This window comes from Lishizhenia tianjinensis (genome assembly GCF_900116425.1).
GTDB classification, from domain to species: Bacteria; Bacteroidota; Bacteroidia; order Flavobacteriales_D; family Crocinitomicaceae; genus Lishizhenia; species Lishizhenia tianjinensis.
The window spans coordinates 1-57,671 of record NZ_FPAS01000007.1 but is presented as its reverse complement, the minus strand read 5'-3'; the positions used below and the strand labels follow the sequence as shown (position 1 = coordinate 57,671).

58 protein-coding genes and 1 pseudogene (1 of these 59 running past the window's edge) are annotated in these 57,671 nt (G+C 37.5%); 8 read left to right on the top strand and 51 right to left on the bottom strand.

The window, feature by feature from the left end:
- Window positions 1-3,262, bottom strand: partial view of a DUF7619 domain-containing protein gene (locus tag BM327_RS15470; RefSeq protein WP_090253270.1) — the 5' portion only. 782 nt of this gene lie to the left of the window's left edge; only the first 3,262 of its 4,044 coding nucleotides appear in the window; its start codon is at window positions 3,260-3,262; its stop codon lies beyond the left edge, outside the window.
- A 260-nt stretch (window positions 3,263-3,522) separates the two neighbouring features.
- Here BM327_RS15470 and BM327_RS15465 point away from each other — a divergent pair, with 260 nt between their 5' ends.
- From BM327_RS15465 to BM327_RS15440, 6 genes are all read left to right on the top strand, one after another.
- On the top strand, window positions 3,523-5,133 hold the full coding sequence (locus tag BM327_RS15465) for a CTP synthase (protein ID WP_090253267.1): 1,611 nt from the start codon (window positions 3,523-3,525) through the stop codon (window positions 5,131-5,133).
- Window positions 5,134-5,142: 9 nt separating this feature from the next.
- Window positions 5,143-7,125, top strand: a complete 1,983-nt coding sequence (yidC, locus tag BM327_RS15460; protein WP_090253263.1) for a membrane protein insertase YidC — start codon at window positions 5,143-5,145, stop codon at window positions 7,123-7,125.
- Window positions 7,126-7,656: 531 nt separating this feature from the next.
- Window positions 7,657-8,511, top strand: coding sequence for an MBL fold metallo-hydrolase (locus BM327_RS15455; protein ID WP_090253258.1), 855 nt, complete (start codon window positions 7,657-7,659; stop codon window positions 8,509-8,511).
- A 35-nt stretch (window positions 8,512-8,546) separates the two neighbouring features.
- Window positions 8,547-9,791, top strand: coding sequence for an SPOR domain-containing protein (locus tag BM327_RS15450; protein WP_090253255.1), 1,245 nt, complete (start codon window positions 8,547-8,549; stop codon window positions 9,789-9,791).
- 8 nt (window positions 9,792-9,799) lie between these two features.
- On the top strand, window positions 9,800-10,621 hold the full coding sequence (locus BM327_RS15445; RefSeq protein WP_090253250.1) for a 1-acyl-sn-glycerol-3-phosphate acyltransferase: 822 nt from the start codon (window positions 9,800-9,802) through the stop codon (window positions 10,619-10,621).
- Window positions 10,611-11,537 carry a glycine N(alpha)-acyltransferase GlsB gene (locus BM327_RS15440; RefSeq protein ID WP_090253246.1) on the top strand — a complete coding sequence of 309 codons (927 nt, stop codon included), beginning with the start codon at window positions 10,611-10,613 and terminating at the stop codon, window positions 11,535-11,537. The genes BM327_RS15445 and BM327_RS15440 overlap by 11 nt, the downstream gene beginning before the upstream one ends.
- Before the next feature lie 48 nt (window positions 11,538-11,585).
- Here the strand turns inward: BM327_RS15440 and BM327_RS15435 are convergent, their stop codons facing one another.
- The 47 genes and pseudogenes from BM327_RS15435 to BM327_RS15210 form a co-directional block, all read right to left on the bottom strand.
- Window positions 11,586-12,404 carry a hypothetical protein gene (locus BM327_RS15435; RefSeq protein ID WP_090253242.1) on the bottom strand — a complete coding sequence of 273 codons (819 nt, stop codon included), beginning with the start codon at window positions 12,402-12,404 and terminating at the stop codon, window positions 11,586-11,588.
- A gap of 3 nt (window positions 12,405-12,407) precedes the next feature.
- Window positions 12,408-14,666 carry a M48 family metallopeptidase gene (locus tag BM327_RS15430; RefSeq protein WP_090253237.1) on the bottom strand — a complete coding sequence of 753 codons (2,259 nt, stop codon included), beginning with the start codon at window positions 14,664-14,666 and terminating at the stop codon, window positions 12,408-12,410.
- Between the two features lie 86 nt (window positions 14,667-14,752).
- On the bottom strand, window positions 14,753-15,571 hold the full coding sequence (locus BM327_RS15425; RefSeq protein WP_090253233.1) for an enoyl-ACP reductase FabI: 819 nt from the start codon (window positions 15,569-15,571) through the stop codon (window positions 14,753-14,755).
- A gap of 153 nt (window positions 15,572-15,724) precedes the next feature.
- The gene (locus BM327_RS15420; RefSeq protein ID WP_090253230.1) at window positions 15,725-16,753 is read right to left on the bottom strand and encodes a quinone-dependent dihydroorotate dehydrogenase; all 1,029 of its coding nucleotides are present in this window, start codon (window positions 16,751-16,753) and stop codon (window positions 15,725-15,727) included.
- An 80-nt stretch (window positions 16,754-16,833) separates the two neighbouring features.
- Entirely contained in the window at window positions 16,834-17,769 is a 936-nt protein-coding gene (locus BM327_RS15415) for an RNA methyltransferase (protein ID WP_090253228.1), read from the bottom strand.
- A gap of 108 nt (window positions 17,770-17,877) precedes the next feature.
- Complete coding sequence (locus BM327_RS15410; protein WP_090253224.1) at window positions 17,878-18,270, bottom strand: hypothetical protein; 393 nt, start codon at window positions 18,268-18,270, stop codon at window positions 17,878-17,880.
- Entirely contained in the window at window positions 18,263-18,673 is a 411-nt protein-coding gene (locus BM327_RS15405) for a hypothetical protein (protein ID WP_139230418.1), read from the bottom strand. The genes BM327_RS15410 and BM327_RS15405 overlap by 8 nt, the downstream gene beginning before the upstream one ends.
- Window positions 18,633-20,390 (bottom strand): hypothetical protein, encoded by a 1,758-nt coding sequence (locus BM327_RS15400; RefSeq protein ID WP_139230417.1) that lies wholly within the window; start codon window positions 20,388-20,390, stop codon window positions 18,633-18,635. Before BM327_RS15400 ends, BM327_RS15405 begins: the two co-directional genes overlap by 41 nt.
- A gap of 5 nt (window positions 20,391-20,395) precedes the next feature.
- The gene (locus BM327_RS15395; RefSeq protein ID WP_090253211.1) at window positions 20,396-20,965 is read right to left on the bottom strand and encodes an RNA polymerase sigma factor; all 570 of its coding nucleotides are present in this window, start codon (window positions 20,963-20,965) and stop codon (window positions 20,396-20,398) included.
- A gap of 177 nt (window positions 20,966-21,142) precedes the next feature.
- Entirely contained in the window at window positions 21,143-22,693 is a 1,551-nt protein-coding gene (locus BM327_RS15390; RefSeq protein WP_170853783.1) for a polyamine aminopropyltransferase, read from the bottom strand.
- Between the two features lie 3 nt (window positions 22,694-22,696).
- Entirely contained in the window at window positions 22,697-23,656 is a 960-nt protein-coding gene (locus tag BM327_RS15385; protein WP_090253206.1) for a calcium/sodium antiporter, read from the bottom strand.
- Window positions 23,656-24,069: a twin-arginine translocase TatA/TatE family subunit gene (locus tag BM327_RS15380; RefSeq protein ID WP_090253201.1), complete on the bottom strand. Its 414-nt coding sequence runs from the start codon at window positions 24,067-24,069 to the stop codon at window positions 23,656-23,658. Before BM327_RS15380 ends, BM327_RS15385 begins: the two co-directional genes overlap by 1 nt.
- Before the next feature lie 39 nt (window positions 24,070-24,108).
- A complete protein-coding gene (locus BM327_RS15375; protein WP_170853782.1) occupies window positions 24,109-24,606 on the bottom strand; it encodes a rhodanese-like domain-containing protein in 498 nt (165 codons plus the stop codon).
- A gap of 1 nt (window position 24,607) precedes the next feature.
- A complete protein-coding gene (locus BM327_RS15370) occupies window positions 24,608-25,156 on the bottom strand; it encodes a Smr/MutS family protein (protein WP_090253193.1) in 549 nt (182 codons plus the stop codon).
- A complete protein-coding gene (locus BM327_RS15365; protein WP_090253189.1) occupies window positions 25,146-26,090 on the bottom strand; it encodes a site-2 protease family protein in 945 nt (314 codons plus the stop codon). Before BM327_RS15365 ends, BM327_RS15370 begins: the two co-directional genes overlap by 11 nt.
- A gap of 85 nt (window positions 26,091-26,175) precedes the next feature.
- Window positions 26,176-28,254 (bottom strand): T9SS type B sorting domain-containing protein, encoded by a 2,079-nt coding sequence (locus BM327_RS15360; RefSeq protein WP_090253185.1) that lies wholly within the window; start codon window positions 28,252-28,254, stop codon window positions 26,176-26,178.
- A 66-nt stretch (window positions 28,255-28,320) separates the two neighbouring features.
- On the bottom strand, window positions 28,321-29,577 hold the full coding sequence (locus tag BM327_RS15355) for a M16 family metallopeptidase (RefSeq protein WP_090253180.1): 1,257 nt from the start codon (window positions 29,575-29,577) through the stop codon (window positions 28,321-28,323).
- Entirely contained in the window at window positions 29,567-30,814 is a 1,248-nt protein-coding gene (locus BM327_RS15350; protein WP_090253176.1) for a M16 family metallopeptidase, read from the bottom strand. Before BM327_RS15350 ends, BM327_RS15355 begins: the two co-directional genes overlap by 11 nt.
- Before the next feature lie 3 nt (window positions 30,815-30,817).
- On the bottom strand, window positions 30,818-31,768 hold the full coding sequence (locus tag BM327_RS15345) for an NAD(P)H-dependent flavin oxidoreductase (RefSeq protein ID WP_396442390.1): 951 nt from the start codon (window positions 31,766-31,768) through the stop codon (window positions 30,818-30,820).
- A 72-nt stretch (window positions 31,769-31,840) separates the two neighbouring features.
- Complete coding sequence (lgt, locus tag BM327_RS15340) at window positions 31,841-32,704, bottom strand: prolipoprotein diacylglyceryl transferase (protein WP_090253168.1); 864 nt, start codon at window positions 32,702-32,704, stop codon at window positions 31,841-31,843.
- A gap of 126 nt (window positions 32,705-32,830) precedes the next feature.
- Window positions 32,831-33,361: a dihydrofolate reductase family protein gene (locus BM327_RS15335; RefSeq protein WP_090253164.1), complete on the bottom strand. Its 531-nt coding sequence runs from the start codon at window positions 33,359-33,361 to the stop codon at window positions 32,831-32,833.
- 23 nt (window positions 33,362-33,384) lie between these two features.
- Window positions 33,385-34,059: a hypothetical protein gene (locus tag BM327_RS15330; RefSeq protein WP_090253159.1), complete on the bottom strand. Its 675-nt coding sequence runs from the start codon at window positions 34,057-34,059 to the stop codon at window positions 33,385-33,387.
- Between the two features lie 51 nt (window positions 34,060-34,110).
- Window positions 34,111-34,569, bottom strand: a complete 459-nt coding sequence (locus tag BM327_RS15325) for a hypothetical protein (RefSeq protein WP_090253154.1) — start codon at window positions 34,567-34,569, stop codon at window positions 34,111-34,113.
- Window positions 34,570-34,577: 8 nt separating this feature from the next.
- Window positions 34,578-35,399 (bottom strand): hypothetical protein, encoded by an 822-nt coding sequence (locus BM327_RS15320; RefSeq protein ID WP_139230416.1) that lies wholly within the window; start codon window positions 35,397-35,399, stop codon window positions 34,578-34,580.
- Between the two features lie 152 nt (window positions 35,400-35,551).
- Window positions 35,552-36,391, bottom strand: a complete 840-nt coding sequence (locus tag BM327_RS15315; RefSeq protein WP_090253146.1) for a metallophosphoesterase — start codon at window positions 36,389-36,391, stop codon at window positions 35,552-35,554.
- Entirely contained in the window at window positions 36,384-37,313 is a 930-nt protein-coding gene (locus BM327_RS15310) for an alpha/beta fold hydrolase family protein (protein WP_090253141.1), read from the bottom strand. The genes BM327_RS15315 and BM327_RS15310 overlap by 8 nt, the downstream gene beginning before the upstream one ends.
- 73 nt (window positions 37,314-37,386) lie before the next feature.
- Window positions 37,387-37,968 (bottom strand): hypothetical protein, encoded by a 582-nt coding sequence (locus BM327_RS15305; RefSeq protein WP_090253136.1) that lies wholly within the window; start codon window positions 37,966-37,968, stop codon window positions 37,387-37,389.
- Entirely contained in the window at window positions 37,965-38,765 is an 801-nt protein-coding gene (locus BM327_RS15300; RefSeq protein ID WP_090253130.1) for a class I SAM-dependent methyltransferase, read from the bottom strand. Before BM327_RS15300 ends, BM327_RS15305 begins: the two co-directional genes overlap by 4 nt.
- Before the next feature lie 42 nt (window positions 38,766-38,807).
- Window positions 38,808-39,275 carry a TspO/MBR family protein gene (locus tag BM327_RS15295; RefSeq protein WP_090253125.1) on the bottom strand — a complete coding sequence of 156 codons (468 nt, stop codon included), beginning with the start codon at window positions 39,273-39,275 and terminating at the stop codon, window positions 38,808-38,810.
- A 34-nt stretch (window positions 39,276-39,309) separates the two neighbouring features.
- Entirely contained in the window at window positions 39,310-39,831 is a 522-nt protein-coding gene (locus BM327_RS15290; RefSeq protein ID WP_090253120.1) for a hypothetical protein, read from the bottom strand.
- Between the two features lie 65 nt (window positions 39,832-39,896).
- Window positions 39,897-40,241 (bottom strand): VOC family protein, encoded by a 345-nt coding sequence (locus tag BM327_RS15285; RefSeq protein WP_090253115.1) that lies wholly within the window; start codon window positions 40,239-40,241, stop codon window positions 39,897-39,899.
- Window positions 40,242-40,293: 52 nt separating this feature from the next.
- Entirely contained in the window at window positions 40,294-40,509 is a 216-nt protein-coding gene (locus BM327_RS15280; RefSeq protein ID WP_090253110.1) for a YgaP family membrane protein, read from the bottom strand.
- An 85-nt stretch (window positions 40,510-40,594) separates the two neighbouring features.
- The gene (locus tag BM327_RS15275; RefSeq protein WP_090253107.1) at window positions 40,595-40,813 is read right to left on the bottom strand and encodes a hypothetical protein; all 219 of its coding nucleotides are present in this window, start codon (window positions 40,811-40,813) and stop codon (window positions 40,595-40,597) included.
- Window positions 40,814-40,829: 16 nt separating this feature from the next.
- Window positions 40,830-41,192, bottom strand: a complete 363-nt coding sequence (locus BM327_RS15270; RefSeq protein ID WP_090253103.1) for a response regulator transcription factor — start codon at window positions 41,190-41,192, stop codon at window positions 40,830-40,832.
- A 17-nt stretch (window positions 41,193-41,209) separates the two neighbouring features.
- Complete coding sequence (locus BM327_RS15265; protein ID WP_090253099.1) at window positions 41,210-43,897, bottom strand: sensor histidine kinase; 2,688 nt, start codon at window positions 43,895-43,897, stop codon at window positions 41,210-41,212.
- On the bottom strand, window positions 43,890-44,084 hold the full coding sequence (locus BM327_RS15260; RefSeq protein ID WP_090253095.1) for a hypothetical protein: 195 nt from the start codon (window positions 44,082-44,084) through the stop codon (window positions 43,890-43,892). The genes BM327_RS15265 and BM327_RS15260 overlap by 8 nt, the downstream gene beginning before the upstream one ends.
- A 65-nt stretch (window positions 44,085-44,149) precedes the next feature.
- Window positions 44,150-45,928 carry a sodium:solute symporter family protein gene (locus tag BM327_RS15255; protein WP_090253091.1) on the bottom strand — a complete coding sequence of 593 codons (1,779 nt, stop codon included), beginning with the start codon at window positions 45,926-45,928 and terminating at the stop codon, window positions 44,150-44,152.
- 21 nt (window positions 45,929-45,949) lie between these two features.
- Complete coding sequence (locus BM327_RS15250) at window positions 45,950-46,219, bottom strand: DUF4212 domain-containing protein (protein WP_090253087.1); 270 nt, start codon at window positions 46,217-46,219, stop codon at window positions 45,950-45,952.
- Window positions 46,220-46,230: 11 nt separating this feature from the next.
- Window positions 46,231-47,460 carry a hypothetical protein gene (locus tag BM327_RS15245; RefSeq protein ID WP_244526237.1) on the bottom strand — a complete coding sequence of 410 codons (1,230 nt, stop codon included), beginning with the start codon at window positions 47,458-47,460 and terminating at the stop codon, window positions 46,231-46,233.
- Between the two features lie 107 nt (window positions 47,461-47,567).
- Window positions 47,568-47,879, bottom strand: a complete 312-nt coding sequence (locus BM327_RS15240) for a terminase gpP N-terminus-related DNA-binding protein (protein ID WP_170853781.1) — start codon at window positions 47,877-47,879, stop codon at window positions 47,568-47,570.
- Window positions 47,880-47,891: 12 nt separating this feature from the next.
- Window positions 47,892-47,987: pseudogene (locus BM327_RS16025) on the bottom strand (transposase-like zinc-binding domain-containing protein); the annotation flags it as partial.
- A gap of 47 nt (window positions 47,988-48,034) precedes the next feature.
- Complete coding sequence (locus BM327_RS15970) at window positions 48,035-48,613, bottom strand: glycosyl-4,4'-diaponeurosporenoate acyltransferase CrtO family protein (RefSeq protein ID WP_090253078.1); 579 nt, start codon at window positions 48,611-48,613, stop codon at window positions 48,035-48,037.
- Complete coding sequence (locus tag BM327_RS15230; protein ID WP_090253073.1) at window positions 48,613-49,122, bottom strand: hypothetical protein; 510 nt, start codon at window positions 49,120-49,122, stop codon at window positions 48,613-48,615. The genes BM327_RS15970 and BM327_RS15230 overlap by 1 nt, the downstream gene beginning before the upstream one ends.
- The gene (locus BM327_RS15225; RefSeq protein WP_139230414.1) at window positions 49,119-49,643 is read right to left on the bottom strand and encodes a hypothetical protein; all 525 of its coding nucleotides are present in this window, start codon (window positions 49,641-49,643) and stop codon (window positions 49,119-49,121) included. The genes BM327_RS15230 and BM327_RS15225 overlap by 4 nt, the downstream gene beginning before the upstream one ends.
- Window positions 49,630-49,971 (bottom strand): DUF6970 domain-containing protein, encoded by a 342-nt coding sequence (locus BM327_RS15220; protein WP_090253066.1) that lies wholly within the window; start codon window positions 49,969-49,971, stop codon window positions 49,630-49,632. The genes BM327_RS15225 and BM327_RS15220 overlap by 14 nt, the downstream gene beginning before the upstream one ends.
- Before the next feature lie 93 nt (window positions 49,972-50,064).
- Entirely contained in the window at window positions 50,065-51,468 is a 1,404-nt protein-coding gene (lpdA, locus tag BM327_RS15215) for a dihydrolipoyl dehydrogenase (RefSeq protein WP_090253062.1), read from the bottom strand.
- A gap of 381 nt (window positions 51,469-51,849) precedes the next feature.
- Window positions 51,850-52,188, bottom strand: a complete 339-nt coding sequence (locus tag BM327_RS15210) for a DUF2853 family protein (RefSeq protein ID WP_090253057.1) — start codon at window positions 52,186-52,188, stop codon at window positions 51,850-51,852.
- A gap of 320 nt (window positions 52,189-52,508) precedes the next feature.
- On the opposite strand from BM327_RS15210, the gene rlmF reads away from it, so the two are divergent.
- Window positions 52,509-53,456, top strand: a complete 948-nt coding sequence (rlmF, locus tag BM327_RS15205; protein ID WP_090253053.1) for a 23S rRNA (adenine(1618)-N(6))-methyltransferase RlmF — start codon at window positions 52,509-52,511, stop codon at window positions 53,454-53,456.
- 52 nt (window positions 53,457-53,508) lie between these two features.
- Here rlmF and BM327_RS15200 read toward each other — a convergent pair whose 3' ends face one another.
- Entirely contained in the window at window positions 53,509-54,129 is a 621-nt protein-coding gene (locus tag BM327_RS15200; RefSeq protein WP_090253050.1) for a LysE family translocator, read from the bottom strand.
- A 108-nt stretch (window positions 54,130-54,237) separates the two neighbouring features.
- Between BM327_RS15200 and BM327_RS15195 the strand changes: the two genes are divergently transcribed.
- On the top strand, window positions 54,238-55,125 hold the full coding sequence (locus BM327_RS15195; RefSeq protein WP_090253045.1) for a LysR substrate-binding domain-containing protein: 888 nt from the start codon (window positions 54,238-54,240) through the stop codon (window positions 55,123-55,125).
- Window positions 55,126-55,180: 55 nt separating this feature from the next.
- Here BM327_RS15195 and BM327_RS15190 read toward each other — a convergent pair whose 3' ends face one another.
- Complete coding sequence (locus BM327_RS15190; protein WP_090253040.1) at window positions 55,181-57,178, bottom strand: urocanate hydratase; 1,998 nt, start codon at window positions 57,176-57,178, stop codon at window positions 55,181-55,183.
- Between the two features lie 142 nt (window positions 57,179-57,320).
- On the bottom strand, window positions 57,321-57,671 hold a 351-nt coding region (locus BM327_RS15185; RefSeq protein ID WP_090253035.1), incomplete at its 5' end, for a T9SS type B sorting domain-containing protein.

Below are 57,671 nucleotides of genomic sequence, written 5' to 3'. Positions count from 1 at the left end.
TTTTAATGGTATTGTATACAGTATTTGTAATAACCGCTGGGTTAAAATCAAAATAAATTCCGACTTGATTATCAATATAGGTTTCATCAAAAACTTGAGCAATGTGATCCACTTCAAAAATCACATAGCCTTTACTTCCCTCGGGGCTAGACAAACTATCGATTAACATAATACTGTCAAACTTAAATCTAAGAAGATTACTCCCCAACAATTCCGTATACATATCATGGGAAGAAGCGATCACTCTCACTGAATTTGGATCTAGAAAAGGACTTAAGGTATCGTCTATATGAATATTCACAGCTTCAGCATTTCCTGTGTTTTGAAAACGAATAGTATACGTAAACTTTTGTCCCTCCTCCACAAAATGAGGCGTACACTCCCCTATGGGGTAAACCGATTTATCATTTGGATCATAACCGTTGATTACAGGGCCTATCATAATTTGAGAATTATTGGTGGAATCAACATCTGGAGCTCCATTCATACTGGCTGTTAAGTACACAAAGTCTCCTATTTGAGCTTGTAAACTTACCCCTACAAAAACTCTATTGGCATAAGAAAGTGAATCATTATTAATTGAGGTGTAATTCCAAATCAGCGTATCACCATTAATTTGATCAGGAGCTATCCATGCTGAACTATAACTCAGCAAAGAATCCAAAACCAAACGCACCTCTCCTGTACTTGGTAAGCATCCATCATTCTGATACACTATATCTATGGATGACGGGAATCCAGGTCTGAAACTTCCAGGACTTAAGTTCAAGCGATCATCTACAGCATACTGGTTGGGAGACCCTGAAAATATATAAGCTAAATTAACACTACACCCAGCTGTATCGTAAACACTCAAATAATGTGGACCAGGAACGGTGGTTGTAAACAGCGTATCATTTAATACATATGGACCGTTATCCCAAGAGCACATGATATCTCCCTGATAATTTAAGGCTTTAATTTCCAAAGCACCGGCATTCGAACAGGTAATATCAGAAAAATGTTCTACAACCAAGTCTCTGTTGGAACAATCTGTAGAATAGTCTGTTTCGAAGCGAAAAATACCCGGGGTATAATTGTTACTACTTGACACATTCCCATAAGCACCTGCGATAATATCACCCGTTGCAGCTACAAATTCCAGATGACCTACATTAAATCCTTTGAATCTGCCTGCAACTCCTAAAAAACTATAGTCCCTTGATCCATCTGTATTCAGTCGAATCAAACTATCTCCATAAACCAAGACTATTTGATCATTCGGCAATACTAAAAAATCTTTAACATCATACAAACTATCAATAGCTGGAGCAAACTGGGTAAGCAAAGCACCACTAGGTGAAATTTTTATCAAATTCGGTATTTCAACCCCTCCATATGTATTCGGTGGTCCCGACAAATGAGATAGTGCGATAATTAAATTACCTTGACTATCATATGAGATTTTATTTTGCGTTCCCACCAAGTCAGTAGAATTATTATAATTCTGATCTATACTTCCATCTGAATTAACTATAAATATCTCCGGATCTGAAGGCTGCGCATAATACCAAGTATAAGAAACCAAAAGGGCTATTTTACCTGATGGTAAAAAAGCTACATCATTAATCTGGCCTATAGAGTTCAGAACGGTATAATCAAATTGAAAAGAACTATCTAGTGAACCATCTGAATTCAATCGAATTAAACTGCTATATCCTAAACCATTACCCACACCAGAAAACCCAGCTTCACCAAAAACTAAAACCTTTCCATTATCCAAGGCTGAAACTTCTAACAACTCACCTATATAAGTAGGATACATTTTAAATGTTGTGTCTAAACTACCATCTTGATTCAATCGAACTACTCCTTCATGAAAAGACTTGTGCACCATGTCAAATTCACCAGCTAAAAGTAATTTCCCATCCGATTGCACATCAATATCATTTAAAACATAAGTCGGGAAAATTGAACTTTCAAAGGTCCTTGTCAAACCAGGATTAAAATCAAATGTTGGATCAACGGTTCCATCCTGCATCATTCTTGCGACTCCGAACAATTCATTTTTATCTACAGATGTAAACGTACCTCCCAAATAATACCTTCCATCGGGCAAAGGTTCTACAACATTCACTCTTCCAAAAACTCCTTTATTCTGCCGAAATGTTGCATCTAATTCTCCTCCAATATTTCTTCTTAATATATCAGAACCAAATGACACCAGCTTACCAGCATAATCGAAGATTCCAGTTCCTGTCCCTCTTAAATATGACGAATCTTCAACACCATTGGAATCAAATTTTCTTCCTCCAATGTATAATGTACCAGAAGCAGACTCTACCATACCATGATTTACTAAAGAGTTCGCACCGTCAATAAATGTGATATCCAAACTCCCATCATTTCTTAGTTTCAAAATATTCGAACATGCTGTACCTCCAATACTGGAGATATTACTGGTACTAATCAAAATACTACTGTCCATCAACAAATACATATCAGGAACAATCATATTTGAGATCGATAAATAACTTGAAGGCTGAAAGTCCAAATTAAATGTAGAATCTAAAACACCTATCGAATCAAATTTCGCAATACAATATTGCTGCTGACCATTAACAGCATTGAACCTACCAGAAATGAAAACATCATCATTGTAATTTATTAGTATTTCCCTAATGCCTTGATCAGTAATTATACCACTATCAAAAGATGTATCCCTTACGCCTTGCTGACTGTACCTAAACATTTTACTATGGAAATTTGGAATCGGATTTGAATAAAAACCGGCTATAGCTAAATCACCATTAGAAAATTCATCAAGGGCCTCAACATAGGTGAAAACGGTATCTAGATTATTAAAACCATATATAAGATTACCATTTGAATTTATAATAGCCACTTTTTCAGCAACCTGATTATTATAAGTCGAAAAACCTCCCCAAACTGCGTAATTCCCATTTATTAATTGTTTCATCCCATAAACGTAATTGTCAAACCCAGCACCCGCCACATTGAAAGAGGCATCTACAGTACCGTCATTATTTAATCGAGCAATACGATTTAAAGAATCTCCATCAACTTCTTGAAAAAATCCAGCAACCAAATACTTTCCATTTGGAAGTGGTATTACAGACTTAACCAAATCATCAAACCCACTGAATTCAACATCAATATTGTAAGTATTATAAGTCGTATCTACTAATCCTGTAGTTTGGCAATGAAGGAAATTGGATTGAACAAAAAATAAGATAGATAGTATGAGAATTAGGTGTTTCATAGTAACGTAATTATATTACCCGTAAAAATAAAAATAATATGTTCTCCACCTTTGCTACATTCTCCATTATCCCTCTGTAATATCAATTTGAGACATCTATGCCGCTTCTTAGGTTAACACTCTACCGTTAAATCAATTAGAAATAGAAAGTAACACATATAACTGTTCTTGACATTTATTCATAGAAAAAGCCGTTCAACTTATGGTTATTAGGATTAGTTTGTTGTATCTTTGCGCCCCGTAGTTACAAAATTTAAGAAATGTCGAATTCTACTAAATACATCTTTGTAACGGGGGGTGTTGCTTCTTCGTTAGGAAAAGGAATAATTTCAGCTTCATTGGCAAAACTTTTACAAGCCAGAGGTTTTAGCACAACAATTCAAAAGTTGGATCCATACATCAATGTTGATCCAGGTACATTAAACCCATATGAGCACGGTGAGTGTTTTGTTACCGATGATGGTGCAGAGACAGATCTTGACTTAGGTCACTACGAACGTTTCTTAAACGTTAACACATCTCAGGCCAACAACGTTACCACAGGTAGAATTTACCAGTCTGTTATTGAAAAAGAAAGACGTGGTGAATTTTTAGGAAAAACTGTTCAGGTAATCCCTCACATCACAGACGAAATCAAGGAGCGTATTCAAATCTTAGGTAAAGATGGGAAATACGACATCGTGATTACAGAAATTGGTGGTACGGTTGGAGATATAGAGTCTTTACCTTACGTTGAGGCTGTTCGTCAGATGAACTGGGAGTTTGAAAACGATTGTATCGTGATTCACTTAACTTTGGTTCCTTACTTAGCAGCAGCGGGTGAGTTAAAAACAAAACCAACGCAACACTCTGTGAAGCAATTGTTGGAATTAGGTTTACAGCCAGACATTCTTTGTTGTAGAACAGAGCACGATTTAGATTTGACTTTACGTAGAAAGATTGCAAAATTCTGTAACGTGAGTCCAAATGCAGTGATCGAATCTAAAGATGCTGAGTCGATTTACGACGTTCCCTTATTGATGCAGGAAGAAGAGTTAGACATGGTAGTATTGGAGAAATTACAATTGCCACGTAAGAACACTCCTGAATTAACACAGTGGAAACAATTCTTAACTACACTTAAAAACCCAGAAACTGAGATCAACATCGGTTTGGTTGGGAAATACGTTGAATTAAAAGATTCTTACAAATCAATTTCTGAAGCCTTTATACACGGTGGTGTTGCCAACAAGTGTAAGGTGAATGTAAAATGGATACACTCTGAGAAATTGACTTCTGCAAATGTAGAGGAGCAATTAGGAGGATTAGACGGAATTTTAGTAGCGCCTGGATTTGGTTCTAGAGGTATTTCTGGAAAAATCACAGCCGTTAAATTTGCCCGTGAAAACAAAGTTCCTTTCTTTGGAATTTGTTTAGGTATGCAGTGTGCAGTAATTGAATACGCAAGAAACGTAATCGGTTGGGATGATGCACATACAGTTGAGATTTCTGACGATTGTTCTTACCCTGTTATCAACTTAATGGAAGAGCAGAAAAACATTTCTGACATGGGTGGTACGATGCGTTTAGGATCTTACGCTTGTAAGTTGAAATCTAAAACAAACATTTACGAAGCATACAATACGGAAATCGTTAATGAACGTCACCGTCACAGATACGAGTTCAACAACGAATATTTAGAAGAGTTTGAGAAACATGGAATGATTGCTACTGGTCGTAACCCTGAAACAGGATTGGTAGAAGTAGTAGAAATTCCTGACCACCCTTGGTTCGTTGGAGCGCAGTTCCACCCAGAATACAAGAGTACGGTTCAAAACCCTCACCCTTTATTTACAGCCTTCATTGGTGCTGCTATAAAGAACAAAAAGTAATCATACGAAATGGATAGAAATACAATTATTGGATTAGGTTTGATAGGGGGACTTTTGGCCCTTTACACCTACTTCAATCAACCCACAGAAGAGGAAATTCGCCAAGCACAAATTGAAGCAAGGGAACAAGCTGTTGCAGATTCTTTAGCCGCAATTACAAAAGCTCAGGATACAATTTCTTTGGAAGAGGCAAAGCAAGTAGCTGTAGCCAATAACCTACAAGCGAAAATGATCATGACCGAAGATTCTACATGGATCCAAGCGACTGACTCATTAAACAACCCTATTTTCACAGATACGCTTACTCAAAAAGACACTGTTATTGTTGGAGGATTACAAACACCTACTACAACAACAGCAATTGAGAATACCTCTGTTTGGATAGAGAATGATAAATTAAAGATAGAATTACACACTGAAGGTGGTAGAGTAGCAAACGTTCTTTTAAAAGAATTTGAAAGCTATGAGAACTTCGCTAAAGAAGACAGTGTAATTACGGCTTTGGAATTAATCGATGGTGATCACGCAAGCAATGCACTTCGTTTCCCTTACGAGGGTGGAGTTTATTCTACTGCTGAGAAAGCTTTCGAAATTGTTAGTCAGAACGAAAACAATGTAACCTTACGTCATTCTTTAGGTGGAAACAAGTCTATTGAGTACATCTACGCTTTAGAAGATGGAAAATACGATATGACTTACGAAATCCGTATGCACGGATTGGGAGAAGTTACTCCGCAAAACGTAATGTTAGATTGGCAAGCAAAATTGACAAAAACTGAGCGTTTACTTTCAGAGCAAAGAAGAATTTCAACTGTTTTCTTTAAAGAGAAAAATGAAAACTACGATTACTTGTCAGAAGCTTCTGATGATGATCAAGATGAGTTTGAAGGAGAATTAGACTGGATCGCTTTCAAGCAAAGTTACTTCTCTTCTATCATGATGCCAGCGAATGGTTTCGGTAAGAATGGTACAGATTTGAAGATTACTACTTTCTCTGAAAACTCTCCATTTTACGATACACACATCAAAGACTACCAAGCACAATTGAATTTAGGGATGACTTCTACAGACAACGGTTCTGTAAAAATCAACTGGTTCTTTGGTCCTAATGATTACGAATTATTAGCGTCTTACAACAACGAAACAGAAGACATCATCAACTTAGGTTGGGGTATCTTTAGATGGGTAAACGTATATGCAATTCAACCTTTGTTTAACTGGTTTGCAAGCTTCGGAATTAACTTGGGTATTGCTATCTTATTATTGACTATCGTAGTTAAATCTGTATTAACTCCTATTCAATGGAAGATGTTTACATCATCTGCTAAGATGCGTATCTTAAAACCAGAGATAGAAGAGTTAAACAAGAAATACCCGAACAAAGAGGATGCTATGAAAAAGCAAATGGAGACCATGGCCTTGTACAAGGAAACAGGTTCTTCGCCTTTGGCAGGATGTGTACCTATGTTGATACAGATGCCTATCTTGTTTGCCGTCTTCAGATTCTTCCCTTCTAGTTTTGAGTTAAGACAAAAGAGCTTCTTATGGGCAGAGGATTTATCATCTTACGATAGCATTGCTAACTTAAGTTTTGATATTCCTTTCTACGGAGATCACGTGAGTTTATTCACTTTGTTGATGGCGGCAACTACTTTAATCTACACGATTTTGAACAGTAGTAACATGCAACAACCGCAACAAGAGGGAATGCCGAACATGAAATACATCATGTACTTCTTCCCTATCATGATGATCTTCTTCTTTAACAATTACTCATCTGGTTTAAGTTACTACTACTTCATCTCAACATTGATGTCTATCTTAACTATGGTATTGATTAAGAACTTCTTTGTAGATGAGGAGAAATTAAAAGCTAAAATGGCTGCTAAAAAAGCAGAAAATGCAGGTGGTACTAAAAAAGCTAAGAAGTCTAAATTCCAAGAAAGACTTGAGCAAATGCAAAAAGCTCAGCAAGAGAAAATGAAAAAATAATCTTGTTCTATCATACTTAAAAGCCTCAGTTTTACTGGGGCTTTTTTCATTCCTACCCTCTTCTAGTTCATCAATACCTGTCTACAAGTTAAGTACTTAGTCGTTAATTAATTCCACTTCAACAGCATACGTAAACACTCTGGTTTCCAATAATGTAACTTTTGTTGCCAAAATAAATTTGTATCCCCTTTAAAGTGGATGTATCTTTGCACCGCATTTAGAGAAAAGCATACAACATCTCTTTTCAAATGAAGCTAGAAATAGTGAAAAATTTTAAAAGAGGTTTACAATACGATTTGTTGGTTGTAAGGGAAAACCACAGGTTAGCATATAGCGCTAACAGCCCGGTACCAGGGTTCGTTTTCTTTATCTCTATTCTCGGTGGTAGCCCCGAATTGGAATAAAGAAAATTAGGTACAATAATTTTCATAGTTTAGTTTTAGTTTCGGTAAAGGTCGCACTACACAAAATAGTGCGACCTTTTTCGTTTATTACAAATCTCTTAATAACTTAGGGGCAAAATAAGAAGCTATGACTATTTACCCTTTAAATACAGGAAATTTCAAATTAGATGGTGGTGCAATGTTCGGTGTTGTACCCAAAACTCTTTGGAGTAAAACCAACCCAGCAGATGCTAACAACATGTGTGATTGGTCTATGCGTTCTATGTTAATTGAAGACGGTGATCGTTTGATTTTAATTGACACCGGTATAGGAGATAAACAGTCAGAAAAGTTCTTTTCTCACTACTACTTATTTGGAGACGATAGCTTACAAGGCAACTTAAAAAAATTAGGATTCTCTCCGGATGATATCACGGATGTATTCTTAACACACTTACACTTTGATCACTGTGGAGGAGCCATTCGCTGGAACAAAGACAGAACTGGATTTGAGCCCGTGTTTAAAAATGCTACCTACTGGAGCACAGAGAAGCACTGGAAATGGGCAACAGAGCCCAATGCCAGAGAAAAAGCTTCTTTTTTATCAGAAAACATTCTGCCTATTCAAGAATCTGGACAATTGAAATTTGTGGATAGACAAGGAGATTTTGCTAAGAATGTATTCAACAACATCGACTTATTGTTTGTGGATGGACATACAGAAAGTCAAATGATACCCCACATCAAGTACAAAGGAAAAACCTTGGTTTTCATGGCCGATCTTTTGCCAAGTACAGGGCACATTCCTTTGCCCTATGTTATGGGCTACGACACTAGACCGCTTTTAACCTTGGACGAAAAAGGAAAATTCTTACAACGCGCTGCAGAGGAGGAATACATATTGTTCTTAGAGCACGATAGCGTAAATGAATGTTGTACCGTACAACAAACAGAAAAAGGCGTACGTTTATCGGAAACCTTCAGTTTTAATGAATTGTTTTAATTCAAAACTCTATTTTTAAACATAAATAGCTTGCCATGAATAAGTATCTTCAGCTTTTACTTCAATTAGAAAGTACGGTTATCATCCCCGAATTCGGGGCCATTATCATTGCCAATGAAAAAACAGGTGATTTACTTTTTAATGAGTACTTGAAATTCAACGATGGAAAATTGGTGAATTTCATTGTGGAGAACTCTAACATGGATGAGCAAGAAGCCTTGAATTTCATATCTAAATATGTTCGAGAGATCAATGCTCAATTAGATAAGGGTGAATCTTACGACATGTTTGAATTCGGTTCTTTCACCAAAAACAAAGATGGGAAAATCGTTTTTGTTCCTTGGGAAAAGATAAAAGATGTTGGCGTTGCAGCGGTGCAGACCATAGTTGAAGAAGAGGAAGCTCAAGCCGAGGAAGAGCTGTCTCCTGCGGATGAAGTTGAGCTTTCAAACAATGAAGTAGAAGACACACTTAGCATTTCGGAAGAAATAGAAACTCCCGTTGAGGATATTGAAGAAAAACCAGACGAAGAAACTCCTAAAAAAGTAAATACTTACATTCCTCCTACTCCGGTGGAAGAAGTGATTTCTGAGGAAAAGGAAGAAGAAACTGAAAAAGAAAGCAAAGCAAAAGATCCTACACCTCAGCCTAAAACGGAAGGTATTAAGGTTGCTACCGTTAAAAAGGTGGTTACTGTTCCTCCTAAAAAGGAAAAGAAGAAAAACAGAGTTGGATTAATTATCATCTTGGTTTTAATTATAGGAGCTGGAACTTTTGCAGCCTTACAACTTGAAAAAATTCAATCTTACTTTGCCGATAATAAGGAAGAAACTCCTAAAACAGAAGTTAAAGTAACTCCAGAGGTGGAAGAACAAGCCGCTACTGAACAAGAAGAGGTCGTTGCCGACACTACTTTACGTAATGAAACATTGGTAGATACAGATACTGTTACAACTCTAGAGCAAACAGAAACTGCAATAGAAGAAACGGAAGTTGACGAGGATAATGATGTTGCCGAGGAAACAGTAGAAGAAATCACAACAACACCCGTTCAAACTTCTGGAAAATACAAAATGATTTGTGGAAACTTCTCCGAGCTTGAAAATGCAGAAAAACAAGTGGAAGAATTAAGAGCCAAGGGCTACAATGCGGAAATCATTGGTATCTTTGGCGGCTTACACAGAGTTTCCATGAACAGTTATAGCAGTTTCCAAGAAGCTGTAGATGCACTTCCTGCAGCAAAACAAGAAGTTAGTGGGGCTTATGTTTCTCGACAATAGATAGAAAAATGAAGAAATTCATAGATGTTAGAAATATCATCGCTCAGAAAAATGCCAATCTCCTGAAATGGATACCTGGCTTTATCATTCGTTATGTTCAAAAAATTCTACACGAACAAGATGTAAATGCCTTTATTGATGAACATAAAGACCTCAATAGTTTTGAGTTCTGTCAGGCCGTTATAGACAAATTCAATATAGAACTATCAACGGTAGGACTAGAAAATGTTCCAGATAGTGGTCCGTGTGTATTGGCCGTAAATCACCCTTTGGGAGGAATGGATGCCATGGCTATTGTCACCCTACTACAACACAAACGAAAGGACATTAAATTCATCGTAAATGATGTGCTTTTAAACCTAGAAAACTTAAAAGAGATTTTCATAGGAGTAGATAAAATAGGGAAGAATCAGAAGGAATCTTTGCGCAAGGTAGATGAGCTTTTTGGGACAGATCAATTGATTTGCGTATTTCCTGCAGGTTTGGTCAGTAGAAAAATCAAAGGTCATGTAGAAGATTTAGAATGGAAGAAAACTTTCATTACACGATCTAAACGCTATAACAACACGATCATTCCCGTTCACATCAATGGCGAACTATCTAACTTCTTTTATCGTTTATCAAACATTAGAAAGAAAATAGGAATCAAGGGAAACATAGAAATGTTGTATCTTGTAAATGAACTCTACAAGCAGAACAATAAAAAGATGCGCGTATTGTTCGGTACACCTATCCCGGCGAAAAGCTTAGACAAAAGCAAAAGTGATAAAGCCTGGGCACAAGAAATTAAAAACAAAGTATACGCTTTAGAAAAGCAATATGACAAGTAAAGATATAATAGCTCCTATTCCAGTTGAAATATTGGAAAAGGAATTGAATCAGGAGAGATGGGTACGCACCACGCGTAAAGGAGATAATGAAATTTATATTGTCAACAACCAAAACGCACCCAACGTTGTTAAAGAAATTGGACGTTTGCGCGAGGTTACCTTTAGAGCGGCAGGAGGAGGAACAGGTCTTTCTTTAGATCTAGATGAATTTGATACGAATGAAAATTCTTACCAGCAACTTATTGTTTGGAGTAAGGAAGACAAGGAAATAATTGGGGGATACCGTTTCATAGAATGTAAGAATGCCATTCGTGAAGAAGGGGAGCCTGAATTGAGCACGGCACACTACTTTGATTTCTCAGAAGACTTTATTGAAAACTATCTTCCAGACACCATAGAATTGGGTAGAAGTTGGGTGCAACCTAACTTTCAACCCTCTGTTAACCCGCGTAAGGGATTATTTGCTTTAGACAACATTTGGGATGGTTTAGGAGCGTTAACCGTAACGAACCCTAACATCAAATACTTCTTTGGTAAGGTTACGATGTACCCTGATTATGATAAAGAATGTAGAGATTTCCTTTTGCATTTCATGCACCATTATTTTCCTGACAAAGAAAATTTACTTTCGCCCAAACATCCTTTACAAACAGAAGGAAATGATGCTGAATATGCAGCTTTATTGAAAGATTTAGATTTTAAAGATGGTTTTAAAGTATTGAATCAGTACATACGTTCAAGAGGAGAAAATGTACCGCCTTTGGTAAACATTTACATGCACCTCTCTCCTACCATGAAGACTTTTGGAACCGCTGTGAACCCAGACTTCGGAGGTGTAGAAGAAACGGGAATATTGGTAACTATTGCTGATATCTTTGAAGAAAAGAAAACACGACACATAGATCCTATGTTATAATAAAAAAGGGGCTTCAATGAAGCCCCTTTTTTATTTCTATAATCTTCTTTATAATGCAATAATCAATTCCGTTCTAAAGTTTACGATACTTCTAAAAGCCATCAATTTAAAGGTATTGACTGTGATGCCATATTTTACTTCTTCCTGTGTCCAGTTGAAATAATCCAATTCACCTCTGAACATCTCCATATACGTAAGGTGGAAAGTGGCATCAAAACCATATCGCAGAATAAATGTTTCTGACAACGGCATAGATTGCATAGCGGAATAACGTAAGAACAAGCCGCTATTTCCAAAAGATTCCGGTTTCGTGTAAATATTTTCATACCCGAAGGTATTTACCACAGATTGCTCTGAAAGTTGTTGATCCTCGCCCAAACTAGACTCAAATACGGTCTTAATTTCTCCCTCCAAAGGTAAGTTTGCCTTTTCATAGCCAACTTCTATTCTATTCATAAAATTCCCCATAATAAGAGAATTCCATTCATACGATGAGAATTCAACATGCACAGAAAATTGATTTCTTTCCATTGAAATGGGAGAATAAACTGTTCCCGTGCTGTAGGGTTGTGGATGATATAATTTAAAATTAGACCTGCGGTAAATGGCTCCTATTAAAAATCGGTTGGAGATTGCACGACTATAGCCAAGGTTGATCCCACCTGGTCTAAAGGTAAACACACCTTGTCTTTTCACATCCTCGCCATCGAGGTATAAAGGAGAATCCAAAAAGTCTCCCAGTTTAAAATCAAAGGTTGGATTGGCTCCAATGGATATAAAGTTCTTCTTCCCGAAGTAGCCTACCTTCTTTTGGCTAAAGCCAGAGAAAGCAATTAACGTTGCTGTTATTAGTAAAATATTTCTCATGGCTTAATTATTTAAAATATCATTTAGGTATAAACTCAAGATTGTTTTACTTGGCCTAGCGTTGAAGGAATACGAGCTTTGTTTCACAACATCTCCAGAGTGTAAATCAAACACAACAACATCGTACCTCACCTTGTGCATCTTGGTTAATTCCACGGCAATGTGTGGAGGTAAGATAATAAACAAGGTATAAAATGAAAGGTAGACATAATTGGGATCTAGGGTTAACTTCTTATCATCTAGCAACAAAGAAAAAACAAAATAATCGCTGTTGTACTCTTTCGAAATTTGTTCAAACTCTTCCATATCTGGGTTTACGTAATAACTCGACCCCAGGTCTAAATACCTGTAAAAATATCTTTCTAAGGCAGCTCTGGCATTGTATCCTTCTGTGCCGACTTCTGCCAAATTGTGCTTATTTAAATTCACAATTGCATTTTGTTTTCCATGTACATAAGGGTATTCATCGTAAACCTCATGCATTTTTTCGCTCAGCTTTAAGGTTTTATTGTATTGTACAACCCCAAAGTTTTTACGCACCGCTACGGGTTCTACAAAAATTAATTTTTCCTCACTTAAATCTAACGTTGGCTGTGCTTCCAAGTACGCAACATATTGCCTTGGATTAAGTTCATTTATAGAATCTTGCAATTCTTCTTTGGCTTTAAATGCTTCTTTGTAGGTTGAAAAAAGTTCTAAATACTTTTCATCTCGTGCTATATCGGATAAGGCATAGAGTAGATACTCCGAACTATCAATTTTATCTGAAGCCGTGATCACCCCATCATCTACAAAAGATTTTTTAATTTTTATTTTATCATATTTCGATAACTTTTCCCACTCCTCTTGGGTGTAGCCGTATTTATTTTTATCCGTTTCTTTTTGCTCAACAAGGCTTGTATCTCGCTTCGTTTTCAAGGCTTCCAACTCTTGGGCTGTTTGTGTTAAACTCTTGGCATAGAATTTTGTCAAATCTAAATCCTCTAAAAGCATTAAATGAAGTAAAGTGTTCTCCATTTTCTCAAACATTTTATCGTTGGGAAAGTGCTCCTTGAGATTCAGAACATTGCGCAGGGCATACACCACAAAATCGTCATCGGTTAATTGGTCAAAGAAATAATTTACCCCCGCTATTTTCCCTTCTAAATCATCTGGATCTGTAAACACATCTTTATTAGACCCTTCTACGGCGTAAACCGCGGCATTTGTCCAAGCCAATGCTTTTGAACGCATCAGGTGTTTATTATTTGGGTACTGTTTTTCCAGAATAGCAATTTCATACAAACAGTTGGCGTAATCTCTCGAATACAACCAGTTCTGTACGCGTTCAAAACGAGCTATACTTCTTATTTGATTGAACCTATCTTCTCCCAATAAATATTGTTGCGTCCCCTTAAACTTGCTTAATTCTTGCTTATATAGTTTAAGCGCAAATTGTTTTCTGCTTTTAATATTGGGATGAGAACTCTTTGTATCATCGTAATCTTCTGTATAGTCAATGGCTTTTTCTTCCAACATTAAATATTCTTCTGGAATATGAGCTAAATCTCCCACCAAGAACTCCTTACTCACACTTACTTCATCTATGGGCAAGTGCGAATACATTAAAATATCAAAGACTTGTTCGATTTGGTCTATGCTATATCCTGCTTCTAAATATCTAATAAGTCCTAAAGAATCTGCCTCTGTTTCGTGCTGTTTACTATAGGTGCTAAAATCTTCTATTTCCAACTCTATGTTGGCACGTTCTAATTCCTTTCTTCTTTTAAAAGAATTAAGTACATGTTTTTCTTCGTAATGAGCAATTTCGTGGGATAAAACAAAAGCCAAATCACTTTCTGAAACCAATTGAGATAAGAGTCCCATGGTTACGAAAACCATTCCATCACCAGTAATGAAAGCATTAGCAACATTAGAACGTAGGGTAAAAAAGCTCAGCTCATCAAAAATATATTCATCATCTTTAAGGAGTTTTTTGGCCAAATCTTCGATGTACTTTGTCATATCATCCCCATAGACCACCAAACCAGATTGAATGAGGTTGTCTAAAGAGGTTGCTTTCATGAAAACGTACTCCTTTTGTTCATAGCCACTAAGGCCATAGTCTACTTTTAGGTCTTGGTTGTAACGTTCATCCAAGGTAAGTTTAAAACTTTCGGGAATTTCTCCTTTGGATTTAACCTTTTCGTAGTTATTAAAATCTATTTGTGCTTGCAGAAAGAATACAGAAAGTAGACTCAAGCAAAGGCTTAAATATTTCATAGTTAAGGGTGTTTAATAGCTCGGTTTTAGCATGTACAAAAAAGGGGTAGCCAAAACTGCCACCCCTAATTTATGTTTTTTTTCAATTAGTCTTCGCTTCCAAACCTTTCGATTACCTGTTGCGTTACTCCCGTATTAGAGAATCCTCCATCGTGGAATAAGTTCTGCATGGTTACATATCTTGTTAAGTCAGAGAACATAGAAATACAGTAATCTGCACAAGCCACTGCTGATGCATTTCCTAGTGGAGACATTTGCTCAGAGAAATTGATGAATTCATCAAATCCTTTGATACCCTGACCAGCTGTAGTAACTGTTGGCGACTGAGAAATTGTATTTACTCTCACTTTCTTCTTGATACCGTAGTGGTAACCAAAACTTCTTGTGATAGACTCTAACAATGACTTAGCATCTGCCATATCGTTGTAATCTGGGAAGATACGTTGAGCTGCAATGTACGTTAACGCTACAACAGAACCCCATTCGTTTAAGGCATCCATTTTTTGAGCTGTAGCCAAGATCTTGTGTAAAGATCCTGCAGACACGTCTAATGTTTGGTTGTAGTAGTTATAGTTAATATCTGTATAATGCTTTTTCTTTCTTACGTTTGGCGACATACCAATAGAGTGTAAAATGAAATCGATTTTACCTCCAAGGTGATCCATTGCTTCTTGGATTAATTTTTCCAAATCTTCTACGCTAGTTGCATCCGCTGGGATAACGATAGATCCAGTTTTCTCTGCCAAATCGTTAATTGCTCCCATACGCATAGCGATAGGTGCATTAGTTAATACAAACTCCGCTCCTTCTTCGTGTGCACGTTCTGCCACTTTCCAAGCGATAGACATATCATTAAGGGCTCCAAAAATAATCCCTCTTTTTCCTTTCAATAAGTTATTTGCCATAATTAATGCTTTGGTACAAATTTAGAATTATCGGGGATATTCCTACACTTTTTTGTCAGGTTTATGACCACAGCCCCATGTGCATAATCCTTATACAAAAAGAAACCCACCTCTAACAAGATGGGTTTTCCTTATATTTTTAGTCAACAAGAATTACTTTCCTGCCTTCAAAATAGCTTTATTAATTTCCTTTACTAAGCTTGGTCCTTTGTATATATATCCTGTATAAACTTGTACTAAACTTGCTCCGGCTTCTAATTTCTCCAAAGCATCTTCAGCAGAGTGTATCCCCCCCACTCCAATAATAGGGAAGCTTCCGTTTGATTTTTCTGCTAAGTAGCGAATTACCTCTGTAGACCTTTTTGCTATGGGCTTTCCTGATAATCCTCCCATTCCAATTTCATCCAGATTATCTGCTTTTAAACCTTCTCTATTTACAGATGTGTTTGCCGCAATGATTCCGTCTATCTTTGTTTCTGCTACCAACTCTACCATTTCGTCTAACTGTATGGTATTTAAGTCTGGCGCAATCTTTAATAAAATAGGTTTTGGTTTACTCTGCTTTTGGTTGTAGTCTTGCAGGGCATTTAATAAGTCTACCAAGAAATCTTTGTCTTGTAATTTGGCATGACTTCCCACATTTGGACAACTCACATTTACCGTAAAGTAATCTACATAAGGATGGAGTTCAGTAAAACATTCAACGTAATCACCAGTGTATTGATCAGGCGTAGAGCTCGTCATTTTACCGATGTTTCCACCAACAATAATATTAGTATTGCGTTTTTTCAATTTTTCAACCATGGCTTTCACCCCTTGGTTGTTGAATCCCATTCTGTTGATTATTGCTTCATCGCCAATTAATCTAAACAGTCTTTTCTTTGGGTTTCCTTCTTGCGGACGAGGTGTTACTGTTCCTAATTCTATAAAACCAAAACCAAGGTTCTCGAGTTCATTTAAGAGTTTCGCATCCTTATCAAAACCAGCTGCTAAACCAACAGGGTTTTTAAATTTCAATCCAAACACCTCTCTTTCTAAACGCTTATCTTCTAAAGTATAGACGCTTCTAAAAATGGATTTAACCACAGGTGTATTCAAAGAGATTTTCATCATTTTAAAAATAAAGTGATGGGCTTTCTCTGGATCACATTTAAAAAGAATTGGCTTTAATAACTTGTACATTCGTCGTAAGATTTGTGCAAAAATAAGCACAAAAAAAAGAGGATACAACTCCTCTTTTTACTATTGTAATTTCGTAAACCTTAAAACTTGGTTTTCCCTTTCCAACGTTCGGTTCTAATTCTAAAGGAAGAAACTGTAATATTCTTCGAAAAGACCAAGTTTACGTAAAGTATTGCATCTTTTGTACTGGGGTCACCACGCTGTTGACCGGGTGCAAACCAGTTCTGATTTCCGATAGCAGGATTCGATGCCAAAGCAGCATCAGGTCCAATAGAAGCCGCCAAAACTGCTGGATCGTAATAAACGGTTGAAACATCGTCTATATAATCAGAATAAGTCATGTGATAAGTAGCTTCAATTCCTAGTCTCCAGTATTTCCCGGTTGCCAAACGCATACCTAAACCAAGTGGAACTGTTACCGTAAAGTTTGAATATTTTTTAGCGCCGTCAGCAAATCCTTGTCCCTCTGTACTTAAAGGTCTCAAATTCGTCCATCCCGAACCAAAATCCGCTTGCGGAATAAAGCACATAGCTCCAACTCCGGCAAAAAGATAAATCTGATTGTTGTAGTGGTGACTTCCCTTTCTAACACTTAAATCATACCTCCTGCCCGACTTCTCATAAGCATAAACAATGAATTCTAATCGGTTTGAAGAATGAATTACAGGAGCTCTAAAGTGAAGATTTCTGCTGCTTCTAATAATTTCTTGGGTAAATTGATCGCTACCTCTTAACATACCAAAACTTAGGTCTGAGGTAAAGGCCCACTGTGGTGCAAACCTCCATCTGTATCCTGTCATGAAAGAAAACGAGGTTGCCTTCCAATCTAAATCTATGGGAGAATAATCCGTACCGATTTGATCTCTACCACCTAGATCGCCCAAGAAACCTGTAGCTCCAAAGCCCATTCTAAATTCACGGGTATTTCGCTTCCAGTTACGACCACTAAAACCACCGAATTGACTAAAGCCAAAACTGCTCAGTAGTAAAAAGGATAGTAGAATAGAAATGCGCATAATTTTGCTGAATTCAACTGTGGGTTATAGAACAAATATAGAGATCCTCATTGGAATTCACAACACCCTAATGGAGAGACCAATAGTTCTTATCTTTCTTAAAAACGTTTAAACTTCATTAAACTTAAATTTCACTCCGTCTGTCGTTGAAACAAGTACAATAACACCCTCCCCCTGATGAAAATAAAATTTCAATTTTTCTGAACTATTATTTTCTTTTGAAAGCGTAAGTGTGGTGTCTTTGCCTTCATATAAACTCCCCTTATATACATTTTGAGAATCTTTTCGCTTTTCAAACCAATCCATGGCTTCCTTCGTTCTTTTGTTGGGAAGTTTACATAAATAATAAACCTCATTCGAAAAATAGAGGTACCACGAAGCAATTTCTGTAGACACACCTTGATATAGTTTTGGCTTTGCCGCTCTAATCTTTATGGTGTCTTGACTCGATAAATTTAAAGAAAGACCTATAAACAATAATAGGAGTAATAACTTATTCATCTTCTTTTATGGGAATTAAACTAAACGGCTCCAAAGTTATCAATCGCCCGGAATGATCTAGTGCTTTTATGGCAGTAATAAATATTCGTTGATTTAAATTAAAAAATTGAAGCTGAGCACACACCGTATCGGGTATTTGATTCGAACGAATATATTCAGTAACCGTTGTACCTTCCTTTACATAAGTAATTTGAAAAGAAAAAACCTGGTAGCCCAGGTTATTCTTTATTCCATCTCCAAAGCAAATTTTTTCAACGGCTATTTCGCCATCATAAACTCCATTTATGTGTGGTAAAAAATCAACTTCCGTAGGTTTCTTTTTTATCTTAATCTTATCTTTCTCTTGCGCTTGGGCGTACACATTAACGCAAAGCAACATTATCAGTAGAAGGAGTCTTTTCACCGAGTATAGCTTTAATATTTTCTGCTGTAAAATCCGCATTTAAGATAGATGTTAATTTGAAATTATGTACACCTTCCTTTGGTAAATCACTTTCGCTAAAAGATGCATAGGCAAGTTTACCATTTTTATCTTGAACAAATATCACATTTTTCCCATGGTGAAATCCTATTTTTTCTAAAGACTGTAGCCCAAAATAGCCAGCTGTATATTCGAATCTAGCTTCCTTACTAAAACTAAAGACATAGGCTTTTTGTACTTGCATATTATCTCCATCACTGTAATAATTAAAAGCCAAGGGTGCAGGATTCGGAAACTTTCTTGGAGAATCACAGTTGTATACTCCCCATTGAAAAGCTTCGAAACTTGCCGTGGCTTTGTAAATTGCATTTCCCATTGCCATGGTTTGTTGTTGTGCCTCAAACATAGCTTTTCTAAGTTCCATGTCCTTAAGTCGCGCTGCCTTTTGCTCTTCGATTAACTTTTTCATTTGCAACTGCACATCTTCTTGACGCTTTTCCAACGCCTTTTTCTCCAAGACTAATTCTTCTTTGCGCTCTTTGATGTCACTCATTACCATGTTAAATAATTCCTCCGCTTCTTTTTCATCGTTTCCAGACAACACAGGGCGTGCAATTAAGTAATTTGTTTTTCTTCCCTTGATGAAAGTAATTTTATATTGACCTTCTTCTAGCAATTGCAACTTCACATTATCCCAATTCTCTTTGACAATATCTGAATATTGTTTTTGATTGGGCAAAGCTTCAAAACCTACTCCTTGTAATTTCTCCAACTCTGGAAATTCTTTTACGTCATAGTCTAAATCGAAAACTAAATTCTGATTTTCAACCAATTTGTAGTCGGCACGTTGTGGTTCTTGCTTTTTCAATTCCACAAGCTCCACATCTATCTCCGCTATTCTTTCTTGGATTTCAATTTTCTCTTGTGGAGCTAACTCCTTTTCTAAAGTAACTTTTTGAGACTTTGCAACAGGTTCAGCGTCTGTTTTCCTCTCCTTAGAACTCGCATCGCTGTACACACATTTAGAGTCTTCCCATCCTCCATTATCTTCGTTGAGGTAATAGAAATTGAAACCTTCGCTCGGTTTATACATTTGCATGTCTATGGCCAAAGGTGCTTTCGGGTTAATCCCTACTTCTTCTCCATTTTGAGTACCTCGTACTTCTAACATACCAGCAGATTCGAAGGCACCTTCTTCTACCGTCATTGGAATACCCGCAACAAAAGCGCTGGCTTTATCTGCAAAATATCTCACCTTAACATCTACAGCAGAAGTATTATCTGGAGCCATTAGCGTAGCTGCTTTAAAGCTGATTGTAGATCCGTTGGCTGTTGAGATGGTGGTGTCTTTTCCTGGTAAAACTTTAAATGTTTCGTAAGGCACATCTTGTCCATCAACAGGAGTTTGTATACAAGGTGTGTCTTCTAAATTATCTGCTTCACTTAAAGGGGCTAAAGCTGTGGTTGACGCTAAAGTAGTATTGTTCTCATCTAGATTATTTTCGTTTGTTATTAATGTCGATAAACCAATTGCCACGGCGACGGTGGCTAAACCTGTGGTACCCCAAAACCACGTCTTTTTATAGAAGGGTTTGTGCAGTGCCTTTAGGTTGCCCAAGATTTGATCAAAATTCTGTCTATTTCTGATTTCTTCTGATGAAATCTTGGGCCTATCCAAATTCATTTTTCGGTTATTCATGACCGCTAGTTTTTAAAAATTATTTTTTTCAACTTCTCCAAAACCCTAAAAGATTTTACCTTGGCATTGTTCTCAGTTATTTCCAAAATTTCGCCAATTTCTTTATAAGGTCGCTTTTCAAAATACCTCAATTCAAGAATTTGAACGTCTTCTTCCTTGAGTTGAGCTATGGCATTAAACAGTCTTTTTTGATTCTCATCACTGATCACTTCATCCATTTCTTCAATGATTTCGGTGATGTGCAGGGTTTCAATATTCACTGTACGTTTCACTTTTCTATCTCTAAAAGCCTGGTACAATTCACTCTTTGCTATACGATAGAGCCATGATCCAAAAGGAACACCTCTGAATTCGAATTTGTGAATGTTTTTGATGGCTTTTAAAAACACCTGAGAAGTAACATCGAAAGCCTGTTCGGTGTCGTCCATTCTCTGGTGTACATACCTAAAAATCTGCTCGTGATATTTCCTATACAACGGCCCAAAGTCCTCCGGATTCTTTTTTGCACGTTGTACCCAAACGCGTTCCTGGTCTAACTTAGAACTTGTTTGGTGATACACTGGGTTAATACTCATCGCTTTTTGGTTTTATAGTTTACTTTTTGCAAACTGGTTTGCAGTACGCAGAACTTGCAGATTCTACATACTAATAATACTCCATTAGAAAATGGTTACAGAATAATTTTTGGATTCTCTAAAAAAACGATAAAATAGCTGTACTTATTGCACAACTAAAATTTTAGAAGGATAGGATTAGAAGTAATAACTCCAGTTTCCTTCGCCGTAATACCTGTAGAGCACAGGGTTGTAAATACTATTGATTTTCAAATCATTGCTATCTACTTCTACCAAGTCTCCACCAAAATTCGTAATCATCTGACTGGCAGAAGGGGTTAAAAATTTGGTAGGGATAGTTTCCCAAGTCATGGCCTCAATTTTTTCTTTCATGAAAGATGCGGGTAACTTCTTTGTTCCCATCATCCAGCCCCATTCACCGAAAGTATAGATGTGATTGTGTAAAGGCAGCACATTGAAATTAGCCGCTTGCATGGTTTTCTCTATACAACGAAATGCTTTTGTGGTGTAGTACGGACTCGCCGCTTGAGTGATGAATACACCATTGTGGGATAATCGATGATACACCAAATTGTACATCTCTTTCGAATATAAACGACTCAAATCTACACTTCGTGGGTCTGGAAAATCGGCAATAATAACGTCGTATACTTTGGGGGTTTTCTCTAAATAATTGAAGGCATCACCAACTACAACATTTACCTTAGAGGATTGATATGCATCTTGATTTACCTTACGTAAAATAGGTTGTGTTTGACCTATTTCTATCATTCTCGGATCTAAATCAACAAGCGTAATACTATCGATAAAAGGATATTTCAATAATTCTCTAATGGCACATCCATCTCCCGCTCCCATGAGCAAAACATGTTTTGGTTTACCCGCCAATTGAACAGCTGGATGAACCAAGGGCTCATGATACATCCATTCATCAAAAGTGCTTAACTGTTTACCTGAATTGAGGTAAAGCCAATAATCTTTCTGCCATTTGGTGATGGTGATTTTCTGATAAGGTGTTTGTTCACTAAAAACTACTTTCCCCGTGTATAAATTCTGATTTCCGTATAGCACAATGGGTTCTGAAAAATACAAACCTCCCAATATGGCGATCACCACAACTCCCCCAAAGACACTTAATTTATTTAATAATCCTTGAAGGATGTATTTCTTGAACTTGAAAAAAACCAAAACAGCCACAATGAGGTTAACCCCACCAACGATAAACGGTGTATAGGTAATTCCTAAATACTTGATTCCGACGAAAGCAAAGAAAAGTCCTCCCAACAAAGAACCAAAATAATCCTTTTCCATCACCTCGCTAATGTTGGTTCTCAACTCCGCATTTTTTGCATTGATACGTGTTACCAAAGGAATTTCCATACCAATTAAGGCTCCTATGACGATGGCCAATAAATAAATGGAAGGTGCCAAATTGGAAAGATGAGGCATCAATAGGTAGACGAATAAGGAAGATAAAGAGGTAAGGATGGAGAGCGTAAACTCAATTCCTACAAACCAAGCTTCAAGATTTGATTTAATCCATCTACTTATTCTACTTCCCAAGCCCATAGAAAAGAGCATAAGGGACAGAATGATGGTCCACTGAAAAACAGAATCTCCTAAAAAGTAGGTAGCCAAAGTGGCCAAAATATACTCAGCTACTATACCCGCCATCCCCGTTGCCAATAAGGCAAGCATGAGGGTTCTTTTGGAGTTCAGTAGCGGCATATCTTACTGCGCTGAATTATCTAAAAGTAAGAGAACGATGTACGTTACATAAGTTCCGAAAAGGATGAGTCCTTTCCAAAACCCAACTTTTTTGCCTATCCAAATCATAGGTAAAAGCAACAGGGCAAAACCTATCATCCAAAGAAAATCAAAGTCTAAAGATGGCTGACTAACTTGTATAGGGTGAATGATAGCGGTAATACCAATTACGGCCATGATGTTAAAGATGTTACTACCAATAAGGTTCCCGATGGATATTGCTGTTTCTTTTCTGTAGGCTGCTACTACACACGTAATCAATTCTGGAACAGAAGTACCAAATGCGATGATGGTAATACCGATTACACGTTCGCTTAGTCCTGCCTCTTTTGCTAAGGATACAGCTCCATCTAACAACCAAGTTGCTCCGAAGTATAGACCTACAAGTCCTAAGGCTAAGAATAAAAATGACTTCCCTAAAGACGAAGGAGCTTCTAACTCTTCTTCTGTCATTTCAGCCTTTTCCTTCTTAGTTTGTTTACGAGATTTTGTTACAATAAAAGCAATGTATAGAATAAGTAAGATTAACATGATTAATCCTTCGAACCATACAATTATACCGTCTAATGCAAAAATGTAGAAGAGAATAGAACTCAAGAACATTTTAGGCCAATCGTAGATTTTTGTATCTCTGGCTACCGTAAGGCCATAAACCATTACTGTAATACCCAAAACCAAAGAAATGTTTGCAATGTTAGATCCTACAACATTACCGATTGCTATATCAGGCGCTCCTTGAAAAGCTGCTTTTATAGAAACCAATAATTCCGGTGCTGAAGTACCAAAAGAAACTACGGTTAAACCGATTACCAAGGTTGAAAGATGTGCTTTGAAAGCTATTCCAACTGCTCCTTTTACTAAAAATTCTCCTCCTACAATAAGTACGATTAATCCTCCGATGAGTATTGCTAAATCTGCTAACATTATGCTTCTGGTGTATTCTTGTTTTCTGAATTAGTAGTAGTGTCTTGGTCCATAGGTTTAGTTTCCTCTTGCTTTTGAGGAGCTTGAGGAGCAACATATTGGCGAGGTGGTTTACGATGAACCACCCCACCTTCTAATCCTTCCTCTATGTCTTGCGCCATTTGGTCTAACGGCCTTTGAATACTATCCTGAAGATTTCTAGCTCGACCTTCTAAATTGAGGTCTTTCTTCATATTTTGCGTCGATTTGGAAATCTCGTCTTGGATTTCCTGACTTGCATCTTTTATCTGTCTAAACCCACGTCCTAAAGTTCTTGCTAAACCAGGAATACTGTTGGCCCCAAAGAAAATGAGAACAAATAAAAGTATTACGAATATTTCGGAGCCTGCCACTCCACTTAGAAACATTAACATGTCGCAAAATTAAGAATAATGTAGAAAGTAAGGCTATGCCTAGTGCTTAGAATTCGCTTCTTGAACAAGCGTGTAATTTCTGTATCCACCTTCCATTTCAACAATATTTTCGAAACCTGCTTCTTCTAACATGGTTCTTGCTTTTGCAGATCTTCCTCCTGATTGACAGTACACCAATACGGGCGCTGATTTATCCATATTTTGAAGGGCAGCTTGGAAATCACCGTTTAAAAAATCAAGGTTTTGCGCACCTTCCAAGTGTCCTCCTTCAAACTCTGCTGCAGTTCTTACATCTATAACCTGACCTTTTTCAGTCGCTGCAATTTCTACAAACTCATTTGGTCCAACAATACGAATATTAATTTCTTTCTGTTCACCAGATGTAGCCGAACCTGCATCTACAGTTTCTGTAGTTCTAGAAATTGTAGTATCTCCGTTAACAACCTTAACTTCTTCTTTAACGACAACTTCTTTTTTACTTGCTTCTCCACAAGCAACAAGGCCAAACAAAGCCCCTAAAACGATAATTTTTTTCATCCTATTTGTATTGTAATTCAACTGCTGTTGCACCCTTACCATACTCTCGGTAATCGGCATCATAATATTCTAAAAACTCTTGGGTATCCAAATAAGTTCTGATTTCATTTTTCAAGATTCCCTCTCCCACACCGTGAATGGCTATGATTTTACGGATGTGATTTTTACGCGCATTTTTGTAAAACGCTTTGAACTCGCGCACTTGCTTTCTCAATTTCGCGCCCCCATCGTAAGCAGAATCGTCTTCAACAATTTCGTGCATGTGTAAATCTATCTCCCACACTTGCTGTTTGTCTGTGGTATCAAAATCTAAGCGCTGTTCTTTTATGGTGTGCTTGATTTCTGCTTCATACTCTATATTATCCTTGTCGGCATAACCACCTCCAGCATAATTTTCACTTTGTATTTTCACCAATTCCGAAATGGGGTAATCTCTATTAAAACCCGTTTCATCTTGTATAATAACAGTATTTGCGTCTTTGAAGGATTGTATAACGGCATAACCTGCCTCACTCATAAAAGTGACCTTCTCTCCTATTTTATAATTCATTGAAAATTGTAGAAAAATTCGTGTTTAACACCATGTAAATACTCGCCACAAAAGAGGCTATCCAAATGGCCATGACAACTAGTTTAAACAAAAAACTAGCATCTCTTTTGGTTGGAGCAATTAAGACACCATTCACCTGTGAGGCAATAATGGCATCAAATTTTTCTTGCGGAGCTTGTTCTTCATACACCTTAAGGGCCGGTGTATACTCCATTACGATTTGTTTAATTCCTGCAAAGTCCTTGTTACTCAACTCTTCGTAGGTTGAAACATAAGCCAAATGCTCTTCCTTCATATCCTTACGAATGTTGTACAACTTTTGAATATTTCTCACCCTTACCCCTAGGAAAAAACCAAAGGCAACGATGATCCACTCTTGCCATATCCATCCTGCAACTATTACCGTTAAAGAAGAAAGCAAAGCAAAGATTAATTGCAGTAACTCAAACTTTCCAAAAAACATATTTTTCAAGAGTTGACCTCCGTCTAGGGGATCTAAAGGAATGAGGTTTAAGACATTCAAGACCAAAAACAATACACCAATTTCTAGCAACCAACTCATTTCAGTGTCAGATCCAAAATACAAACATGCCAAGCCTACGATAATCCCAGGTAAAGGTCCGGCCAACAACACTAAAGCCCTTTCTTTTTGCGAGTAGATTTTCTTTTTTCCATGTACAAAAGCTCCCATTAAGGGAATAAACAGCATGCGAACATTTTTGTAATTGAAAAGTTTCATGAGGGCAAAATGACCCAATTCATGAATCACCAATACTGCCACAAGCATGAAAATAAGGCTGTAATCACCTCCTAAAAACCACGCAAAAGTAATGATGAAAAGCAAGAGTGAAAACACAGTAGATGCCATGTTTCCCCTACTCTCTTTCTCAACCAAATGCGGTTTTTGAGGATAATAAGATTCAAATTCGTCCATAATTAATCAAAGATAGCAAGAAGATTTAGAGGGGTAAAATAGTAGCTTAAAAATTGTAGTTTTTTGTGCTTGTTTAGACAAAATTTTATTCGTCTGTAGCGTTTAAAAGGGTAAGGTGACCATGACGTAAAACCTCTATTCCATTTCCATCACGTAAACTTAGGCGGTACACATAAACCCCTTCTCGGGCAATTTGACCATTTTCCAAATAACCATCCCATCCTTCACCTTTTTCCTCTGTATGAAAAAGTACTTGGCCGTAACGGTTATAGATGGTAAATGCGTACTGTTCTAATTGGTGATAATTTGTAACCGGATAGAACACAGGGTTAGCACCGTTCACGGAAAATGCATTTGGAATGTAAATCAAAGGTTCTAAAATAACACATGAAATATTTGAAGCGCTTGAATCACTATCTCCTAGAGGATTTGCTCCTTCTTTTGCCTTCACGTAATAACAAACTTGACCCGTAAAATCTTCATCCACAACTCCGGCTAAAGACTCTGAGTAGAACCTATTATTTGCTCCCATTACGGTTAAAGGAAGATCTTCCATCACTCCATCAATACCTCTGTAAATTTCGTAACTCACTGTTGTACCCAAGAATTCTTCATATTCCGTCCATTGCATTTCCACCAAAAGACTAAGGGGGTCTATATTGGTTTGTAGCACCATGTTTTGTACAATGTTGATGGGAGGATACTCATTTCCACAACTATCTATCATTACGGTTTGGTATTCATACACCTCATCATACACATCTACATCTGCATCATAAAAGGTAACAACTCCATTTCCAACGGCTTTTTCATCTATGGTTTCATAGGTCGCATTCAACAGGTTTAAACGTTGCAGTTTCACACTTTGAATACCTCCGTCTAAACTTACTTTATGTACAATTTCAATTTCATCTCCCACCACGCTGGCGTGAGAAATATATGCCACACTAGGACCTGATGCACCTTCCCAAGGCTGGTTATGGATGTTACTCGTTGCTTCTTCTCCGGCTATTCTTGCTACAATTTTAAAATCGTAATCTGTACCTGGAACACGAGCAAAAACATAACTCAATTGATCTGTTGTTCCCTCTAATTGCCATGCCCCTCCTAAAACTCGAGAATACACATCATAAACGATGGTTGCTCCAAAACCTTGGTAGGCAGTCCAGTTCAACTCTACATCTTGTGAACAAGCCGAACTCCCTCCGGTTAACCACATACTCTTGTGTGGCGAACCCTTTGCTGAAGTTTGGTAAGTAGGTGGCGTTGCCATAGTAAAACAACTATCAAAAGCTGCTATTGTAAATCGAAAAGGCCCATCTCCAGTTGGAGTATAGTTATAACTGGTTGCGTTAATTCCGTAGACCGTGTCTATCTCTATAAAAACACCATTGGCATCTTGCATGTAAATTACATAACCATAGGTATCATCTTGACTATTTGCTCCCCAAGTTACCTCATATTGTCCTGAAGCTTCCACAAAACTCACATGTCCAAGTTCAGGAATATCCGGAACGATGTCATCTTGAAAATCATCGCCCTCTATATTGCTGGTAAATGCACAAGTGGTTGTAGGCAATTCTATGCGGTAATTTAAAAAAGCACTACAAATATCTATGGTATCTATATATGAAGTTGTGGTATAAGGAGGTGTTGCTATTAAGGTCCATGTACCCACAGGGTATTCACGGTAAATTTCGTAGTTCGTTCCAAAGCCCGGAAGTGGATTCGTTCGGGGTACATTCCAATTCAAAACCGCCGTACCATTACTAGGATTATTTAACTCTAGAAAGATATTTCGAACGGTATCACTGTAACTGGTAACATTCCCATTATCATTGGAAACAAGTCCTAAGAAAAAAGGATAAGCCTGTGTAGCTGATAAAGTGGAAGCATAACTATTTGTTGCAATCGTATTCGAACTTGTGAGTTGACCGTTGGCCAATTCGTGTACCTGATATTCAACAAAGCTGCCATCTGGGTCTGTAGCTGAGGTCCAATTAATAATTAAATTATTGGTAGCATCGGTTTGTATACAATTAATTTGAGGAGCTGGAATTACGGTTTTCGCCCCTAAAGATTGCGCAACAGAAAAAGTGGTTCCTGTAAACATGACAAGAACCACAGTAATAATGAAAATGAATATTTGTTGACGCAGTTGCATCTGTATTTTTTAACGTTGATTTTCTTGAGTTATTACTTATAGAACGCAAGAAAAAGTAAAAAGTTGTTAGCCCGCTAAGACAACGGTCATATCTTCCCATTTCAGATACTTTTTGGCCATTTCTCTGATTTCTTCTGGAGTAATAGATTTAACCAATTCTATCTTCTGGGTGTAGTAATCGTAATCGAGACCAAAATCTGCTACTCCAAGATACCTGTCCATCATTGCAAAAGGTCCATCAGAGGCCTTAAGCATTTGTCCTATGGTATAATTACGCACCAAGCTCAACTCTTCCTCACTTACTAATTCTGTTTGCAAGCGCTCAATTTCGTGTTTAATTTCTTCCAAAGCTTTATCGGCTACATCCTTACCTACCTCCGTGGAAATAAAGAAGTACCCCAATTTTCTCATTTCTGCTAAACCAGATCCAATACCATAGGTATATCCTTTATCCTCTCTAATGTTAGACATCAGGCGACTTCCGAAATAACCTCCAAAAATGGTATTCATAACCGAAAATTTAAGGTAATCCTCTGCAGTTCTGTTAAACAAAATTCTACCGATGCGTATAGCTGTTTGCACCGCACCTTCCTTTTCTTGTCTAAATTCTCCCTTAGTATTTTCAACTTCGGTTAAGAAATTTGTTGCAAGCTCACCTACCATAGGTTTTACCAATGAGATCATTTCATCGATAGTAATAGGATCTAAATCTCCCACCACACAAACCTTCTGCAAACCTTGCAAGTAATGTTTCTTATGAAAGGCTTGAATAGCCTCTTGAGTTATTTTCGCGTAATCCTCGTATTGAGTAACTGTGCCGTAAGGTGAATTTGCAAAAACATTTTGCGTAAACAACCTACGGGCAATAAAACTAACTTTCTCAGAAGAAACTTTAAAACTCTGTTGCTTTTGATTGATCAATTGATCGACTTCCTTTTGAGGGAAATTTGCTTCAGAAATAGCCTCTATTAACAAAGTAAAAAGGGCATATATATTTTTGCGGAGTCCGTACAAAGTAACCGTAGCCCCTTCTCTTGAAGTTTCTGCATGAAAAAACCCACCCAAACCATCTAAGCGTGCGTGTAACTCATCGGCGCTATACTTTGGAGTACCTGCCATTAACAAGCTATTTGCAAAGGAAGCCAATGCTGGTTGCTCAGCTCTGCTTCCTGCATCGAATACCAAGTCTATTTTTACCGCATCATCTGCCACTGTATTGATCCAGTGTAATTGAATTCCGTTTTTAATATCGAAGTGTTGAGGATGAACAAAAGAGATATCCTCCAAGGTATTTACTTCTGGTTGTATACGTCTATCTAGCATCCTCTTTCGCTTTTATTTTCAACAATGAACAATTCGTTTTCACCATGCGCTCTAGGGCATAGTTTTGTATCGCCGAAGAAGTAATGGCATCATAATGACCTTGCTCCAAGTTTACACCGTTTGCATCTCCCAACAACTCGTGTAAACTTAAATTCATAGCCTTGCTTAAGATACCTTGTTCGGTAAACACTTTTGTAGTTTCTACTTTATTCTTAATCTTGGTTAATTCCTCCACCGGCATGCTATGTGTTTTCACCTCATCGATGACACGCCAGATTTCTTCATCTAGTCTTTCAAAACTTTCTCCTTTGTTAAGTTTCCCAGAAATCATAAGCATACCTTCGTCATGAGCCCCCAAGATGTACGCAGATATCTCTGAAACCAGGTTTAATTCCTTTTTCAATTTCTTGTACAAACGTGAAGATTTTCCACGCCCTAAAAGATCAGACAATAAATCGGCAACATAATAGCGTTCATCTTGCTTACCAGGCATTCTAAAACCGTAATAAAAAGCATCGGCAGGTACAGGTCTTTCTATGGTTTCTTCTCTAAATGCTGTTTGAGCTGGCTCTACGGGCAAGTTACGCAAGTACTTTTCTCCTTGAGGAATATCTCCGTACCACTTTTGCACCATGTCTTCCACCTGAGCATTTTCATAGTTTCCTGCAATGCACAAAACTGCATTCGACGGATTATAGTGCTTTTGGAAAAACGCCTTCACATCTTCCATAGTAGCCTCCTCTATGTGTTCTACCTTCTTCCCTATCGTAGCCCATTGATACGGGTGCACTTTATAGGCCAGTGGTCTAAACTTCAACCAAACATCTCCGTAGGGCTGATTTAAGTAACGCTGTTTAAATTCTTCTATAACGACGTTTCGTTGTACTTCCAAAGACTTATCTGTAAAAGCCAAGTTCAACATTCTATCGCTTTCTAACCAGAGTGCCGTTTCTATGTTTTGAGCTGGAATTACATCGTAATAATTGGTTACATCATTACTGGTAAAAGCATTGCTCTCACCACCCGCTCTTTGCAGTGGACCGTCAAAGTCTGGAATATTTGCAGATCCGCCAAACATCAAGTGCTCAAACAAATGGGCAAAACCTGTTTTGTTGGCATTTTCGTCTCGGGCACCTACATCGTAAATTGTATTTACCACAGCCATAGGTGTTGTTACATCCCTATGGAAAATCACCCTCAACTTATTCTCTAACTCAAATTTGTGATATTCTATCATCTACTAAAATTGAAATTTATCCTCTTGCAATGCTGCAATTGAACTTCTATATTCTGCTATAATTTCTTTTACTATTTCTGCCGCTGGCATTACTTTGTGAATCAACCCAGAAATTTGACCGATTTCTAGTTCTCCTTCTACCAAATCTCCTTCGAACATTCCCTTTTTCGCTCTTCCTCTCCCTAACAATTCTTTCAACTGTTCAGGTGAATTACACGCTTGGTAAGCTTGCTCTACCTTTTGGTAAAATTCATTTTTAATCAAACGCACAGGTGTAATTTCCTTCAATGTCAACATCGTGCTTCCTTCAGCTGCATCCACTACAGTTTGCTTAAAGTTTTGATGCGCCGATGATTCTTCTGAAGCAACAAACCTACTTCCAATTTGTACGGCATCTGCACCTAAGGTCATAGCTGCCAACATACCTTTACCTGTACCTATACCACCTGCAGCAATCAAAGGAATATTTATCGCTTCTTTTACCATAGGGATTAAACAAAGCGTGGTCGTTTCATCTCTACCGTTATGTCCACCCGCTTCAAAACCTTCTGCTACAACCGCATCTACACCTGCAGCTTCTGCTTTTTGCGCAAACTTCACACTAGAAACAACGTGTACTACGGTAATTCCATGTTCCTTTAAGTAAGCAGTATAGGTTTTCGGATTTCCGGCAGAAGTAAAAACGATGGGCACTTTATGTTTAATGATCGTTTCTATGTGCTTGTCTATATCTGGATATAACATGGGTAAATTCACTGCAAAAGGTTTGTCTGTTGCTGCTTTACATTTTATTACATGCTCCTCCAAAATTTCAGGGTACATACTACCCGAACCAATAATACCTAATCCTCCAGCATTTGAAACGGCCGAAGCCAATTCCCATCCTGAACACCAAATCATACCAGCTTGAATAAGCGGAAACTCTATCTTAAATAATTCTGTAATTCTGTTCATCACTCTAATTTTTTCTCCTCTTTTGAGGTATACTAAAGTTGAAAACCACCCCGAAGAGTGGTTTCATTATTTTTAAACTGTTTTCTTTCTGTTGACCCAAATCAATAAGCCTATTCCGAATAATACGAAAGGAATGGAAAGCCATTGACCTGTATTTAAGATCATTCCGGCATCTCTATCTGCCTGACCCACTTTCACAATTTCTACCAAGAATCTTGCGCCAAATAAAAGAATAAGGAAGATAGAAAAAATCAATCCTTGCTTTTCCTTCGCTTTGGTTTTCCAATACATAAACATCAAAACAATGAAAATAACGATGTACGAAAGAGCTTCGTACAACTGTGCTGGATGACGCGGTACGTGTTCCATCACACCATCTCCATTAGTATCTAACATTAAGTCTCTGGTTTCGTTGTTAAAGATAAATCCCCAAGGTAGATCTGTAGGAATACCTACTATCTCGTGGTTTACCAAATTCCCTAAACGTATAAAACAACCAGCAATGGCAATAGGCGCTACTATTCTATCCAAAATCCACAACATAGGTCTTTTAGAAACCTTTTTACTGTAGATAAACAAAGCAATGAGTATGGCAATCGCTCCTCCGTGACTCGCTAATCCACCTTCCCAAACTTTTAAGATATTCAAGGGATGAGAAAAATATCCTTCTTGCCAATAACCATCAGGGTGCATACCGTCCCAATAAGGTCCGTAGAACAACACATGACCTAAACGAGCTCCTACTATGGTTGCTACAACCATGTACATCAACAACTTGTCTAATTGTTCATCTGGAACGCCTTCTTTTTTGAACATGCGTTTTACCACAAAAAAACCGATGAACAACCCGGTAACGAAAAGAAGTCCGTATAAATTAGGTGTACTCCATCCATCAATTAATTCTGCATCAACTTTCCAATCTATAGCTAAATTCACTGTGTATTCTTTAGGATTAAGAGCGAAAGATAATAGTTTTTATGCTTTCTATCTCCTTGAGAAGAAGATATGCTAAAAATGTAAAGAAAAGACGATAAATCCTTGGTGAAATGTTAAAACTGTTCCTTACTTATTTATGCGGTAATGCAATTGAACTAAGCCTGTTTTAAAGGATTTTGTTTCATGCAATTCTAATACATGTTCAGGAATACCCTCTTCAAATAGTTTGACGCCTTGTCCTAAAGTTATGGGGATAATAGAAAGTATAATTTCGTCTAACAAATCTTCTTTCAACAAATTATTTACCAGCTGAGCTCCACCGTCGCAATAGATGTTTTTACCAGCTCTACTTTTGAGGGACCTAACCAATTCCTTCAAGCTTCCGGTATAAAAATGAGTTAGACCAAGGCTTTCTTTAGGCTGACTGGTAACAATATAACTTTCTTTGTCTTGGTGCGGAAAATATCCTACTTCCTTCACTACCCAATCATAGGTTTTTCTCCCAACAATTACCGTGTCTATGGTTTGAACAAAATCGGTATACCCATAATCCTCTCCCTCTACCATCATGGGATTTAGGAAACTTAAATCGTCATTCGGTTTGGCGATATATCCATCGAGTGAACAAGAAATATAAAGGATAACTTTTCTTTGCATAGAGTAGTTTTGTAGCTGTAAATTTAATCTTCTCCCCCTAAAAACAATGTAAATCCGAATACAGCTTTGCAACGCGTACCCAAAATGTTGTCTCTATAATCCATAGATCGGTATAGCTCTGGATTTAAACTGAAGTTCATCAGAGTTTCCATTCCAGCAATAAGACTCACACGAGGTAAAACCCTATGGGTATAGTAAACCGCCAGGATGGGTGATAGCAAATAATGATAATCTGAGAACCCTCTAAACTTATGATTTTTCAACTCCGAATTATAATAGATTGCTTTTACTTCAGACTTAACATGAGTTCCACGTAAAAAACCACCAACTCGCAAACCACTCTTCGAATTAAAGTTTAGAAAATATCCCAGACCTATATCCAAACCTACACCAGTAGCATGATGTCTAAACTCTTTGAGCCAAAAATTCTCTCCTTCTTCCGTACTTAGCCCTACCTCTACTCTTTTAAAAGTAGGATGAAAAGTCTTTGCTTGACTCTCCGGAAATTTAGTTGAAAAAACACCAAAAGAGGAAAAATTAACGCCCACGCTCCAAACAAAATGTTCTTTAAAGACTTTATGTCCGCGGAAATTTGCGGTATTGGCATAACCATTCGTGGCCAAATTAAATTCAAACCTTTCTTGAGCTGTTAGCAGGTTAAGAAATAAAATCAAACAAGCTGTTAAAATAATCCTCATTCGTAGTTTATTTGAACTACGTACAATAATTAAGAAGAGTTGTCCAGACTTTTATACCATCACGATATCAATTTGGTTTCCTTTCGCCGCCGCTTTCTTATCCATCTGATTTCCAAGCACTATTCCGATTAGCATTCCAAAAGGAAAACCTACACCTATTAAACCAGAATTATCCAATACTGAAGAAAGCACAACTCCTATGGGCACACCAAAAACTCCTAATCCGAGGGCCAGCCACATATTTCTGTAATGATGTTTGGTTACAATTTTTGCCTTGCGTTCTAACTTTGATAAAATTCTATTTTGAGATACCCTTAATTGTCGCTTAAAAATTCGAGGGTGATTTTCTATGCCATTCAACAAATCAATTTCTTTATTAATTAGCACAACCAATTCTTCAGAAAGAGAATATTTATTTAAGGTGACTACCAGCTTTTGCAAACGCTGAAACTTTTGTTTCTCCCTATGTCCTGAAAATGATTTCCTGTCTTTTAAATGGTGTAATTTCATGCACTAACTTATTGAATTCTTTTACTTAATTCTTCATTCAATCGAATCTCCAATACATCATTTGTTAGGGTAATAATATCAAATACAAGCCCTTTGTTCATTTGAAAATAAATAAGATTCTTGTCTAAGTTAACGATTAAATTAGAACTAATGAACTTGTAACTTTTTTCGTGTTCCAAGCTAACATTCTGCAAAAGTTGAAAGTTAGAATTATTGATTTCTAAATCCAATTTACTCACGCCGTCACAACCTAAATTAGTGTTCTTATAAAAGGTAAAAATAGTATTCGAAGCTAAGGTAAAATCTTGCACTACGCTATCTGAACAAATACTCCAAACTCCTAATATATTTTGAAGATTCGCCTCCTCGTTTTCCTTTCTTAAATAAGTATAGTAAACGGTCTCTGTTGTTTGATCTAAACCTGTTGAAACCGAAAGTTCAGAACTAATTATCAGCGAAAAATGATTGACTTCCACTATGGTGTACCTGAAGTTCGCTTCACCTTCTTTGAGTATCAATGTTCGAGAAAGAGAATCTTCCACAATTTCATAGGTGAACACAGATTTCTTGTCGGCCTTTAACTTGGTTACATTTTCATTTGAAAAACTAAGAGACAATTCGTTTTCACCTTTCACCGCCTGTACACGATTGGTTAAATAACATGCCTTATAATTATTCTCTATACCTACCAATTGCCAATCACCTAAGAGCAAAGTGGATGCACTAAATTCTGGTAGTGCCTTATTCTTTGTCTGAGAAAAACTCACGTTCGGTATAGCAAGTCTAAAAACTAAAACAAATAGAAATGCGATGAACTTTGGGTTAAACATAGCAGTGTTTTTTTAAGGATTAATAGTGTGTAGCCAAATATATACGCATATTTCAATGTCATGTAAAGAATTGGATGAATCACCTAAAAAACACATTTAACGGTAAAGTTTTTACTCTAAAAATGAGGTCTTAACTTGTGTATAAAAAAGGACTAACATTTACTTAACTCAAACAACGTAATCTCCGGTCTTACATTAAATCGAACTTGCCATAAATGACCTAGGGCTCTATTAATGTATAAGGTTCTACCATCGTGAAGATCTATTTCTCCGGCGCTGTATCTTTCATTTTTAACGGGAAGCATGGGTGGAGGTAAAAAGGGTGGCTTACATTGTCCGCCATGTGTATGCCCCGACAAGATCCATCCTTGGTAATTATTCCACACATCTAAATCGCAGACATCTGGATTATGACAAAGTACGATATTAGCTTTACTTGCATCATGATTTTGCATGAGTTCTTTGTCAAAATTCAACGCCCAATAATCATCAAAACCTATAAAATTCAACCCTTCAAATTCGTGCTGCTCGTTCTTTAACATGGTAAGTCCAGCTTTTTGATTGATTTCACATATTTTGTCTGCCACTTCTTGCATGGCCCATCCATGACCATAATCATGGTTTCCTAAAATACCAACGGTTGCAAACTTTCCTTTTACCGCATGTTGCATCACCTCTTCTAATTGTATCAATTGTCCCTCATTTTCATAGGAAACAAAATCACCGGTATAGACTACGAAGTCGGGTTTATACTTTTGAGCTTCTTGAAATGAGTCAATGAGGTATTGATAGTCAAACCTATCTCCGACATGGATATCACTAATTTGCATGAGTGTTTTTCCTACCAGGTGGTCCGGAAGATTTTTAACGGGCATTTTCACCCTTACATATTCTAACCAAAAAGGTTCGATTTGCCAGGCATACACTCCACTTGCTACACCAACACCTATTGCACTCCAAAAGGTACGTTTTAAGAATTTTCGTCTATCCATCTAATCTTTCCATTATCCAATTCATTAACAAAACTTCATTCACTATAGTCCAAGAATGAGGCTTTCTATTCCCTTTTCTATCGAACCCTTTACCAGTGGTTGTAATCAAAGTCACATCGTCATTCCCTTGCGCACGTAACTCCATCACAAAAGCTGCAATATCAAAAGAGTTAATATCATAATAAGAACACCCCCTTTCTTTGAGCCACCAATCAATGTCGGGTTCATGAAAAAGAATTAAGGAAGCATTTTTTAAGGCAACGGCGTTTCCTCCTCCCTCCTTATGTTGTGAGTAAACAGAGGCATCTTCGTAAGCTTTGGCATTGTAGTATATATCCCCCTTGAAATGCTCAAGAAAATAATTTTCCATGTAATCCGCCTCCCATTTCATCCCAGCCAAGAAATTTTCTTTATTTCGGTCGATTGAAGAATAAAAGCGCGTAAGATCTAAAGGGGAATCTACAGAAAAAGCCCCCTTAATCTGAATGTTGTTTTGTGACTTACCTTGGGCGCAATATGCAGTATAGCGCAAAGCTCTTGCTCCGCTGGCAGAAATACCTCCAATAAAAATATTTTGTCTAGGTATTTGATGATCCTGTACAACTTCAGCTATGATATCGTCTAACATTTGCATGACAGAATCTTCTACAAATAATTCTGGAAAAACAACCGTGGTACTGGTGTAAAGGGTTAAAATTCCTTTTTCAGAACATAAATTTTGAAATTGATAAGGAGAAGCTTTAGCAGTATCGGGTAAACGCGTAAAGTCTCTTACGACCATGCCTTTTATACTATCAGTATCCGGTATTATTTTTAAATAGGCGTTACGCGTACTGTCTTTTGGGTTTTTATAAACGTACACCTCTTTTTGTGCGAAAACAGTTAGATGTACTAAAAGCACCAGTAGTAAGGAAAATTTCATGGATTAGAATTTTCTTTAAAACTAAGGAGGATGATCATGGTTCACAAATGATTTGGTGCAATAGAAGAAGGATTTAGGATTTTTTATCAATAAGCTCTAAAGTTCTGGAAATTGAATCGAAACTCGAATCGAATAAAAAAAAGCTTGAGTCAATTTTATACTCATTCTCAAACCTCATCTCCACGCTCTTTTCTATTCTAGAAAATTTAGAGAACAATGCGGAACAAAAATCAACACCTTCTTTATTAGAAGATCTATCGATGCGAAAAACAGTATCGTTCAAAAGCACGCTATACTCAAAAGCAGTATAATTACAATCCTTAGTATAACAACTTAAATACGGCCTTAACTCTCTTAATACCGAATCTCTGTGAAATTCACCTTTTCCAAGGATTGATATTCCAATTGTCCCAAAATTAGTATTGGTGTAATTTATAACATCCTCGCCATAACCAAAGAAATTTTCACTAATTGCAAGTTCATACTTTACCAAACTATCTTCAAAGGACAATTTAGAAAGAGGATGATTTCTATCCCCTATTTCTCTTCTTATAACCAAAGAATTTAAAACAACGGAAGTTTCAAAAGCTGGCGGAGCATTTTCTTTGCATGACACAACAATAAACAAAAGGATAATCAAATTAACTCCTTTCATTTCCTTACCGCTTTTATTGCATACACCATCGGCAATTTATTCCCCATGTGAACAATTCTATATTTTCTGTCTGCAACTTTCTGGGTATGCTTAAAACAGTTGTAAGGAGAATAATCGTACTCATTCAAAACTTCGATTTCCATACCTGCTTGTATAAGATTGTTCACCACTTCACTAATGGGATGATTCCATGAAACCGCCTTGGCATTAATTTCGACGGTGGAATCTGCATACGTAGCTTCTTGCTCTTCGACGATGGCTTCTGTATTGAAATAGTTGTAGGCCACTTCCTTGAAGTCATAATCAAACATCCAAACTACGGGGTGGAATTCTACAAAATATAAACGTCCATTCGGCTTAAGAAAATGACTTATTACCTTTGCCCATTTCTCCATATCTGGCAACCAGCCTATGGTTCCGTAGGAGGTAAATACCACATCAAATTTTTCATCGAGATGATGGTGTAAATCGTAGACATCACAACAAATAAATGAGGCATCGGCATTTAATTCTTGGGCACAAGCTTTTGCAACTTTGATGGCCTCGTCCGATAAGTCAACCCCTACTGTAGATGCCCCCATGCGAGCTAAGGAAATGGTATCCTGACCAAAGTGACATTGTAAATGCAACACCCTTTTTCCCTTTAAATCTTCGAAGAGATCTAATTCTATTTCATTTAAAGATGAATTACCGGCTTTAAAACTTTCATGATCATAAAAATCTGAGGTTAAATGCGCAGCAATACGCTGATTCCAATTGTCTTTGTTGATGGCGATGTAATTCTCTTCCGGTTTCATGAAGCATGTTTTGTGAGGAAAAGATACTTAAAAAGTTGATTTCTAATTCATCCAAACTATATAGGCATTCAACGAACTTGCAACAAGTATCCAAATGAAATACGGAAGGATGAATATACTCGCCGCCCCTAATTGTTTTCTATAGTTAAACAAGAAAAAACTCACCACTAGGGTTAAAGCTAAGATAACTAAGAGTCCTAATGCTTCTTCGTGGAGATAAAAGAAAAGCGGATTCCAACCTATGTTTAATAGCACTTGAAAGAGGAAAATTAATAAGACTTGTTTTTTGTTCTCTTCTAGGCGCCATAGTTTTTCCATATAGAAGGAAAAGCACAACATAATGGTTGTCCATGCAAAACCAAAGAACCATCCTGGTGGGGTCCATGGTGCTTTGTTGAGTTCCGCATACCAAGTAGAAGAAACTCCTTCGGTAGTAAACAATCCGCCTATAGCTAGAGCACCGAAATTAATGACTAAAAAGATGACAAATGTGAGAATATTGAACTTCATATTAGGCTAACAATAAATTTGTAAAAAGGTTCAATTATAAGCGGATTCCAACTCCAACAAACGCCTTATAGGGCCAATCGTTCTCTCTAATTTCTTTCAAGTTTCCGAAAAAGTTATAGCCATATTTCAACATCACTTTCCTTCCCAAAATAACATTGGCTTCTATTTGCAAACGCATAGCTGGTGAACTAAATGCAATATTAGATTCCTTAAGAAAATTATGTCTATACCTCCCATAATTCACCTGAATATTAAGAGGACCAAGTATATGAAAAAAGGCTACTGCATCTAAACTTGTACTAAAGGGCGTACCATAATCTCCAGGGTAAGCATCTTTATCATGAACAAAAAATCCTCCACGCACACCTAGATATGTTCTGCAAAAAATCTTATGAGCGTAAGTGTATCCTAGTCCACCTGCAGCAACATATCCATCTTCAATTTCAAAATCTAAAAAGTTATTATTTCTTTGCCATCCCGAACTTAACAGTTGCGCATTGGATAAGGTAGAAATACCTACGAGAAGTAAGAGAAGAAGAGTTCTGTATATTTTCATGGCAATTGCTTTTAGTTACTATTTAAAAATAACTAAAAAACCTTAAACCGTTACATCCCAAGCCCTTACTTTCTTTCCGCTAAAAAAAGAGGATGCCCATCAGGATCTGTAAAATGAGCTAGACGGATATAAGCATCATCTTCAAGGCTTAAGGTTATTCCTTTTGTTTTCAATGCCTCCACCTCATCATCAAATGCGCTAACTCCAAAACCAATGGAACTCGCAGTACCTATTTGATGGTTCTTTGTATTCTCGTGCAGGGCTATTGTTAAATCCACCGCTTGAATTTCTGCATAGTGATTCCCCCACCTATTCAGGAGTTGAAATCCAAGTGTTTCTGTGTAAAAAACTATGGATTTATCCATGTCCATTACCATAAGGTTTACCCTGCTCGCTTCTAAAGTTTTCATAGTAGCAAGATAAAAAGATGAAGGAAACGTAAGCCAATTGCTTTAAAAAAAATTACTGAACTGCCTTGTCTTTTTTGCGTGTACTAAATTTGAAAGGCGCATACAAGGGACAAAAATTAATAACACTCGTTAAAACAAATATTCCTGCTAAAACTAGCAATACAACTTCTAACGTACCCGATATTACATCCATGTAGGCAGCTCCAACAATAATTGCTGCAATAATTATTCTCACATTTCTGTCTATTTTACCCATGTTCTTTTTCATAACTCAATGTTTTATACATTAAAATTAGACGATACAGAACGGATAAAATTGACGAAAGTCAACGGATCATTTGAGAATAAACGATTTAGGACTTCTTCGACTTAAACAGCCCAAACCAATTCGGGTTTAAAAACTTTGCTTTGATTAGTACTATTGGAAAAATTAGGAAACAAACTCCAAAGGCCAGTGAAAGTCCTGGAGTAACATTTGCCGCACTTTCATAATAAAAGCGAAAAGCTAAGGTCACCACTATATAAATACTCAGCACTATATCTGAGGTTAAAGGAGATAATTTAAACTTCATATTTTCATCTTTTACATCAAAGGAGTTCTTGTACCTCTGAAATTACTTTCTTCACAGAGAAAGGTTTTACCAAATACTTATCAGCACCCAATTCTAACCCTTTTGCGATATCACTTTCTTTATTTTTTGCAGATAGGAAAACGACGCTACAATTTTTCAAATCTGGGTTCGCTTTGATTCTTTCCAAAGTTTGGAACCCATCTACTTTGGGCATCATAATATCTAGAATTACTGCATCAGGCACCTCTCTGCTTATGGTTTCATACGCCTCCTCTCCATCTCTGGCAATAAAAACTTGGAAACCCTTCTTTTTAAAAGCATATTCCAAAGACATTACTATGTTCGGTTCATCATCCACTATCACTATTTTCCTACTCATACCCTTCTGCTCTATTGTTAAAGAGGCAAGCTAAAACTAAAAGTAGCTCCACCCTTCTCATTCTTTTTGTATTTTATTGTTCCCTTGTGCACTTCTACAATTTGCTTAGAAATCGCCAAGCCAAACCCACTACCGCTGGGCTTAATTCTGTTTTGGTGATTCGATTGAAAGAACTTTTCAAAGATATACTTCTCGTCTTCTTCGGGTACACCTGTTCCATTATCTATTACATATACTACTAATTCGCCTGACTTTCTTTTATAATCTACCTCTATGCATCCTATTTCGGGATCGGCAAACTTTAAAGCGTTGGAAAGTAAATTCGTCAAAACCTGGGTAATTCTATCATGATCAAACCTTAAATATACACTCTCTTCTGTTTTTAGTACCAACTTGCAATTCTTACTTGCTGCCAAAGTTTGAAAACTACTACACGTTGCTTTTACAGTGGTGTAAATATCTCTAATCTGAAGATCTAAATCCGTCCTTCCTGTAGATAACTTTTCAAAATCGAGAATATTATTAATCAAACGAGAAAGTCTGTCTGCATCTTGTAGAATATTACTTAAAAACTGGGTCTTCAATTCAGGTGGCATTTCCTCCAAATCATCTATCAAAAGTTCTGTAGAAGCACGTATTCCTGTAAGCGGTGTTTTCAACTCGTGAGCAACGGTATCTAGGAATTCATCCTTTTGCTTATCTTTTATCAATAATTCCTCATTGGCATATTGTAGTTGATATGCCAATGTTGCTAGTTCTTCTGACTTCTCTTGCAAGAGTTTATTATTATCTATAGTCTTTTTGCTTTCTTCCAACACTTTTAGCACCTCTACCAAACTCACTTCTTCTTCTTTTACAACATTGGCTATTAAAATTTGAGCTGAAGCACCCCCCAAGCGCGAGGCCAACAGCTTTTCTGAAAAATTTATAAGACGTGCATCGGCAGTTTGTGTATCGGGAGGTAGTTCATATTTTCGAAAAAAAAGCGATAAGGCCCTGTTCGTTCTTTCTTCACCCAAAAACCTATTCAATACATTCTTTATATCTGCCACATAGGCCTCCCCTTTCCACACAAGTGCATTATCCTGAAGGTTAGAAAAATTCTTGTCGTCTACAAAAAGCTCTGCAAAATTTCTTTCTCTATAATTCCCCTTAGTGGTTAAAGAAAAGGTGAGGTAAGCTAAAATATTAAAGGTCATACTCCAGAGAAAAGCATGGGCTGTAGGACTTAAAAACGATAATCCAAACAAGGCTTGAGGTCGCAGAAATGAAATCCCCCATGGACCATATACAGAGAAATCATTATTTCCAGTTATTGCTTCTAAGGTATGCGGAAGTACAAAAGTATAAATGGTGATGAGTACTCCGATTACAATTCCAATAATAGAAGCTTTGGCTGCCCCCCTGTTCCAATAGAGTCCAATAAAAAACGATGGTCCCAACTGCGCAACAATCACAAAAGCCATCAACCCTATGGATATTAGTGGAATTTGAGTGGTAAAACTGATGTAAAACAAATAAGCCAAGGCTATGATTAAAAAGATGGAAACCCTTCTTATGTTTTTAATAGATTCTGTATTACGCTGGGTTTGTCCTTGAATAAACCTTCCTAAAAATCCATAAGGAATGATGAGGTTGTTACTCACCATAGTACTCAAGGCCAAAGTAGAAACAACCACCATGGATATCACAGCCGAAAACCCACCTAAAAAGACCAGCAAAGCCAACCATACATTTCCATTTTGTAAGGGAAGTAGAATGGAGTAATACTCGGCTTTTGAGGCATCTCCAATTAAAATATTTCCTCCCCAAGCGATGTAAATCACAAAGAAATTAAAGAGCAATAAGTAAAGCGGAAAGAGCCAAATCGCTTTCTTCAAATGCTTCACACGCGTGTTCTCAACCACAGTAACCTGAAATTGACGTGGCAATAAGAAAATAGCCATAAAGGAAAGCGCTATCATAAAAGACCAATTGAAGGCGTTTTCCAAGCCTCCGAGTCGGCTTATAGATTCAAAATTTTCTGTTTTTGAGATTTGTTGATAAACATCATCCGGTCCGTTGAACATTCCAAACGTTACATAGACACCTATGATTAAAAAGAAGACTAATTTGAGTATGGATTCAAAGGCGATGGAAGCAATAATCCCCTTGTGTTTTTCGGTAGCATCAGAAGTCTGGGTTCCAAAGAAAGTGGCAAAAATAGCCAAGAGCAAAGCAATGTAAAAGGTGGAATCTTGAAGGACAGCCTTCCCTGTGTTCAAGGCATCCCCTATCATAATGTGAAAGGTGTCTGAAATGGCTTTTAATTGCAGAGATATATAAGGAATGGTAGCCAACAAGCATACCAGCGTCACCACAGCTCCTAAGGCTCTATTTTTTCCATAGCGCAAGGAAATAAAATCTGCAATGGAAGATACGTTATGATTTTTGGATATGCGGAGCACTTTGCGTATCACAACTATCCATAGAGGTAATGCGATGACTGGCCCCAGGTAAATGGTCAAGAAGTCGTAGCCTGAATTAGCTGCCTTCCCCACACTCCCATAATAGGTCCATGCCGAACAATACACCGCTAGCGACAAAGAATAGATATAAGGATTATTCACCCATTTGCGTGTACGTTGTTTCTCTGCTAGAAAAGCGATGTAGAAAATTAGCCCGAGGTAGGCCAAAATAATCATGAATAAAACAGCACTATTCATAGAACTTAGAAAGGATACGGTAAGCAAATAATACAATGAGCAACCAAACACTAAAAATGTAGAGGTATAACACAGGTATTCCACCCACGGCTTCGTTGCTATCAAACATCAATACAAAGGGCACATTAAATGCCAGCAAAGCGACGATGGAAAGAACTACAAATTTTTGTTCATGCCTTTTTTTCATGGTAGGTTAAAATAGGAAAAAACAACCCAAATGAGTTGTTTTTTCCTTATAATTTTCATTTCTAATTAATGTTGTTGCGCCTCTCCCGCACCTGAAGGTATACGAATATCTTCTACAATTTCTTGCACATTTTTCGGAGGAGGTGGAGTTAACCTAGAAACCACTACAGAAACCGTGAAGTTGATTAACATGGCAATGGTTCCGAATCCTTCTGGAGAGGTTCCAAACCACCAGTCTTCGGCTGGAGATGGATCCATTACTCCGATTAATCCAGTTTTGAAACGTATCATATAGTACAACATCAATACGATACCTACAACCATTCCGGCGATGGCTCCCTCTTTGTTCATGCGCTTATCAAAGATTCCTAAAATAATAGCCGGGAAGAAAGATGCTGCCGCCAAACCAAAGGCCAAGGCCACAACGGCTGCTACAAATCCTGGAGGGTAAATACCAAATAAACCAGCAACAATAACAGCGACAAAAATACTGATACGTGCCACCAATAACTCTCCTTTATCTGAGATATCTGGTTTGATTTGTTTTTTCACCAAATCATGCGAAACAGAAGTTGAGATCACCAACAACAATCCAGCTGCCGTTGACAATGCCGCTGCTAATCCACCCGCTGCTACTAAGGCTATTACCCAGTTTGGAAGCTTTGCAATTTCTGGATTGGCCAATACCATGATATCTCTATCTACGTATAATTCATTAACTTCAGAAAGGTTAGGATTGGTTACCATTCGTTCACCATTCACACCTCTTTCAGGACCAAAAACTGGCTTTTTCCCGTCTATAGCAGAACCCGCAACATATTGAATTTTTCCATCCCCATTTTTGTCTGACCAAGCAATCAAGCCCGTTTCTTCCCAGTTCTTAAACCAAGCTGGTATTTCAGAATAAGAAGTTTCACTTACGGTTTGAATCAAGTTTGTTCTCGCGAATACAGATACTGCCGGCGCTGTTGTATAAAGAATAGCAATAAACAACAAGGCCAATCCTGCAGACTTACGTGCATCCTTCACCTTAGGCACGGTAAAGAATCTTACAATTACGTGAGGTAATCCTGCCGTACCTGCCATCAAAGCCAAAGTAATGGCAAAAACATCCCATGTAGATTTAGAACCACTGGTATATTCTTTAAACCCTAATTCTGTGTGTAAAGAATCGAGTTTATCCAAAATATAAGTTCCGTCAGACATCTTGCTTCCCATTCCCAATTGAGGAATTGGATTTCCTGTCATTTGAAAGGAGATAAAAATAGCGGGAACCATGAAGGCAAAAATCAATACACAATACTGAACTACTTGGGTATAGGTAATACCTTTCATTCCTCCTAAAAAGGCGAATACAAGTACAACTGCCATACCTATAATAACCCCTAAAACAATATCCACTTGAAGAAACTGAGAGAACACAATTCCCACACCTCTCATTTGTCCGGCAACATACGTAAAGGAAACTATCAAAGCACAGATAACCGCAACTGTTCTTGCTGCATTCGAATAGTATCTATCTCCAATAAAATCAGGAACTGTAAACTTTCCAAACTTCCTTAAATAAGGAGCCAACAATAAGGCTAAAAGTACATAACCACCTGTCCATCCCATAAGATAAACTGAACCATCATATCCACTAAAAGAAATTATTCCGGCCATGGAAATAAAGGAAGCCGCACTCATCCAATCGGCCGCTGTGGCCATACCATTTGCTAGCGGAGAAACCCCTCCACCTGCAACATAAAATTCTTTGGTCGATCCGGCTCTCGCCCAAATCGCAATTCCAAAATAGAGGGAGAAGGTTACTCCCACTAGTATATAAGTCCATACTTCTACTGACATAATCTTATTTTAATTTCATTATTAATCTTCTTTCTCTTCGTAACCGTATTTCTTGTCCAATTTGTTCATCAAGCGTACATAAACAAAAATCAGGATACAGAACACATAGATGGATCCTTGCTGTGCAAACCAAAATCCGAGTTTAAAGCCTCCCAACTTAAATTGGTTCAATTCTTCTCTAAATAAGATTCCGAGAACATAGGAAACCACAAACCATATCACCAACAAAATGGTGAGGTACCTTAGGTTTTCCTTCCAATAGGCTTTTGCATTTTCTTTGTCTTTACTCATAGCTTTATAGTTTATAGGTATATCATAGCTTGCAGCGTAACTCCGTTTGTGGTTGCACCGAACTGTTGCTGTTTATACTCAAGGGTTAATTTAGAATGGTGCCCAGTTAAGTAGTAGTTTACTCCCACGCCCAATACATTTCTATTGATATTAGAAGCGTCATACTGGTTCACCGCATACGAAACATAGGGCTGAATTTTTGGCTTGTCAGCTCTACCAGGAATTACATAACCAACATGGCCATAAATCATGCTCCCCGTTCCATATGCACTGAATAAATAATCTTCTCCGTAATCGTTCATTTGATAAGTAGCGTAAGCCGAAATAGCTCCGCCTTTAGACCCTATAGGTTGTTCATAGAAAACATCTCCGGCAAAAAGCAGAACATTTTCACCACGCATACCTCCCACTGTATCTGTGGCAACCACAGCCCCGTTAGGATGCGCAAAGAAACCTGCTCCTACATTTAAAACTTTTTTAGAACCGGCATAGGTTCCTACTTTAAAAGGCAAGAAATTCGATTCTTTATCCCAGAATTGGTATTCGAAATAACCGGCGTAGGCAAACCCTGCTTTTTGAGACCCTAGTAAACGTTTTCCTCCGTAAACCGCTCCTCCGTTTAATTCAGGATCACGCATATCCAAACCATTGGTCATGGCATCATTCATGGCCACTCTGTATTGTAACTTCCCAATAGCACCTTTGGCAAATATCCCAAGATGTCGCGCAAATTGATCGGTTAATCCAAGGGTAGACCACGATTGGCGGTTGTTGTCTAAAGTCATCATATTTAGAGTACTTTGGTTGTTCAACCTAGAAACACCATTAAAATAATGGAGTCCCGCTCCTACCGCATGATTTTTACCAACTGAGTACTGTCCCCAAACATCGTGGAAAAAGAGTTGTGCATTGGCACCTGTACCTACGGGTGACATATTCCCTGCGTTTAAACTGTTCAATCCAAAATGGGTAAGGATGAGAAATTTCTTTGAAATTTGAGAGTACATCAACACACGTGCTCTTCTGAGGTTGAAATTTACAGGTGAAGCATTAGGGGCTACATTATCTGAATAAGCCGCTTGAATTTGGGCCCAAGAAATTAATCTGAAATATTTGGAGCCATCATCATTCAGACTCACTTTCAATCCACCTTTATAGATATCTGGTGACTTTTGAGCCTGTGCCGCTCCTCCAAAGAGTAAAGCGCAAAAGAGCGCTCCATAGCAAATAGTAGTTTTCATAGTCATTTGAATTTCAATAGCTAAAGCGCTATTTTTTCCTATGACCAAATTGAAATAAACTTATGAAGTTTGCTAAAGTGATATATAAAATTGTAAACCTTATAGTTTTAATCCTTAAAACGCTCCCATTTAATCAGCATAAACTTGTCTCCCAACTCGGTAACTATGGCACCAGAGCCCTTCAGGTTTTCCGTATCTTTAAAGTAGTTTGCTAATTCTGCGGCATTTAAAATTTTATAGGAAGGATGATAATTGGTGCGTTCTGGTCGTTTTACTTTGTACTTCTTCACCCAGTTCAAAACGCTAACGTGTGATACGCCTAAAACGCGTTCTATTTCTCTATAGGTCAACCCCTCTAAATACAACTGCAAGGCTTTATTTACGTAATAATCAGAGATTTTCTTTCCTTCTTTAAACACAGTAAAATAGTAAGAACAATCTTTGCATTTATAACGTTGTCGCTTGTTTACAATCCCGCTTTTAACGAAATTTTCACTGGAACAATTGGGGCATTTTTTCTCTGACATATACTAATTTAGCAAATGTATATCAAATAAGCACAATATACAGTTGATTATTTTTTAATGTTTTGGAAAACTTGAAGTCGCAGCCTGAGTTTGCGCTGCATGAGCACAGGATAAAAGTTACCCAAAAGGTTAATGGCTAAAATCAAGGCACTTAACAGTACTTTTCCCTGTATAAAAATAACAACGCTTAACACAAGTAAGACCATGAAGGGTAAAAAGTGACCTATTTCTGCTTGTTTACTTTTAAAGTCAAGAGCATCAATTCCTTTCTTCCCACCAGAAAAAAACTCCTTTCTCTGTTTCTTCCGTCCCCAATAAAAGAACATCAACAGCTTCTTAAAATATTTTACGCCAAAAAAACTATACAAACCCACAATTCTTGATGCCGAAACATTGGAATAAAAAGTTGGGTTAAAGAGTTTAGAAATGGGAAAAGCAAATGATAAAAAGGCAAAGACACCGGTTACAAAAAGGTTCAACAAAAAAGACCAAATGAAGCATTCAACACTGCTCAATTCTTCCTCTTTCCAAAGAGCTTTCGTTAAATGAATACTTTGAAAAACTAAAAACAGTGAGAGAATAGTAAACAGAATTCTCTTTAAAAAAGAATGCTTTACTTTTTCCATCAATACGCCCTATCCTTCTTTAAAACGCCCCAGAAAAAGAGCAATGCACTTGCTGCCCAAGCAGCAAACAATACGCCGGCATCTATCTTCCAAAGGCCATCTAAATGTGGATAAATCATAAAAGTGGCGTGCGCAGCTATGTACAAAGAAACCACAAATTCTAGCAAGCCTCTCCCTTTATTTACAACACCTTTTATTAGAACTGGAATAGGAAACAAGAGCGCCCCTAATAAGAACAACTCTTTGGTGCCTTGTATTTGTAATAGTTTAAAAATGTAGCCCAAAACAACGGCTCCACCTATTACACCTATAAGAATTTGCAACCATTTCTTTTCGGCCAATCGAAACTCAAAAAAGATAATCACAAAGATCAAAAAGAGTTGAAGTCCTTTCACATTCAAGGTTTGATACCAGAGATAATTCCCCGTTAACAAACCTGATGCTGCAGGTATTGCAATTAAACTTAAAAGTACAAAGAGTACTAAGTGATATGTTTTTTTAGTTGTCATAATCTACTTTTTTCTTTTCGGAACAATACGATTAAGCTTACTATCCAAATTACCAACGTAAGCAAAAAGTCGCACCACCACATGGTTTCACTCATCCTAAAATTAAGATGTAGAAACATTAAAGGAATATACGTTAAAAAGAGTAGATGATAAAAAGGTCTATCCTTTTTCTTCCAATGAACCACTATCGCAAAAACAAAAAATAGCAAGGGAAGGTATTTTAATCCAATGATAAAGTTTGGCCAGTGCATAATTTTACTTAGGAAATCAATCACTATCCCCACTGCCGTAAGTATAACAACATTCATATACCATTTAAAGCTTGTTAATTTTGCTTCGTAATAAAGAATCACTCCAAGAACAACCAATTTTAACTTCTTTACACCCAAAGCATAGAACCAAAGTAAATCATCAAAGAAAATTCCAGAAATAGACGGAATTAGTATAATAGAAAGCAGTAGTGCAATTGAAAAATGATAATTAAAGTAAGGGTTTCTCACATCCATTCTAATCCCTATCATCTTCCCAAACCAAAGTTTCTACTACTTCACCTTGCCATTCAGGACAAGTTCCATCTCCACCTCCCGTAAATCCACCCGTAGGGGCACAAACTACCTTACACTCCTCATCATACAAATAGCTGTATTGATCGCAACAATCGGCCGTAAATAAATAATACACTTCTCCATCCACTTCCCATTTGTAAACTTTAGCAGGCGGATTCTGCACCTTGTCGTTATACAATTTGCTTATTTTCTGCTCTATACAATCAGGTACATCCGTTTTAATATCAGGCTTTTTACAGCTCACCAACACCATCAATACAGATAAAGGAAGTATGTTTTTCATGGGGACTTTAATTTACATCCCCTAAAATACAAAACTATGGGCACAAAAAAAGGCCTCCGTTTCGGGAGACCTTTTCCAATATAACTTCACATCTTAAATGTGCATTGCTCTATCTTCAGTTGCCGCCATTGCAGCTTCTTTTACCGCTTCACTGTACGTTGGGTGAGGGTGAGAAATTCTAGCGATGTCTTCAGCAGAAGCTCTGTACTCCATAGCTGTAACACCTTCCATAATTAAATCTGCCGCTCTTGCTCCTATGATGTGCATACCCAAAATCTCGTCTGTTTCTTTGTCAGCCAAAATTTTAACCAAACCTTGAATATCCATGCTTGCTCTTGCTCTACCCAAAGCTTTGATCGGGAAAGATCCAACTTTGTAAGCAACTCCAGCTTCTTTCAATTCTTCTTCTGTTTTACCAACAGCAGCAACCTCTGGCCAAGTGTAAACTACACCTGGAATCAAATCGTAGTTGATGTGAGGAATTTGTCCGGCCAAGTGCTCAGCAACAAATACTCCTTCTTCTTCCGCTTTGTGTGCCAACATTGCTCCTTTCACAACATCACCAATAGCGTAAATACCGTCAACGTTTGTTTTTAAGTGACTGTCTGTTTCTATCTGACCTCTGTCATTCACAGCAACACCAACGTTTTCTAATCCTAATCCATCCGTGTAAGGCTTTCTACCTACAGAAACTAAACAGTAATCTGCTTCTAAAACTACCTCTTCACCTTTTTTATTCAATGCAGTTACTTTCACACCTTCACCTGTATTTTCAACAGACTGTACACGGTGCTCCATGTTGAACTTCATTTTCAATTTCTTCAACACCTTTGTTAACTCTTTCCCCATCGTTCCATCCATGGTAGGGATGATAGATTTTGCAAATTCTACCACCTGTACTTCAGTACCTAAACGAGCGTAAACAGAACCTAACTCTAATCCAATAACTCCACCACCGATAACGATCAAGTTTTTAGGAATTTCTTTCAAGGCCAAAGCTTCAGTAGAGGTAATAATACGCTTCTTGTCTGGCTCCATTCCTGGGAAGTAGTTGGGCTTAGACCCTGTTGCGATAATTGTGTTCTTTGTTTCCAAAGTAGTTTCCTTACCGTCTTTATCTGTAACCTTAATGGTGTTTTTATCTACAAAAGATCCAACTCCGTGGTGCACATCAATGTTGTTTTTGTCCATCAAGAACTTCACCCCACTACATGTTTGCTCAACCACTTTGTCTTTACGCGCTATCATCTGAGTAATGTCAGCTGCCACGTTTTCAACCTTAATTCCGTGCTCTTCGAAAGTGTGTGTTGCATTGTGGTAGTGCTCAGAAGAATCTAACAATGCCTTAGAAGGAATACAACCTACGTTCAAACAAGTACCTCCTAATGTGTCGTACTTTTCTATGATAGCTGTTTTCATACCCAATTGCGCACATCTAATTGCCGCAACATATCCTCCAGGACCTGATCCTATTATTGTAACGTCGTATTTACTCATGTCAATTTAATTGATTACTGCAAATTTAGAATTTCATGTCAAGTAAGCCCCGATTTTTACAGATAAAAACTGCACAAATTTCTATTTCTTTTGCTTTGTCTTTTAATCGGCATCCTTATCGGGTTTTCCGTTGTAGTATCCAAAGGCCATGGCAAGCAAGAGTAATGCGTCTAGCACACTTCCGCTGGTCGTATCCTTTCCGCAACATTTGCTACCCATCCCCTTCGGCCAGCTGCCACTCCACCCCCGGGCTGGGGTTCTATTCTGAATTCAAAATGTAAGGTTCAAAATTTAAAACTCCCCCCTAACTCATAACTCATAACTCATAACTAAAAAAAGCCGCACCTTTCGATGCGACTTTCACAGTTCAATAACGCTAAACTATGCGTAAACCGAAGCCTTTTTAAACTTCTCGACTAAGAGGTAGTAAAAAATAGCTCTGTACTTGTGCTTGTTGGACCTACCCAATTTTTCAATTACCTCGTCTATGGCTTTATCCAATTCCGCTGTATCAGCTAAACCTAACTTCTTAATTAAAAAGTTTTGACGAACTGTTTTCAATTCAGTTTCGCTACTCGCTGATACCGTTTCAGAATCTTTAGTGAAAATTGCAGGACCGCAGCCGATTACTACTTTTTCAAATAATGCTGCATCGTAAGAAATGTTTAGTGTGTTCATTTCTTGGTGATACTTGTTGATCAAGTCACTTCTTTTACTCATAATTTTAGTTGTAATTTGTTATTAATAGGTGTTATGAAAATAACAAAAATTCTAAGCCTTCACCCTCATAACCAATTATTTAATTTCATTCTAAACACTTCACCCTGAAGATTTAAAAACTAATCACTACGTTACACCCTGTCTTATTCCCTGAAAATCAAACCTAAAAAAAAGCGAGACACTTATCATCCCTCCTAAATCTATACCCTACTGATCATAAAACTTTTATAAAAAATTAATCTTAAAATATTCTTCTGCTCTGCGCTTTCTGGTAACTCAGACTAATAGAATGCTGCTATCTTTGTAACAAAGGCAAAAAAATGGCGCAAGAAAAAAAATCAAGATTACACCCCAACAATAAGAACAACGAAAGGTATGATTTGGAGGCTTTGTTAATTGCCGTACCCGAACTTTCTGAACATCTTAAACAGAACAAACTGGGAGAAAAGTCTATAGATTTCGCCAACCCAAAAGCCGTAAAACTCCTCAACCAAGCCTTGCTCAAACACTATTATGGCATCCAATATTGGGATTTCCCAGATAGAAATTTGTGTCCACCCATCCCCGGTAGGGCTGACTACCTTCATTACTTAGCAGATCTCCTAAAAGAAAGCAACTACGGTAAACTTCCCGATGGAGATAAAGTTGTGCTTTTAGATGTTGGTGTAGGTGCTAACTGTATTTACCCCTTACTAGGAGTTGTAGAATACAACTGGAATTTCATAGGATCTGATATTTCTGAGCATTCTTTATTTAGTGCACAAAACATTATGGATCACAATCCAGCAATAGCACCCAAAGTAAACCTTATGTTGCAGCACAACCCTAAGGACATTTTCTACGGCATAATAGACAAAAATGAATCTGTAGATTTCACTATGTGTAATCCTCCTTTTCATGCTTCCGCAGAGGATGCCAAAAAGGGATCAGAACGTAAAGTAAAAAACTTAAGTGGTAAAACTTCCAAAGACCCTTTGCTCAATTTTGCAGGTATCAGTAACGAACTTATTACCGAAGGTGGTGAAAACAAATTCCTCCATAAAATGATTAAAGAAAGTAAGAAGTTTGGCAAAAATTGCTTTTGGTTCACTACCCTTGTTTCTAAACAATCGAACTTGAAAGGAATGTACAAAGCTTTGGAACGCTTCCATGCCACTGACATTAAAACCATAGAAATGGGTACGGGAAATAAATCTACCCGCATCGTTGCTTGGACCTTCCTTAACAAAGAAGAACAACAAAATTGGAGAGTGACGCGTTGGAAATAAAAAAACAAGCCTCTTAAAAGACTTGTTTCAACATCTATATTATTCCCACCAATTAAGGCATCACTATCATTAGAAAACCAAAGAAGATGAACAGCAAACCAACAAAGTGCTGAAAAATGGCTTTCCCTTTTGTTTCCTTCTTATAATAGTGGTGTAATTTACCTCCCAATATTGCCAAAAGTGTAAACCACAAAATCCCAAGTAAGGTATACAACACACCCAAGCTTAAGTAAGGAAAGGGATTTGTTAAACTTTCTTGCTCTATAAATTGTGGAAAGAAAGCTACGATAAACAAGGCTGCTTTTGGGTTTAAAAAATTGGTTAACATTCCACCCCAAAAAGCATTGGTAGCCTTCTCTTGCGTTTCCTCAATTCGCGTTGTTTTCAAAATCAATTTACCACCCAAAACACTTAAATAAATTGCACCGGCTATTTTAATGACTTGCAGCACAACGTCAAACTGAGCGATGGCAAAACTAAAGACCAATCCTAAAACAATAATTTGAATAAACATGGCCACATTTACTCCCAATCCCGATTGAAGTCCAGCAGACCTTCCTCGCAACAAAGTATTGTTTAATACATAAAACGTATCAATACCCGGAGTTATAATAAATAATACAGCAATACTTAAAAATGCTAAAACACTCTCTATTCCCATGATATAGTTCATTAAAGGATGAATAATTAGAACTGACTTTCAATTCACGGTACAAAGAAAAAGACTAATATTCTTCTAAAAAATGTCGATATTGGCACTACTAATGCAATTTTCACATTAATGGACATTCAACAAATAAGATATTTCCTCATTTTGGCAAAAGAACTTCACTTTTGGCGTACTTCAGAAAAGGTCTACATCACCCAATCTTCCTTGAGTAGAAGAATAAAAGCCTTGGAAGATGAATTGGGTGTTGAACTTTTTGAGCGCAACAAACGCAATGTAAAACTCACAGAGGCCGGACGTTTTTTAAAAGACAAATGGGAAGTATTGATTGATGAAATAGACCGAACACATTTGCACGCCAAAAAAATTGATGAGGGAGCAACGGGTTACATCAACATTTGTTACCCCGGATCTATTTCCTTTAGTTTTTTACCTGCTGTTTTGGAACGCATCTCCAGTAGTTTACCCCAACTAAAAATGGACCTGATGGAACCCACAGATCAGAACCATGGAAACCTCTTATTGAATTACACCATAGACCTTGCTTTTAGTAGAGAGGCAGTACGAAACCCTGCCATACAATACAAACAGTTGTACAAAGAAAATATATGTATAGTAGTTCCCGAAAAACATTGGTTAACCCGCGAAAACTTCACAGGACTAGCACAACTCAAGGAAGAAAACTTTATTATGTCGGGGTTGCACTACACTACTTTCTATTCAAGTTTACTCCGCCAATTATTCAATGAAGCAGAATTTGACCCTCACGTGAGTATAGAATCTGATTTTGGGTCTATGATTTTAGGTTTGGTTTCTAAAAATTTAGGGGTATCTATCTTACCTAAATCTTTCCAAATGGCACAAATGCCTGGTGTTAGATTCATAGATATAGATCAGGAAATTGATCTTTTTGTAAACTATAGAAAGGATGATAAAAGCGCCGTACTCAAAAATATACTCTACATCGTTGACTTATTAAGCGAAGGATTTAGGGTAGAATAATAAAGAAAAAGGTCCCCAAACCTGGAGACCTTTTCTTTATCTTTTATCTTGTTGCTTACGACAACAAATCTTCATCTACTATATTCGGCAAGGTAACCTTTAATAAAGGTTCTTTTTCCATTGCTCGTTTAATTGCAAAAATAGCACCTTCATTTCTTGCCCAGTTTCTACGCGCAATTCCGTTGTTCACATCCCAGTGTAACATCATTTTCAAACGTCTATCCGCTTCAGATGTACCGTCGAGAAGCATACCAAAACCACCGTTGATTACTTCTCCCCATCCTACACCACCACCGTTGTGTATAGAAATCCATGTAGCACCTCTAAATCCATCACCGATAACGTTTTGTATAGCCATGTCTGCTGTAAAACGAGATCCATCATAAATGTTAGATGTTTCTCTGTATGGAGAATCCGTTCCAGAAACATCGTGGTGGTCACGACCTAAAACAACGGGTCCTATCTCACCTGCAGCAATTGCATTATTAAAGGCTTCAGCTATTTTCATACGTCCTTCAGCATCTGCATATAAAATACGTGCTTGAGAACCTACTACTAATTTATTTTCTTGCGCACCTTTGATCCACTGAATGTTGTCTGCCATCTGTTGTTGAATTTCTGCAGGACTCTCCTTCATCAACTCTTCTAACACTTGACAAGCAATTTCATCCGTCTTTTGTAAATCTTCTGGTTTACCTGATGCACACACCCATCTAAACGGACCAAAACCGAAATCGAAACACATAGGTCCCATGATGTCTTGCACATAAGAAGGGTATTTAAAATCAATACCATTCTCTGCCATAATATCAGCACCTGCTCTAGAAGCTTCTAACAAGAACGCGTTTCCGTAGTCAAAGAAATATGTACCCTTAGCTGTGTGCTTATTTACTGCATTAGCATGACGCACCAAAGTAGCTTGAACTTCTTTTTTGAATTGCTCTGGGTTGTTGGCCATCATGTCGTTCGACTCCTCTAAAGTCAAACCAACAGGATAATAACCACCCGCCCAAGGGTTGTGTAAAGATGTTTGGTCTGAACCTAAATCCACATAAACTCCTGCTTCATCAAATTTCTCCCATACATCAACGATGTTTCCTTGGTAAGCAATAGAAACTATTTCTTTATCTGCTTTCGCTTTATTTACGCGTGTTACCAATTCATCCAAATCAGTAATTACTTCATCTACCCAACCTTGTGAGTGACGCGTATGTGTAGCTTTTTCATTGATTTCTGCACAAACTGTAATACAACCAGCAATGTTACCTGCTTTTGGCTGCGCTCCAGACATACCTCCTAAACCTGCAGTAAGGAAAAGTTTTCCTGCTAATCCTTCTCCATTTTTGGCAACTTTACGTCCCGCATTCAATACAGTAATTGTAGTTCCGTGCACAATACCTTGTGGCCCTATGTACATGTAAGAACCTGCTGTCATTTGTCCGTATTGCGTAACGCCTAATGCGTTAAACTTCTCCCAGTCATCTGGTTGAGAATAATTAGGAATCATCATACCGTTTGTAACAACCACTCTCGGTGCATCCTTGTGTGATGGGAACAATCCCATTGGGTGACCAGAGTACATGGCTAAGGTTTGCTCGTCTGTCATTTCAGACAAGTACTTCATCGTTAAACGGTATTGAATCCAGTTTTGGAAAACGGCTCCATTTCCACCGTAAGTGATTAACTCGTGTGGGTGTTGAGCAACTGCATAATCCAAGTTGTTTTGTATCATCAACATGATTGCTTTCGCCTGCAATGATTTACCTGGATATTCGTCAATAGGACGTGCGTACATCTTGTAATCTGGTCTGTATCTCAACATGTAGATACGCCCATATTTATCCAATTCTTCTTTAAAATCTTCAATCAACTCAGCGTGTTGTTCCTTTGGGAAGTAACGCAAAGCATTTTTAAGGGCTAATTTTTCTTCTTCCTTCGATAAAATCTTTTTACGAATTGGCGCATGGTTTATGTCCTTTTCGTATTCTTTTTTGGCAGGAACCACACTAGGTATTCCTTCCTGTATATCTCTTTGAAATTCCTCTAACGTCATGTTTTTAAGTCTTTCTTTAATTCAATTTCTCCCCAAATTTGAGGAATGTTACAAAAATAATAAGTTAATGCTTAGAACTTCTATAAACACAAAAAATCCCGACTTGTTCAGTCGGGATTTTCACATATAAATAAATCAAACATTAACGCATCACTTGAACATAACCTGTTTTCGTGAATTTAGCATCGTCTTGTTTGTTTCTAGCCTTAAAGGTCCAGGTATAAACTCCAGTTGGAACTTGTTTTCCATTGTAGGTTCCATCCCACTGTTGTTCAAGGTCAAAGCTTTTCCATATTACTTCTCCCCATCTGTTGTAAATCGTCAATTCTACTGAGTAAACATCTATACCTTCTACAAACACTCTCCATGAATTGTTGTATTCATCACCATCTGGTGTAAAGGTATTTGGTGCATACATGATTACCTCTGGTTCTACAGTTACCATTTTTACGATGGTATCTACACATCCTATGTCTGAGGTAGCAATTAACAT

Coding starts and splice junctions, on each gene's coding strand:
- BM327_RS15285 (WP_090253115.1), bottom strand. CDS start 40,241: ATGAAAACTTTAGAAGCGAGCAGGGTAAACCTTATGGTAATGGACATG.
- BM327_RS15430 (WP_090253237.1), bottom strand. CDS start 14,666: ATGAAATATTTAAGCCTTTGCTTGAGTCTACTTTCTGTATTCTTTCTG.
- BM327_RS15350 (WP_090253176.1), bottom strand. CDS start 30,814: ATGATAGAATATCACAAATTTGAGTTAGAGAATAAGTTGAGGGTGATT.
- BM327_RS15305 (WP_090253136.1), bottom strand. CDS start 37,968: ATGAAAGGAGTTAATTTGATTATCCTTTTGTTTATTGTTGTGTCATGC.
- BM327_RS15465 (WP_090253267.1), top strand. CDS start 3,523: ATGTCGAATTCTACTAAATACATCTTTGTAACGGGGGGTGTTGCTTCT.
- BM327_RS15335 (WP_090253164.1), bottom strand. CDS start 33,361: ATGCAAAGAAAAGTTATCCTTTATATTTCTTGTTCACTCGATGGATAT.
- BM327_RS15300 (WP_090253130.1), bottom strand. CDS start 38,765: ATGAAACCGGAAGAGAATTACATCGCCATCAACAAAGACAATTGGAAT.
- BM327_RS15420 (WP_090253230.1), bottom strand. CDS start 16,753: ATGTACAAGTTATTAAAGCCAATTCTTTTTAAATGTGATCCAGAGAAA.
- BM327_RS15410 (WP_090253224.1), bottom strand. CDS start 18,270: ATGAATAAGTTATTACTCCTATTATTGTTTATAGGTCTTTCTTTAAAT.
- BM327_RS15365 (WP_090253189.1), bottom strand. CDS start 26,090: ATGGACGAATTTGAATCTTATTATCCTCAAAAACCGCATTTGGTTGAG.
- BM327_RS15330 (WP_090253159.1), bottom strand. CDS start 34,059: ATGAGGATTATTTTAACAGCTTGTTTGATTTTATTTCTTAACCTGCTA.
- yidC (WP_090253263.1), top strand. CDS start 5,143: ATGGATAGAAATACAATTATTGGATTAGGTTTGATAGGGGGACTTTTG.
- BM327_RS15360 (WP_090253185.1), bottom strand. CDS start 28,254: ATGCAACTGCGTCAACAAATATTCATTTTCATTATTACTGTGGTTCTT.
- BM327_RS15260 (WP_090253095.1), bottom strand. CDS start 44,084: ATGAAAAAAAGGCATGAACAAAAATTTGTAGTTCTTTCCATCGTCGCT.
- BM327_RS15275 (WP_090253107.1), bottom strand. CDS start 40,813: ATGAAGTTTAAATTATCTCCTTTAACCTCAGATATAGTGCTGAGTATT.
- BM327_RS15385 (WP_090253206.1), bottom strand. CDS start 23,656: ATGTTAGCAGATTTAGCAATACTCATCGGAGGATTAATCGTACTTATT.
- BM327_RS15355 (WP_090253180.1), bottom strand. CDS start 29,577: ATGCTAGATAGACGTATACAACCAGAAGTAAATACCTTGGAGGATATC.
- BM327_RS15280 (WP_090253110.1), bottom strand. CDS start 40,509: ATGAAAAAGAACATGGGTAAAATAGACAGAAATGTGAGAATAATTATT.
- BM327_RS15270 (WP_090253103.1), bottom strand. CDS start 41,192: ATGAGTAGGAAAATAGTGATAGTGGATGATGAACCGAACATAGTAATG.
- BM327_RS15200 (WP_090253050.1), bottom strand. CDS start 54,129: ATGAACTATATCATGGGAATAGAGAGTGTTTTAGCATTTTTAAGTATT.
- BM327_RS15225 (WP_139230414.1), bottom strand. CDS start 49,643: ATGATAGGGATTAGAATGGATGTGAGAAACCCTTACTTTAATTATCAT.
- BM327_RS15440 (WP_090253246.1), top strand. CDS start 10,611: ATGACAAGTAAAGATATAATAGCTCCTATTCCAGTTGAAATATTGGAA.
- BM327_RS15400 (WP_139230417.1), bottom strand. CDS start 20,390: ATGAATAACCGAAAAATGAATTTGGATAGGCCCAAGATTTCATCAGAA.
- BM327_RS15320 (WP_139230416.1), bottom strand. CDS start 35,399: ATGTTTAACCCAAAGTTCATCGCATTTCTATTTGTTTTAGTTTTTAGA.
- BM327_RS15380 (WP_090253201.1), bottom strand. CDS start 24,069: ATGTTAATGTTTCTAAGTGGAGTGGCAGGCTCCGAAATATTCGTAATA.
- BM327_RS15450 (WP_090253255.1), top strand. CDS start 8,547: ATGAATAAGTATCTTCAGCTTTTACTTCAATTAGAAAGTACGGTTATC.
- BM327_RS15415 (WP_090253228.1), bottom strand. CDS start 17,769: ATGCGCATTTCTATTCTACTATCCTTTTTACTACTGAGCAGTTTTGGC.
- BM327_RS15455 (WP_090253258.1), top strand. CDS start 7,657: ATGACTATTTACCCTTTAAATACAGGAAATTTCAAATTAGATGGTGGT.
- BM327_RS15345 (WP_396442390.1), bottom strand. CDS start 31,768: ATGAACAGAATTACAGAATTATTTAAGATAGAGTTTCCGCTTATTCAA.
- BM327_RS15970 (WP_090253078.1), bottom strand. CDS start 48,613: ATGGAAAAAGTAAAGCATTCTTTTTTAAAGAGAATTCTGTTTACTATT.
- BM327_RS15255 (WP_090253091.1), bottom strand. CDS start 45,928: ATGTCAGTAGAAGTATGGACTTATATACTAGTGGGAGTAACCTTCTCC.
- BM327_RS15425 (WP_090253233.1), bottom strand. CDS start 15,571: ATGGCAAATAACTTATTGAAAGGAAAAAGAGGGATTATTTTTGGAGCC.
- BM327_RS15195 (WP_090253045.1), top strand. CDS start 54,238: ATGGACATTCAACAAATAAGATATTTCCTCATTTTGGCAAAAGAACTT.
- BM327_RS15295 (WP_090253125.1), bottom strand. CDS start 39,275: ATGAAGTTCAATATTCTCACATTTGTCATCTTTTTAGTCATTAATTTC.
- BM327_RS15250 (WP_090253087.1), bottom strand. CDS start 46,219: ATGAGTAAAGACAAAGAAAATGCAAAAGCCTATTGGAAGGAAAACCTA.
- BM327_RS15390 (WP_170853783.1), bottom strand. CDS start 22,693: ATGCCGCTACTGAACTCCAAAAGAACCCTCATGCTTGCCTTATTGGCA.
- BM327_RS15370 (WP_090253193.1), bottom strand. CDS start 25,156: ATGAATTATAAAATAGGAGAGAAGGTCACTTTTATGAGTGAGGCAGGT.
- BM327_RS15190 (WP_090253040.1), bottom strand. CDS start 57,178: ATGACGTTAGAGGAATTTCAAAGAGATATACAGGAAGGAATACCTAGT.
- BM327_RS15265 (WP_090253099.1), bottom strand. CDS start 43,897: ATGAATAGTGCTGTTTTATTCATGATTATTTTGGCCTACCTCGGGCTA.
- BM327_RS15290 (WP_090253120.1), bottom strand. CDS start 39,831: ATGAAAATATACAGAACTCTTCTTCTCTTACTTCTCGTAGGTATTTCT.
- BM327_RS15325 (WP_090253154.1), bottom strand. CDS start 34,569: ATGAAATTACACCATTTAAAAGACAGGAAATCATTTTCAGGACATAGG.
- BM327_RS15445 (WP_090253250.1), top strand. CDS start 9,800: ATGAAGAAATTCATAGATGTTAGAAATATCATCGCTCAGAAAAATGCC.
- BM327_RS15230 (WP_090253073.1), bottom strand. CDS start 49,122: ATGACAACTAAAAAAACATATCACTTAGTACTCTTTGTACTTTTAAGT.
- BM327_RS15435 (WP_090253242.1), bottom strand. CDS start 12,404: ATGAGAAATATTTTACTAATAACAGCAACGTTAATTGCTTTCTCTGGC.
- BM327_RS15315 (WP_090253146.1), bottom strand. CDS start 36,391: ATGGATAGACGAAAATTCTTAAAACGTACCTTTTGGAGTGCAATAGGT.
- lpdA (WP_090253062.1), bottom strand. CDS start 51,468: ATGAGTAAATACGACGTTACAATAATAGGATCAGGTCCTGGAGGATAT.
- rlmF (WP_090253053.1), top strand. CDS start 52,509: ATGGCGCAAGAAAAAAAATCAAGATTACACCCCAACAATAAGAACAAC.
- BM327_RS15245 (WP_244526237.1), bottom strand. CDS start 47,460: ATGAAAACTACTATTTGCTATGGAGCGCTCTTTTGCGCTTTACTCTTT.
- BM327_RS15310 (WP_090253141.1), bottom strand. CDS start 37,313: ATGAAATTTTCCTTACTACTGGTGCTTTTAGTACATCTAACTGTTTTC.
- BM327_RS15220 (WP_090253066.1), bottom strand. CDS start 49,971: ATGAAAAACATACTTCCTTTATCTGTATTGATGGTGTTGGTGAGCTGT.
- BM327_RS15210 (WP_090253057.1), bottom strand. CDS start 52,188: ATGAGTAAAAGAAGTGACTTGATCAACAAGTATCACCAAGAAATGAAC.
- BM327_RS15375 (WP_170853782.1), bottom strand. CDS start 24,606: ATGAAAAAAATTATCGTTTTAGGGGCTTTGTTTGGCCTTGTTGCTTGT.
- BM327_RS15395 (WP_090253211.1), bottom strand. CDS start 20,965: ATGAGTATTAACCCAGTGTATCACCAAACAAGTTCTAAGTTAGACCAG.